Source organism: Rhodococcus sp. P4_F3_2 (genome assembly GCF_056401335.1).
Genome location: NZ_JBFUJN010000006.1, coordinates 1 through 57,538, shown reverse-complemented (window position 1 = coordinate 57,538; position 57,538 = coordinate 1). Strand labels below are relative to the sequence as shown.

The window sequence follows — 57,538 nt, the reverse complement described above, 5'->3', positions numbered from 1 at the left end:
CTTGCGTTGTCGGCCGTGTTTGTGCGGGTCGTGGCTGGCGCATTTATCGGCGCGATGGCGCGATGGTTTCGGGTTCTTCGCCAAACGAACCGGACGGATTGTGTGCAGGGTCACCGGACATTCGTGGGTTGGGGCACACCGTCGAAGCCGTCAGCGTGGGAGATCGGCAGTGTCGGTGGGCTGCTCTACCGTCGGATTCATGAAGATTCTGCACACCTCCGATTGGCACATAGGTCGCACCTTTCACGGCGTCGATCTGTTGGCCGATCAGGCGAGTGTGCTCGGTTCCATCGCGGATTCCGTCCGCGAACACGGTGTTGACGTCGTGGTCGTGCCCGGTGACATCTACGACCGCTCAATTCCCAGTTCCGACGCGGTCACGGTGTGCAATCGAGGCTTCGAGGCAATCCGGGCGGCCGGAGCGGTCATCGTCGCCACGTCCGGCAACCACGATTCCGCGGTGCGGCTCGGTGCCGGGGCGTCCTTTGCAGCTGCCGGCGGATTGCACTTGATCACCCGAGTCGGCCAGATCGGTACTCCGGTGATGCTCAGTGATCAGTTCGGACCTGTCGCGTTTTACGGGATTCCGTATCTCGAGCCGGAGATCACGCGCGTCGAGTTGGACGTGCCCCGGGCTCGTACTCATTCCGACATCCTCGGTGCGGCAATGTCGCGTGTTCGGCGAGACCTCGCCGAACGAACAGCTACCGATCCGTCGACTCGGTCGGTACTGCTCGCGCATGCCTTTGTCGTGGGCGGTGAGGCGTCTGAATCGGAACGCTCCATTTCGGTCGGCGGAGTGGAGACTGTCGCAGTGGGCGAGTTTGCCGGTGTCGACTACGTTGCGCTGGGGCATCTGCATTCGCCCCAGATGCTCTCGGAGAGTGTCCGCTACTCAGGTTCACCGTTGCCGTATTCGTTCGGTGAGCGCAGCCACCGCAAGGCTGCTCTTTTGATCGAACTCGACGCAGCCGGTCTGTCGTCGGTGCAGCGCCTCGATCTTCCGGTGATTCGAGGGCTGAGCCAGGTGACGGGAACTCTCGAGGAACTTCTCACCGAGTCGAAGTACGCCGATTCCGAGCAGTGCTACGTCTCCGCTTTGCTCACTGATCCGGTTCGTCCCGTCGATGCCATGAGGCAGCTCCAGGCACGTTTCCCCTTTGCCGTTCACCTCGAATGGCAAAGGCCGGAAGGACAATCGGATCTCAAGTATCGCGACGCGGTACGGGGTCGAACCGACATGGAGATCGCCCGTGGCTTTGTCTCGGCCGTGCGTAGTGACCCGTCCGAGCGGGAGGTCACGTTGATGGCCGAAGCGCTCAGCGCTGCCGCGCGCGCCGAGGAGTCCACGGTAGAACTGAGTGAAACCGCGTGAGGCTTCACAAACTCGAAGTCAGCTCTTTCGGGCCCTTTGCCGACACTGTCGAGGTCGACTTCGACCGATTGGGTGCAGACGGGCTGTTCCTTCTGCACGGCGACACCGGTGCAGGCAAGACCACGATCCTCGACACGGTTTCCTTTGCCCTGTACGGGCGGGTTCCGGGTGCGCGCAACGAGGGCAAACGGCTACTGTCCGATCATGCGCCTGCCGGTTCGGTGCCGCGCGTGGAACTCGAAGCGACCATCAGTGGTCGCAGAATCAAACTTGTTCGTAGTCCAGAGTATTCGCGCCCGAAGAAGCGTGGCACCGGTTCGATCACGGAGAACGCAAAGGCCACACTGACGTGGTTGGACGGCCGCGGCGAAAACCTTTCGCGCATCCCTGACATCGGTGACGAGATCAACCGCCTCATGGGCATGAGCGCTGATCAGTTCTTCCAGGTGGTGCTCTTGCCGCAGGGTGAGTTCGCCAAATTCTTGCGTGCCGAGAGCGACGAGCGAGGCAAACTGCTCGAGCGTCTGTTCGACACCAAACGGTTTGTCTCCGTCGAGGCATGGTTCGACGCCAAGCGAAAGGCAAGTGCGACCGCGCTCGCGGCCAGGGAGCAATCCGTGCGGCTGCTGCTCGCGAAGGTCGAGACAGCTGCGGGACTCGAGGTAGGCGCCGAGGCACACCCACTGGAATGGTCACGCAAACTCCTCGCCGAGGCTCAGGACACCCGCGATGCAAGTCTCGCGGAGCTGGTGACCGCGAAAGATGCAGCAGCCGAGGCTAATCGGGTTCTGTCGGCAGCGCAGCGAACCGCAGATCTGGTAGCGCGCCGTAATCGTGCGACCGCTGAGCTCGCAGCATTCAATACGGGCGCCGCCCAAAGAGCTGTGATCGGCGCTGAACTCGAGACCGCCAAGCGCGCACTGCCGGTGGCCGCTGTCGCCGGCGATGTGGACGCTGCCGGCTTGCATCTCGCTGCCGCACTCGAATCGATGACCACAGCGATGTCGACCTACTCCGCACTCGACGGTCCGGAGATTTTCGTGCCGGAGGTGTGGCCACCCACCGACGATGAGCGTCAACGCGTCGTAGCTCGGATCCGGACCTGGCGTGACGAGATCGTTCGCCTGGACGCAATGGCGGAGGACGCTCGACGAGCCGATGCGGCAGAAGCCGAGATCGAGAAACTCGGAGTTCGGCGGGACTCCCTGTCCGAGCGCATCGATGCCATCGCGGTTGAACGCACTCAACTGCCAGAAATGGTGCGCTCGGCCGGCCAACGACTGGAGGATGCGCAACGCGCGCACGCGGCTCTGCCTGGCCTCGAGGCTGCACTCGTAAGAGCGTCGGATGCTGCGACAGCGGCCCATGAAATCGTTTCTCTGCGTGCACAAGCCGAGAAGATTCGTGTGCAGGTGTTGGATGCGCGCGACGCCCATCAGAGTGCTCGCGGGCGCTGGCTCGACCTCGTGCAAAAGCGTATCGAGGGCATGGCGGCGGAGTTGGCGAGTTCACTCGCGCCTGGTGACCCATGCCAGGTGTGTGGTTCGCGTGAACACCCTGCGCTGGCTCAGTCGGATGTCGTCACGGTCACCGAGCCCGATCTGGAAGCCGCGTCAGCGGCCGAGCGTGCGGCCGAGAAAGCCCTCAGCAAGGTGGCCGATCGCCAGGTAACCGTCGAACGTGACATCGACCGGGTGATCGCGCGCGGCGGAGACGGCGATTCCGAAGAACTCGACAGGCTCCGCGCCGAGGCACGGAACGCCGTCGACGAGGCGACACACTCTGCCGGTCAGGTTGGAGTGCTGGCACAAAAACTTGCGCAACTCAATGGGCGTGACACCGAACTGCAGCAGGAATCCGCTTCTCTGACAGCCGAATTGGCGGCACTTGCCGAGCGTAGGACGACTCTGTCAGCGACGGTCGTGCAGATTCGAGCGGCGATCGTTGCTGCGGTGGGAGAAGATTCGACCATCGCTGCTCGGCGCTCGCGGTTTGACGGCCTTGCCTCCGCTGCCACGGCGGCGTCCGAAATGCGCGACGACGCCGTTCGTGCGCAGGCCCGATCGGCGGAACTTTCGGCCAAACTGGCCGCTGCGGCGGCCGCTGCCGGATTCGATTCGGTCGAGGCTGCGATCGGAGGGGTGAGAGCGCCTGCCCGAATAGCGGCGATCGAAACGGAACTCGCCAAGGCGCGTGACCTCGAGGTTGCCGCCCGGACTGTCCTCGACGACCCCGAGGTTGTTGCGGTGGGTGAAGTCGAGACCGTCGACGTGGACGGCCCTCGCGGCCTCGCGCTTCAGTGCGCCGAGGTGGTGAACTCGGCTGTTGCGGCCGCTTCCCTGGCCGAGAACCGTGTGTCGGATCTCGAACGTTTCAGCGGACAACTCGAGAAGGCCTACGAGGCGGTTGCACCTGAGCGTGAACTGCACGACGAACTCGCTGCCCTCGCAGACGTGATCGCCGGTAAAGGTCAGAACAGTCGCAAGATGTCGCTGCGAGCGTATGTGCTCGCTTCGCGGTTGGAAGAGATCGCCGTGTCGGCATCGGTTCGGCTGCAGCGGATGTCCGGGGGACGGTACGAGTTCGTGCACAGTGACGAGGCAGGATCTCGGGGTCGCCGCGGCGGTCTGGGACTCGACATCCGGGACGACTTCACGGGCGTCGTTCGCTCGGCGAAGACGCTCTCGGGCGGTGAATCGTTCTTGGCGTCATTGTCTTTGGCGCTCGGACTCGCCGATGTGGTTGCGGCGGAGTCCGGCGGAATCGTTCTCGACACGATGTTCATCGACGAAGGATTCGGCACCCTCGACGCCGACACCCTCGATTCGGTGATGGCTGTGTTGGACGAGCTTCGCGACGGAGGACGAGTGGTGGGCATCGTCAGTCACGTGGACGAGATGAGGCAGCGAATCCCGAGTCGCCTGCACGTCATTCGCGGACGTGCAGGCTCCTCGGTGAAGGTGATCGCGGGCTGATCAGGCCTTTTTGTTCTCTACCTCTGACTCGGCGTCGTCGTCCTGATCTTCGAGGATGTCCGAGGCATCGCCGGCGGGCATCGGCTCGTTGTCGCTTGCGCGTTCGTCGATCTGCTCTCCGATGTAGCGGATGACAACTGCTGCAACAGCGGCGACGGGCACTGCGAGGAAGGCGCCGACGATGCCGTACAGCGAGCTACCGGCGGCCACGGCAAGCAGCACGATAACGGCGTGGAGTTTCATCGACTTGCTCTGCAGCACAGGCTGAAGGACATTTCCTTCGATCTGCTGAACGGCCAGGATGATGATCAGGACGATGATGGCGGTGGTGAGGCCGTTTGCCACCAACGCAACCAACACGGCCAGGGCGCCGGCGACAAACGCACCGACGATCGGGATGAATCCACCGATGAACGTCAGAATTGCCAGCACCGGTGCCAGCGGGACCCCGAGGATGAGCAATCCGGCGCCGATGAAGACCGCGTCGATCAGGCTCACCAGTGCTTGAGTCCTGATGAATCCGCCGAGCGTGTCCCACATGCGGGTGAGGACCTCTTCGAGATGCCGACCGGCGCGGCCGCCGCCGACAGCGTGCAGCCAGGGGATGAACCTCGGTCCGTCCTTGATGAAGAAGAAGGCGAGAATCAGGACCAAACCGAGCGTGACCAACAACGAGCTCGCCGTGCTCACACCGCTGAAAACGCCTGAAGCGATGGCGGTTCCACTTTCCTGCACCTTCGTGATGACGGCATGGACTGCGTTGTCGATCTGGTCGTCCTTTAGATTCAGTGGCGGACCCTGGAGCCAGTCCTGAACCTGATTGATGCCCTCGGTGGTCTTGTTCGCGAGCTCGGGGGCCTGGCTGACCACTGACGGAACGATGCCTGCGATCACACCGGCCAAGATTCCGATCGAGAGGACCAGGGTGATGCCGGCTGCCGCGGCCGGTGGCATACCGCGCTTGATCATTCCGCGGGTCGGCGGCCACATGACTGTCGCAACGACGATTGCCAGAGCCACCGGCAGGATGATGACCCAGAGCTTTTCGATCAGCCAACCGAAAATCCAGGCGCCCAGCGAAATCGATGCCAACACCAACGACCACTTTGCGAGCCACATACCCCCTTGCCCGATGATCTCGCCGCGGTCGCGCTTTCGCACCCCTGCGGACGTCCCCTTGTCTTGCTCGCTCACTGATCGTCCTTTCCGTCGGCGCAGGGATCTCCTCGCCGATGTGAGAATCCGGTGATCTAGCTGAGCTGATCGTAACGACTGCATGCGATAACTCGTGTGTTGCGCTTCAATACTGTGTTTTGAAGCATGCCAGGCGGACTAACATTTCCGTCATGAGAATCGCAGCAGCAGTCGGGGCAGCAGCAATCGTCGTTCTCGGGCTCACCGCGTGTAGCACCGAGGATCAGGACAACGCGCAGAACAAGATCAGCGAGGCAGTCACGAGCGGGCAACAGGCGCTCGAGACGGCGAAGCAGTCAGCGGGCAACGCCATCGACCAGGGCAAGACGGCGCTGTTCGTCGCCACCTTCCGTGGGGCTTACGCACCATTGGCGGAGAACCGCGACGACGCAGACATCGAGGAGATCTTGACGACCACGTGCACCGAGGTCGCCAACGGCACGGACGAGGCGGAGGTCAAGTCCAAGATCACCGACCTGGCCGAGAACAACGGCAACAAGCCCACCGACGAGCAGGCCGGCCACATTTACGAACTCGCGAAGGCCACTTGCCCCTGACCGGATTCAGCAGCAGCGGGCGCCCGGGTTGGCGTCGGCTGCTGCATGCCGGCGGCGCCAGAACTCTCGTTCGCTGATCACCGGTGAGTCGGCGTGGTGGCGTCGGGTGTGCTCGACGTAGCGCTGATAGTCGAGATCACCCATCACCGAGCGAACCCACCACAGCGTTCCGCGGAACGCTGTGGTGAGTTTTGCCGTCATGGTCATGGTCAGTGCCCACCTCCGTGCGCGGCGCCGGGTGCCCGGACCTTCCCGGCCTTGATGAGCTCGTCCCATTCCTTCTGGATTTCCTTCTCCGCGGGCGTCGGAATGAAGCTTGCGGGACCGAAGATCTTCGACGGTTCCTCCGGGGACTCGGTGGTCGGCAGCCCGCCCGCTCGGATTGCCTTGGCACATACGATGATCCCGGCGATGACCACGACAATCACCAGTGACGCGAAGATGATCGACAACGTGCCCTGAATGAAGGTGTTGCGAATGACGGCATCGATGGCCTCCGGAGTCTTCGCAGAACCGTGCGCCGTCTCACCTGCTGCCTTCGCATCCTTGAACACGTTGTGCTGAGCCCAGTAACCGATCGCGGGGTTGTCGGAGAAGATCTTCTGGTACGACGCGGTCATAGTCACGACCAGGTCCCACACCAATGGCACGCCGGGGATCCAGGCCCATTTGAACAGGCCCTTCTTCATGACGATCGTCATGACCACCGTCAGTGCGATCGCGGCCAGAAGTTGGTTGGCGATGCCGAAGAGCGGGAAAAGCGTGTTGATTCCGCCGAGTGGGTCGGTGACACCCATGAGCAGGATCGCGCCCCACGCAGCGACCACGATCAGCGAGCACAGCCACGCACCGATGCGCCACGACGGGTCCTTGAACTTCTTTGCCGGACCGCCGAAGTTGCCGAGCGAGTCCGAGAGCATGAATCGAGCGACGCGAGTGCCGGCATCGATCGTGGTGAGGATGAAGAGAGCCTCGAACATGATCGCGAAGTGGTACCAGAACGATTTCAGCGAGTCGCCGCCGAAGACGTCGCTGAGCACTTCGGACATGCCGAACGCGAGCGTCGGGGCGCCGCCGGTTCTCGAGATGATCGATTCTTCCCCGACGGCCTCGGCTGCCTGCGTCAGCACGTCCGGTGTGATGGGGGCGGTGCCGAGGGGCAGATTGTTGACGTATTCGGCTGCGGTTTCCGGTGTTCCACCGGTCAGCGCCGCGGGAGCATTGAGTGCGAAGTACAGGTGCTGATCGAGGATGCAGGCGGTGACCAGAGCCATGATTGCGACAAACGATTCGGTCAGCATGCCGCCGTAACCGATCATCTTGGTCTGGCTTTCCTTCTCGAGCAGCTTCGGCGTCGTGCCGGACGCGATCAGCGCGTGGAAGCCCGAGAGTGCGCCACAGGCAATGGTGATGAATAGGAACGGGAACAGTGAACCGGCAAAGGCCGGGCCTTCGCCGTTGGAGGCGAACGGCGTCACTGCAGGCATGTTCAGCGCGGGTCGTGCGACCAGAATTCCGATGGCCAGCAATGCGATGGTGCCGACCTTCATGAACGTCGACAAGTAGTCGCGCGGTGCCAGGAGCAGCCAGACCGGCAGCACCGAAGCGGCGAATCCGTACGCGATCATCAGCCACGCAATGGTGACCTTCGAGAGTGTGAACCAGTCTGCGCCCCAACCGGTATCGGCTACCCAACCACCGGAGACGATGGCCAGGAGGAGTAGGACGACGCCGATCAGGGAGACTTCGGAAACCTTGCCCGGCCGCAGATACCGCAGGTACACGCCCATGAACAGGGCGATGGGGATGGTCATCGCGATCGAGAACACACCCCACGGGGACTCGGCGAGCGCATTGACGACCACAAGTCCGAGCACCGCGATGAGGATGATCATGATGACGAACACGCCGATCAATGCGGCGACGCCGCCGACGAGGCCGAGTTCTTCGCGGGCCATCTGACCGAGGCTGCGCCCGCGGCGCTTCGACGAGATCCACAGGACCATGAAGTCCTGCACCGCCCCGGCGAACACCACGCCGACGATGATCCAGATCGTTCCCGGTAGGTATCCCATCTGCGCGGCCAGGACGGGTCCGACCAGGGGACCGGCACCGGCGATTGCCGCGAAGTGGTGACCGAACAGCACCCGACGGTCGGTCGGCATGTAGTCGGCGCCGTTCTCCATGATTTCGGCGGGAGTTGCGACGTCGTCGCGAGGCTTGACGATCTTGCGTTCGATCAACCGCGCATAGAAGCGGTAGGCGATCAGATAGGTACAGATTGCGGCCAACACGAACCACACAGCACTGATGTGTTCACCGCGGACGATCGCAATCATGTACCAGGAGCCCGCGCCGACCAGTCCGAGAACGAGGAAGACGACGCGCGCAGTGGTGGAGATGGGTGTTTTGTCGATGACCCCGACAGGTGGCAGGTCAGGATCGGTTTTCAGGTACTCGACATTTGGTTCCGGCGCAGTCGTCAAGCTCATCGTCGAACTCCGTCCACTAGTGCACGTGTGGCCGCCGTCACAGCGGGCCATCTGTCACTGTAGGACCAGACGGGTGAATCCGCGCGATCTGTGGCGCGGGAGTCGACCGGCGTCAGAATCGGTGAGCGTCGGCGTCGATCCAATCGGTGAGCCAGCTCTGCGGCGGGGAGTCGAGCAGTTCGCCCGGCATCAGCCAGTCGAACAGGTCGGCATAGGTACGCGTGGTGAGACCGTCGACGCGGCGGTTGAGCATTCCCGGTTGCAGTTGGTCGAACGAATCGATGCCCATCGACGCGATCATCTGTTGTGCGCTGGCGACAGTTGCCTTCTGGAAGCGGTAGACGCGCTCGCTCTTGTCGGGGATGTCGAGTGCGCGGGTGCGTGCCGGATCCTGAGTGGCAACGCCGACCGGGCAGCGGTTTGTGTGGCACATCTGGGCCTGAATGCAGCCCACTGCGAACATCATTGCGCGGGCAGCCATCGTGAAGTCTGCGCCTTGGATGATGCGTTTGACGATGTCGGAACCGCTCGCCACCTTTCCGGAAGCGCCGACTTTCACGAGAGCGCGCAGACCGGTTCCCACCAAGGCGTTGTGCACGAGCATCAGGCCTTCGGTCAACGGCATGCCCATGTGGTCCTCGAATTCCACCGGACCAGCGCCGGTGCCGCCTTCGGAACCGTCGACGATGATGAAGTCCGGCGTGATGCCGCGTTCGATCATCGCCTTGCAGATTCCGAGGAATTCACGACGCGAGCCGACGCACAGTTTCATCCCGACCGGCTTGCCGCCCGACAGTTTTCGCAGGGTCGCGATGAAATCGACCAGTTCGACCGGAGTGCTGAACGCGGTGTGCGCGGGTGGCGAAATCACGGTCTGGCCGACGGGTACCCCGCGGGTTTCAGCGATTTCGGGGGAGACCTTGACTCCGGGAAGCACGCCACCCAACCCGGGTTTCGCACCTTGCGAGAGCTTGATCGAAATGGCCTTCACCTGATCGAGGCCGGCACGCTCGGCAAACCGGTCAGGATCGAATCGGCCGTCCTCGGTTCGGCATCCGAAGTATCCCGAGGCAATTTCCCAGATCAGATCGCCGCCGTGTTTGCGGTGATACGGACTGATCGCGCCTTCGCCGGTGTCGTGGGCGAAGCCGCCTTTGGCGGCGCCGGCGTTGAGGGCCTCGATTGCGTTGGCGGACAACGACCCAAAGCTCATCGCGGAGACGTTTAAGAGAGCGATGTCGTACGGCTTCGTGCAATCGCGTCCGCCGAGCCGAACTCGCGGAACGGTGTCGGGGGCGGTCCGTGCGCGAATCGAATGCGTCATGAACTCGTAGCCGATCGCATTGACGTCGCGCTCGGTCCCGAAGGGCTCTTCCGCCAGTGTTCCCTTTGCACGCTCGTAAACCAGATCTCGCGTTTCGCGATCGAATGGCATCCCATCGGTGGATGATTCGACGAAGTACTGCTGGATCTCCGGTCGAATCTTCTCGAGGAGGAATCGCGCGTGCCCCAGGACCGGATAGTTACGGAGGATGCTGTGGGACTTCTGAGTGAGGTCGTAGGTGCCCATCGCCGCCAGCGCGAGAGTGACGACAGCGATCACCCACCATCCGGGCGAGGCGACAATTGCGAGCGCGGCGGTGCCGAGACCCACTATCCATATCAAGAGCACGATCAGCATCCGAGTCACCTCGAGAGCGTAGGCGCCCACTGTGACACGGCAGCGGTAAGTCTCCACTAGGTTCTGCGATAGAGAACCGAATCCGACTCTTTGGGGGAATGATGACCGAACCGCAATATCCGACCGACCCGCAGGATCCGAAGGAGCAGCAGTATTCAGCCGGTCAGCAATATTCAGCAGGCCAGGAGTATCCGACGGGCCAGCAGTACCCGACCGACCCGCAGTACTCAGCCGGACAGCAGTATCCGACCGGTCAGCAGTACAGCGCGACCCAGCAGTACAGCGCCGCACCCACGTACGCGGCGCCTCAGTACGGTCCGCCGAAGTCCAACGCGGGATGGGCCGTCGCGTCGATCATCTTCTTCTGGCCTATCGCGTTCGCCGCGTTCAACCATCTCCACGACATCTACCCGAAGTGGGCGATGGGCGATCACCAGAGCGCGCAGTACGCGTCCGAGCGCGTGAAGAAGCTCGGGCAGATCTCGCTCCTCATAGCCGTCATCTGCTGGGTGCTGTTCATCGCGTTCTACGTCATCTTCCTGGTTGCGATCGTGTCGTCCGTCGATTCGTATACCTACAACTGATCACCTGCCGCGACGTGACGGTGGGGCGAGTACCCGTCACGTCGCCGCGAGGCCGTAGAATCCACAGACCGTGAGCCTTACCCTCGGAATCGTCGGACTGCCCAACGTCGGCAAGTCCACCCTTTTCAATGCACTGACCAACAACGACGTGTTGGCAGCGAACTACCCGTTCGCGACCATCGAACCCAACGTCGGCCTGGTCGAGCTGCCCGATCCGCGGCTGCAGAAGCTCGCCGAGATCTTCGGCTCCGAGCGCATCCTCCCCGCGACCGTGTCGTTCGTCGACATCGCGGGAATCGTGAAGGGCGCGTCCGAGGGCGCAGGCCTTGGTAACAAGTTCCTGGCCAACATCCGTGAAGCGGACGCCATCTGCCAGGTAGTTCGCGTCTTCGCCGACGACGACGTCATCCACGTCGACGGCAAGGTCGACCCGGCCTCGGATATCGAAGTCATCGAGACCGAGCTCGTGATCGCCGACATGCAGACCTTGGAGAAGGCTCTCCCGCGTCTGGACAAGGAAGCTCGCAAGAACAAGGAGCTCAAGCCGGCGCACGACGAGGCACTCAAGGCTCAGGCTTTCCTCAACGAGGGGACGACGCTGTTCAGCGTCAAGGACAAGCTCGACTTCTCGCTGCTGCGTGAGCTGAGTCTGCTCACCACCAAGCCCTTCCTGTACGTCTTCAACGCCGACGAGTCTGTGCTCACCGACGCAGCGAAGGTTGCGGAATTGCGCGCATCCGTTGCACCGGCCGACGCTGTGTTCCTCGACGCGAAGGTCGAGCAGGAACTCCTCGAGCTCGACGAGGAAGACCGCCAGGAAATGCTCGACTCGATCGGTCAGACCGAGCCGGGCCTGCACGCTCTCGCGCGTACCGGCTTCCACACCCTCGGACTGCAGACCTACCTCACGGCTGGTCCGAAGGAAGCTCGCGCCTGGACGATCCACAAGGGTGACACCGCGCCCCAGGCTGCCGGCGTCATTCACACCGACTTCGAGCGCGGCTTCATCAAGGCTGAAATCGTGTCCTTCGACGACCTCGTCGAGGCGGGTTCCATGGCCGCAGCCAAGGCTGCAGGCAAGGTCCGCATGGAGGGCAAGGAATACGTCATGGCCGACGGCGATGTGGTGGAGTTCCGCTTCAACGTCTAAATCCGGCTTCTGGTCCTCACCCCACGGGCAACTCGCTGAGCGTCCGACGTGTCACAAACCGCCGCGCTCTCCCAGTCAACGGGTCGGTGAATTCGAGTTCCCTCGCGAGCAATTGGAGGGGGAGGGAATGATCGTCCGGGGCGTCGGGAAGCAGGTCGGGGTATCGCCGGTCGCCCAGGATCCCGGCGCCGAGAGCTGCCAGATGCACCCGTAACTGGTGCATCCGTCCGGACTGCGGACGTAGAACCGTGTGCAGCACAGCACGTCCGGAGGCGCTCACGCCCATCCCTCGCGCCTCGATCATGGTCTCGGAGTTGGGTTCACGGCTGTCGTCGACGACGACCCGCAACTCGCCGCGTCGAGCTTCGATGTGGTTGCGGTAAACGAGAGGGACGTCGAGCGCTGGCGCATCCTGGTCCCACCGGGACGGTCGCGCCGACACCGCCTCGTAGACCTTCGTGACCTGCCGCTTCTCGAACAGTGACTGGTACGCGCCGCGCGTCGCGGGGCGAGCTGAGAACATCACCACGCCTGCGGTGCCGCGGTCGAGTCTATGGATCGGGGTCAGATCTGGGTTGTCGAGGCGGACCCGCAGTCGGACGAGCGCCGACTCGCGCAGGTAACGCCCGCTGGGGGTGGTCGGGAGAAAATGTGGTTTGTCGATCACGACGAGATCGTCGTCGAGGTGCAGGATCTCCTCGCGGAACGGCACCGGGTCCTCCGCCGGTAACTCGCGGTAGTACCAGACGAACCGGTGCGCGCTGAGCTCGGCGCTCCGGCAGATCGGGTGGCCGTCGATACCCACGAACTCGCCGTCGTCGAACCGCCGATACAGGTTTTCGGCGTCCAGATGGTCGAACTTGGCTACGACGTACTCGGCGATCGTCGTCCATGGCCCAGAGAGCGGGATGCGTAGACGCGTCGGGCCAACCCCGTTCTTGACGGGCAGCGGTGGGGACATGGACACACAGGTAATCATCCCATCGACTGCTGGTCAGCGGTGATTCGGTGCGGCCTTGCCGGAGACGTCCCCGCGGGGACGTGGGGACCAACTCGGAGCGGTGGTCACCAGAGATCGTCGAGTCGGAAAATCAGTAGCGCAGGCGAGATGCGGGCCCGTATGGTTCGGCAGAGAAAGATCGCAGTCGAAAAGCACTGCGGTCCATACCTTCTGTAGCTCAATTGGTGAGAGCACCCGACTGTGACTCGGGCGACGGCGGATCGTAACCGCCCAGAGGGACTCAGTTCAGATACGGCTGACGTGAGGACTCTAGGCGCAGAGACCGGCAGCCCTTTGCCTGCACAGTTGTCGAACGAGCCTCAGCCGGTATTCCCTGAATCGCCGAACAGCATTCCAGTCACCCGCCATTTCCGCGTCGGCAAGTAGGTATTCGCAGTTGTCCAACTGATCCTTCAAAGACATCATCAGAATTCACCTCCGATCACCCGAGCAAGTACCTGTCCAGGATGCGTCCGGCGACACCCCGCGGACATCGGCCGAAGTACCTGTTCAGGTACCTGCTTCGGTGCGCGGTGGAGGTTACTTCTTGACCGCAGGCGCTGGTAGCGGCATACCGCGCTCGGACAGGACGGCGCGGAGACGGTCGGGGAAATCGGTGATGATTCCGTCGACACCCAGGTCTATGAGGGCGTGCATGGTGGCGGGATCATCGACGGTCCACGGGATGACCTTCATCCCACGCGCATGTGCGCTCGCGATCATGTCGGCTGTCGGGTACAAGGCGAAGCCGGGGTCGCCGACCTTTCCGCCCTGGGGAGTTCCTTGGACAGGGGAGTAGGCGGAGGCGCCGAAGGTTGCCACCGCCGCGATGCCGTCGCCACCGAAATCATCGATGTCCAGACCGCCGAGCCACGGTGACGCTCCGTCCTTGCCTACCTGGAGAAAGTCACCGTTGGTGAGCGCGACCACGGGCACACTCGGCGCGAGTTGACGGGTGAGCATGAGCGAGCCCCAGTCGAAGCTCTGAATGGTGACGCTGTCCAACAATCCGGCTGCCCGGATCGTATCGAGGACTACAGAGACGAACTGCTCACGCGGGGCGGTCTCGTGGGGCGCTCCCGCTTCCACCTTGGTCTCGATGTTGAGCTTGATTCCGGGTGCGTTGTACGACTTCACCAGAGCGAGCACTTCTTCGAGTGTCTGCATTTTCGCTCCCGGAACATTTTGCTGCTCAGGGTATCCGGCAAGGGGGAGCGTGCCGCAGTCCATGGTCTTGATCTGTTGCAGGCTCAGCGTGTTGACGAATTTGCCGACGTACGGGAACTCCGGGTCGCCGGTAGTGGCGGGCTCGGTGTCGAGGCATTTCTTGTTCGAGATCTTACGATCGTGCGTGACGACAGCGATCCCGTCTTCGGTGATCTGGGTATCGAGTTCCAGTGTGCTGACGCCCATTTCGAGAGCATTGGAGAACGCGGCCAGGCTGCTCTCCGTGTACAGGCCGAGCCCGCCGCGGTGGGCTTGGACGTCGAACGTCGAAACCGGCTGGGGTGCTGAACTACCGAACGAACCGGACCAGTCGAGACTGCCGGTTGGCGATGCGCCGGCTGGGGTCGCCAGGGCGGTGAGGGGGAGTGCGACGGTCACGGCGGCACACGACAATATTCTGCTCAGTTGCATGAAAGGAACGTAAGGGCGTCGAATGGCTCGCCGGGGTTCGTTAGGTAAACTAACGGTAAAAGTCAGGCTGCGTGAACGCGCTGCTCGACGCCGTTTGCCTGGACCTTCATCCACGACGCCAGAAGCTCGCACCCGGTCAGTCCGCTCTCGTCGAGAGGTTCGATCGCGTAGCTGATGTGTCTACCGCCGCGAGGGTTCTCGAGCTGAAAGCGGTTCAGGGTCAACCGCGTCGGCAGATAGCCGAGGACTTCGAGGAACGCGGTGCGAATGCGTCGTAGATCGGTGCGCCACTGTTTCGGACTGAAACGAGTCTTCTGCGCATTCTGGAAAGCATTGCTACGAAGTAGTTCCCAAACTTTTTGTGCCCACACGCGTGCCTGGGAGAAGGACATCCAGCGCGTCAAGTCTGCGATGTCCCGAATGTAGCTGTCGTCGCTGGCATTACAGATCATGTCCTGTGGGTGCCCGATCCACTTGACCGGAATCCACGGCTGGACTTCGGGTCCGTCGCCGGCAACTCCGTGTCCCTCGCAACCTTCGATGACGCCGGTCGGTTGTTGTGGATCGGAGATCAGTCCGACTCCGATGATGTTGGCGCCGTTCAGCGTCGGAGAAGTCGTCGGAGAAGTAAATGTCGGAAGAGCCGCGCGGATCACGGTGCATCCCTGTGAGTATCCGATCAGCATGACTGGGCCGTCTGTCTCTGCGATTGCGGTCGAGAGGGCCTTCACACCCATCGCGGTGCTGTGCCGAAAGCTCAGGCCGCCGTCGGCGACCGGGCCGTACGACGCGGGATAGGCGACCCAGCGAGAATCGAATCGACTGTCGAGTTCGTCGGTGACGGCACTGAGGAGTCCGCGCACACGCGCGCCGTGGTCGCCGACGTGGGATTCGCCGGTGCCGCCAACTGCAAGAACGGTTACCTCAGCCATGCCAGCGATGATCCACGTCAATTCTGAGAGGCCGGCATCCAAACCCTGAGAAGAGGCTGGCAATCCGTTGTGCTGCGAAATCGTTATCGAGCGAGCACCATTTACCCATGACGACGCCGAATCGTTCATCCAGGCGAAAAGTGTCCGTTGTCGGTGCGGGAAGCGTCGGCACTGCGATTGCGTACGCGTGCTTGATACGCGGATCAGCCGACGCGCTCGCCCTCTACGACACCAACAGTGCAAAGGTCCGTGCCGAAGTTCTCGATCTCAACCACGGAACCCAGTTCACACCGCCGTGCACCGTCGAGGGAGGTGATGACATCTCGGTCACCGCGGGATCCGACTTGGTCGTCGTCACCGCGGGCGCAAAACAGCATCCCGGCCAGTCGCGGCTCGAACTTGCCGCGGTGAACGTCAAGATTGCACAGACTCTGACCGAACAACTGTTGGCGGTGTCACCGGACGCGGTTCTACTCTTCGTCACCAACCCGGTCGACGTGGCGACCTACGCAGCGATCCAGGCTGCGGGACCGTCGTACCGCAGCCGAATTTTCGGATCGGGGACGGTGCTCGACACGGCCCGATTGCGATTCCTGCTGGCCACCGAACTCGGAGTCGCGGTCGAGAACGTCCATGCCTTTATCGTCGGCGAGCATGGGGACTCCGAGATTCCGCTCTGGTCGAGCGCAACCATCGGCGGGGTGCCGGCAACCTCGTTCGTGGGACCGTCGGGCGGCGTCCTCGGCCCCGACTTACGCGCGAATGTCGCGAAGTCTGTGGTCGAGAGTGCTTACGAGATCATCGAAGGAAAGGGTGCGACCAACCTCGCCATCGGATTGTCGAGCGCATTCATCGCGGAAGTCGTGTTGCGGGACGAACAACGGGTTCTTCCGGTATCGACCTTGCAGACCGGTGTCCACGGACTCGAGCGCGTTTGCCTGTCCCTTCCCACGATGGTTGGTCGTGCGGGTGCCGGTCGAGTCCTCGAGGTACCGCTTTCAGAAAAAGAGGCTTCGGGGCTCCGATCTTCGGCCCGTACATTGCGAGAGGTGCAGGAATCTCTGGGATTGTGAATATCTGTTCTGCTCGATTTCCGACATATAGGATCAACAAATGATCAGCTTCCTGATTCGCGCCGCGATCTTCCTGGGTTCTGCCGCTGTCGGGCTTCTTGTTGCGTCGTTGATTCTTTCGGGCTTCTCGGCGCCCACATCCGGATTCATCGTTGCGGTCGTGATCTTTGCGATAGCGCAGTCGGTCCTGGCGCCGTTCATCGCGACAGTGGCAAAGCGCCACGCACCAGCATTTCTCGGCGGAATCGGATTGGTGTCGACGTTTGTCGCTCTGTTGGTGGCGTCGCTCTTCTCCAATCTGTCGATCTCCGGTGTCTCGACGTGGATTCTGGGAACAGTCGTCGTGTGGCTGGTAACAGCACTTGCGACGCTGGTGCTTCCGTTGTTGTTCGTGCGTAAGAAAGTTCAGGAGAAGAAGGCTCAGTGACGCGTCCGAACATCGGTATGGACTACTCAGTCTTGGACTGCCCGGATCCGGCTGCATTGGCCAACTTCTACGTCCAGGTCCTCGACTGGAAAAGCGTTCGGGACGAAGATGATTGGCACGTGATCGAAGGACCCGCCGGCGAGCGGCTCGCGTTTCAGCTTGCTCCGGATTTTGTTCCGGTCGACTGGCCGACATCCGGCGTCGGAATCCATCTGGATCTGCTCGTCGATTCTCTCGACCCCGCGGAGGCTTGGGTGATCAGCCTGGGTGCGCAGCGGGTGACCGGCATCCCGGAGCATCAGACTTTCCGCGTCTACCGCGACCCAGTCGGTCACCACTTCTGCCTGTGTCTGCGCGACTGAGTGTCGACTCGCCCCGATCTCGTCGACCGTGGATAATTCCGAACACTTGTCACGCCCGAGAATTGGAGATCGACGATGGCTYCGCAGAATTCCGACGAATTCCTGGTAGAACGTACGACGATCGTCAAGGCAGAAGCATCGGTCGTCTTCGCGTTGATCAACGATTTCCACCAGTGGACGCAGTGGTCGCCCTGGGAAGGTCTCGACCCGGCAATGCAGCGCACGTACGCGGGTCCTGACGCGGGCGTCGGGGCTTCGTACGCCTGGGCCGGAAACAAGAAGGCAGGCTCCGGTTCGATGGTGATAACCGAATCCGTCCCAGACGAACGCGTAGTTTTGGACCTGGCCTTCCTCAAGCCGTTCAAGGCACAGAACGTCACCACCTTTCTCATCTCTCCGAATGCCGGTGCCTCTCCCAATGCCGGTGAAGTTCAGGTGACGTGGAAGATGACTGGAAAGAAGAATCTGTTCTTCAAGATCTTCGGTTTCATCTTCAGCATGGACAAGCTCGTCGGAAAGGATTTCGAGAAGGGCCTGTCCCAGCTGAAAGCTGCTGCCGAAAAGGGCTGACGAGCCGGTGGTACCGTCTCCCGGTGTTACGGATGACGCCCACCGATGCCCAAACCTTCTGGATTTCGGAGAAGATCCCCAACGATCAACTACTGCTCTACTGTTTCGACGGGCAGAGCCAGTCGATCGACGAGCTACGACGCTCGGTGGTGGAACGAGCGTCGCTCATTCCGGATCTCAATGTTCGGATTCGTGAATCACCGTGGCATCTCGACTATCCGCTCTGGGATCCCATGCCGGTCGATGCCTCGTTGGTGAGAGTGCATGAGCTGCCGGATGACTCGTGGCCATCGTGTATTCACGGAATCGAAAAGCTTCTCGAAAACCACGTCGACCCGCGTGAGTCCCCGTGGACGCTTCACCTGTTCCACGGCGTCACCGGCGCGCCGCGTTGTAGCGGCCCGGCGCTGATCGCAGTTCTGCAGGTCGCTCATTCTCTGGCGGACGGCAAACGCGCGTCGGCGATTGCTCGCCAGCTGTTCTCGCCGCAACTGCCCGCGCAGCAGAAGACGGACGTGCGGCGTAGCGGATCAGCCGAGATTCTGGGCCGCGCCGCCCTGCGCCTTCCGGGTCAACTTGTTTCGCTGTTCCGCGACGGCCGGGCGGGGCACCGAGCGCAGGTACAGCTGCAGGCGGACACCGAATCGGGAGTTGTTGCGCCGCAGGCGGCGAGCCGTCCCAAGGTGCGCTCCAACATCCCGCCTGGATCTCACCGACTGGTGCGCATGGTCGTGCGGGACAGCGCAGATTTCCGTGGCGACGGCGTATCCGTCACAGTCGGAGCGATGACAGCCATCTCGCTGGCGATGGCGAATTACCTCACCGAGCGAGACGGCTCGGTACCGCCGGAACTGGGGGCTGAGGTGACCATCGCCAAGGCGGGTACACCCACGGCGCGCAACCACTTCCGCAATGCAGGTGTCGGACTGTTCCCGGATGTCGATGACCTCCGTGAGCGAGCCCAACTGATCAAGGAGTCGATGGACGAGCGCCGCGCACGGGCATCCCATCCGTCCAGCGCAGCGTCGGATCTCGCGCTGAACGCGGTTCCCGGCCCGCTGGTCCGTTGGGGCGTGCAGCAATACGATTTCACGGCGGTGCCCGACGAGGTCACCGGCAACACCGTGGTGTCGAGTGTCGCGCGCGGTGACGCGGATCTGGTGCTCGGAGGCGGCGTCGTTCGGTTCACAGCGGGCTTCCCGAGTTTGTCACCGGTCATGTCCTTGACCCACGGCGTACACGGGATCGGGGACACGGTGACGGTCAGCATCACCAGCAGTCCGGCCTCGATCCCGGACATCGACGTGTACGAGCAGATGATGCACGACGCGATCGACGAGGTACGCGAAGCGCTGTCGTGACGGCCTGATGTACTGGCAGCATGGGATTCACGCGCGCCGAACTGGAATCGTTCCGAGACGCCGAGATCGAGGATCTGATCGGGCCGAATTGTCGTCTGTTGTTCGTCGGTATCAATCCGGGACTGTGGACGGCGGCGACCGGCGCGCATTTCGCCAGGCCGGGTAATCGGTTCTACCCGGCACTGCTGAGGGCAGGCATCATCGAGCGTCCGATCGATCCTTCCGCGGGTATGTCGGACGCCGATACGCAGCACCTGATCGATCGCGGCGTCGGTATCACCAATCTCGCCGTTCGCGCGACGGCCAGAGCCGACGAGTTGAATGCAGAGGAACTTGCCGCCGGAGGAGTGCGGGTGCGGGCAGTCGTGCGTTCGACCAAACCGAAAGTGGTTGCCTTCGCCGGAATCACCGCCTATCGCACTGCTTTCGCTGACAAACGAGCCAAAGCGGGGCGGCAAGATCAGCCTTTCGAAGATGCTGCTCTGTGGATCGTGCCCAATCCCAGTGGGCTGAACGCACACGAGACGGTGGATACGTTGGCCGCCAAATACCGTTCTGCTGCAGCCGAAGCCGGGATATTCTGACAGGAACTCTCAGTTCCGTTCGCCTGGAACGAAGTACGGGATAGAGTGATCGTATGTCTGTTCTTTACAACATCTTTGTAGTGATTCACCTACTCGGTATGGCTGCCCTGGTCGGTAGCTACTTCACCGTCCTCAAGGCTCCTTCGATCACCGAGGTCATGGTGTGGGGTGCCAGGATGCAGTTCGTGTCCGGCCTGATCRTCGTCGGCTTGGGCGAAGGCGCGCTGGACAAGAACTACATTCACGCGAAAATCGCTGTGAAGCTGGTGCTTTCGCTGGTGATCGTGGCGCTGGCCGAGATCACCCGGGCGAAGCAGAAGAAGGGGCAACCCAATCCGAATCTGGTGCACGTCGTCGGCGGGTTGTCGATCGTAACCGTATTCGTGGCCGCGCTCTGGACCTGACAAAGACACAAAAGAGCCCCGGCGATCGAAACTCGCCGGGGCTCTTTGCTGTTGACGCGTCTACAGGCCCGGACGCTTGCCGATCGTCAGGGTCACTTCACCGGTGTGGGCGAAGAAGTCGTTGCCCTTGTCGTCGACGACGATGAACGCGGGGAAGTCCTCGACGTCGATCTTCCAGACGGCTTCCATACCCAGTTCGGCGTACTCGAGGATGTCGACCTTCTTGATGCAGTCGAGTGCCAGACGAGCCGCCGGTCCACCGATCGATCCGAGGTAGAAACCTCCGTGGGTGTTGCAGGCGTCGGTAACCTGCTTGGAACGGTTTCCCTTGGCCAGCATGATCATCGAGCCACCGGCGGCCTGGAACTGCTCGACGTACGAGTCCATACGGCCGGCCGTGGTCGGGCCGAACGAACCGGACGCCATACCGTCGGGCGTCTTGGCTGGGCCGGCGTAGTACACCGGGTGATCCTTGAGGTACTGCGGCATCTCTTCACCTGCGTCGAGACGCTCTTTGATCTTGGCGTGTGCGATGTCGCGTGCCACGACGAGCGGACCGGTGAGCGACAGACGCGTCTTCACCGGGTGCTTGGACAGCTCGGCGAGGATCTCGGCCATGGGCTTGGTGAGGTCGATCTTGACCGCAGCACCCTTGCCGGTACCCGAAATGCCATCGGTCTCTTCGTCGAGCTGAGCGTCCGTGACCTCGGGCAGGAAACGGCCCGGGTTGAATTCGAGCTGTTCCAGGAACACGCCCTCCGGCGTGATTTTGGCCTTCGCCTGTCGATCGGCCGAGCACGACACCGCAATGGCGACGGGCAATGAAGCGCCGTGGCGGGGGAGTCGAACGACGCGGACGTCGTGGCAGAAGTACTTACCGCCGAACTGTGCGCCGATGCCGATCTTCTGCGTGAGCTCGAAGACCTTCTTCTCGAGTTCGTGATCGCGGAAGCCGCGGCCCGTGATGGCGCCTTCGGTGGGGAGCTCGTCGAGGTAGTGCGCGGACGCGTACTTGGCTGTCTTCATCGCGAACTCGGCCGACGTGCCGCCGACGACGATTGCAAGGTGGTACGGCGGGCAGGCAGCGGTACCGAGCGAGCGGATCTTTGCCTCGAGGAACTGCATCATCGAGTCGGGGTTCAGGATCGCTTTGGTTTCCTGGTACAGGTAGGACTTGTTGGCGCTGCCGCCGCCCTTGGCCATGAAGAGGAACTTGTACGAGTTCTCATGTCCGGCAGCAGTATCGGCGTACAGCTCGATCTGCGCGGGCAAGTTATTGCCAGTGTTCTTCTCGTCCCACATCGTGATGGGGGCGTTCTGCGAGTAGCGCAGGTTCAGACGCGTGTATGCGTCGTAGACACCGCGGGCAATGGACTTCTCGTCGTCGCCGGGGGTGAGTACGTGCTGTCCACGCTTGCCCATGACGATGGCGGTTCCGGTGTCCTGGCACATCGGCAGAACGCCGGCAGCGGCGATATTGGCGTTCTTGAGCAGGTCGAGCGCGACGAACTTGTCGTTGTTCGACGCTTCGGGATCGTCGAGGATGCTCGCGAGCTGCGTCAGGTGATCCGTGCGCAGGTAATGAGAGATGTCGTGCAGCGCCGTTTCGGTCAGCAAGCGCATCGCTTCCGGCTCGACCTGCAGGAAGGTGCGGCCGTCCGGTCCCTCGACTGTCGACACCCCTTCGGTGGTGAGCAATCGGTACTCGGTGGTGTCATCACCGATCGGCAACAGGTCCTCATAGAGGAAGTCGGCCATCATCTCTCCTGAACAAGGGTGCGTGCGAAGGTCGCATTCAGGTTATCGTTGGGGGTTTCCTTCTCCGAATCGGGGCGGGTGTGAGCTGGAATTATCCGGATGCCACTGGCTCGATCAAGATACTTCGACCAGTTCGGAGAGCTCGACGCCGCGAAATTCGGCAAGTATTTCGGCCTGCTCGGCCACTGCTGCACGGGCCGATCGTGACCACGTTCCCCACGGGGTGATCGCGACCTTCAGCTTCTTTCCGGACGCCCGCGGTCGCCACAGTCCGGTGATCGTGCCGCCGACCACCACCGTGCCCGGTCGCCCGAGGGTCGGCCACACCGTCTTCTGGGCGGCCGGATCGGGCACCAGGGTCTCCCGATCCTTGAGCTGTACATACGGATCGAAAGGCCCGAGCAAGCGCGTACTCGAATCGGAGGGGGAGCCGAGCAAGTCTTCGCGGTCTTGTTCGAGAATCCACCGCTTCTCGCCGTTCACCTCGATCTCCCCGGCATCGACGGGCCAGTGGGCTTTGACGTCCTTGACCGGGGCATCGAGAAACGACGCGACGTGAGCAGGAGTGGCGGGGCCGTAGAAGCGCAGATACCCGCGAATCACGTCGAAGCGGGGATCGGCGTCTGAACCTGAGGCTGTGTACGGGCGTCGGCGCCAACCCGGAATGCGTTCGAGCACTGGGGGAGATGTGCCCGGCTGTAGCTCGAGGCCTGCCTGAAGTGCCGCGAGCCGGAACGGCATCTCGTACAGATGAGTGGCGTTGCACGGGCGGCAGAATCTCAGAAAGGGCTCGGTGACCCGCGTGGTCAATTGCGCGGACATCTCGCCCTTGACGGTTGGTTTCGAGACGATGTCCCGCATCGCAGTAGCAACTGTTTGCAGGGCACTCAGCGTCGGGATGCCAGCGGCCTTCAGGGGCCGATTCGCGTCGTAAATGCGCTTGGCTGCATCAGCCTCGCTGAACGGCGACGTGGCGACGGCGATGGCAGGCAGGTCGCCCCGACGGTAATAGTGGGGAGCGCCGCGCAACGTCCAGGCAAGAGCGAGCTCAGTGACGTCGCCGCGGAGGCCGCGGATCCGCAGGGCCCAGGCGGCTCCGTCAGGTCCGGTGTTCTGAATCCCGAGATCGAGAATGCTGCAATCGCTGTGATCGGCGTCACCGGCAGCCGCTCGGTCGAGTTGATGGCGGTGCCACCGGAAATTAGCTACTTGCGTGAGTGAGGTTGCGCTAGACATGATTTCAGTTTACTGGTGGGTAACCGCAGGATTTGGGGCAGTTGATCAATGCGACGACAGAATCGGTGAAATTCGACCGATTGTCCGGAATTTTTTCAGTAGCAGACCTTATTAGTCGAAATAATGACCCCATTGTCGGAATCCTTTGCCAACTGGTCGTTCGTATGATTACGTGTTACCCACGTCACGGATACATTACAGATGTGACGCAGCTGTCACAGCACTGTCGGGTGCTTTTCGGCAGCTGACCTCTGACCTCTCAAGGAGATTCACATGGGTTCAATGGAAGGAATTCTCGGCGCTGTTGTTCAGGGCCTGGGATCACTGTTCAGCGCTGACGGTCTGCTCAAGACCTTCATGGGATCGGTAGAGACCATCTCCAAAGACCCCACCCCCTAATTCAGCGCGACTTTGCCACGCCCGCTCCGGGTGTAGTTACTTCAATTTCGACAAACTGCAGGAGGAAACTCATGGGATCTCTCGGTGAAGCCATCGGAAGCGTCAACAACCTCGGTCAGCGTCTCGTCGACGCACTGACCACGCTCAGCGGCGGCACGGTTACGCCCAAGTAAGCGTCGTCTGACGAGAAAGGCTCACGCACTCGGTGCGTGAGCCTTTCCGTGTCGACCGGATCGAGTTTTTCCGATCACGTCGGGTTTGCCTCTTTCAGCCGGTACCGTTCGAAAGGTTCCGCTGCCGAAGAGAGTGACCCGGATGATCGAGACTCGTGCTTTGCGAACGGTTTTCCGCGTCTTCGTGGCGTTGGCCACGGCAGTATGTGGGCTCCAGCTCCTCACGGCACCGGGTCACGCTCAGTCGGTGGACAGCAGGCTGGTCGACATCTCGGTGTACTCACCGTCGATGGGGCGCGACATTCCGTTGCAGGTCTTGCGGCCGGCTGATACCTCCACGCCCGCTCCGACGCTCTACCTACTCAATGGAGTGGACGGAGGAAAAGACGACGCGACGTGGTCGGTGCGGACTGATGCACCGAAGTTCTTCGCGGACAAGCACGTCAACGTGGTCACCCCTCTCGGTGGAGCATTCAGCTACTACACCGATTGGGAGCGGCCGGACCCCGGCCTCGCGAAATCCGGCAACAACAACGGGGTCAACATGTGGACCACGTTCCTGACGGAAGAACTACCGCCAGTCATTGATTCGACGTTCGGGACGACCGGCGAGAACGCACTTGCCGGCTTGTCGATGGCAGGCACGTCGGTACTGGATCTGGCTATGGCGGCGCCCGCGCTGTACAACAGTGTCGGGTCCTTCAGCGGGTGTGCGATGACGAGTCCAGGCATCGGTCAGGACTTCGTGAAACTCGTGGTCGCAGTGGGTGGTGGCAACGCGGAGAACATGTGGGGTCCGTACGATGGCCCGGGTTGGCCGGCTCACGATCCGGTTGTCAACGCGGACAAGCTACCTCGAATCCCGATGTACATCACTACCGCAACCGGGATTCCGGGTCCGTACGACACGCTTGCCGATCCACGGATCGACAACGACGTCAGAGATTTGGCGTTGCAGCTTGTACTCGGTGGCGGAATCGAGGCGGCAACTCACTACTGCACCACCCAGCTTGCGGACAGGACGAACGCATTGGGTATGAACAACATTCGCTACAACTTCAAGCCGGCAGGAACGCATTCATGGGGATACTGGGAAGACGACTTACACGACTCGTGGCCGATGATCGCCGCGTCGCTCGGCGTGTGAGGCCCCATCGAGCAAGCCTTCGAAGCGTCGTTCTCGTCGGCGCGCTCGCCTTGATTTCACTACTTGCGTTGCCCTCGACCGCGCTCGCCGACGAGACCCCGAAGATAACAAGTGTCACCGAACTGTCTTCGCGCTTGGTTCTTCTCGACGTCGCGAGTCCCGCCATGGGGCGCACCATGCAGGTGAAAGTACTGCTTCCTGCCGACCGCTCGGAACCGCGCGGGACGCTGTATCTCCTGGACGGCAATTCCGGGCAGATCGAAGAGAACAACTGGCTGGCTCCGGCTAACGGCGATATCGTCCCGTTCTTTGCCGACAAGAACGTGAACGTCGTACTCCCCATCGGTGGAACCGGCACCATGTACACCGATTGGCAGGAAGACCACCCGAAATTCGGTCGTCTGAAATGGGAGACGTTCCTCACGAAAGAGCTTCCCCCACTGATCGACACGAGATTCGCAACGAACGGGCACAACGCAATCGGCGGGATCTCGATGGGCGCAGAGGCCGCGCTGATCCTGGCCCAACGCTCGGCCGGGTTGTACGACGCGGTCGCGGGCTACAGCGGCTGCTACACAACCGTCGGAGGATTCGGCAAGGCGTTGACCGATCTTGTGGTCATCAACGGAAATGCCCGTTCGGAGCAGATGTGGGGTCCGGCCGGCAGTGAGGCTTGGCAAGAGCACGACATTTTCGCCAATGCCGACAAGCTGCGCGGCACCAAGGTGTATCTCGCCTCGGGATCGGGACTACCAGGCCCGCACGAAACTCTCGATACTCCTGCCCTGGGCCGGGTACTGGTCGTTGGCGGGGTCATGGAACTGGGATCGAACCTGTGCACCGACCAGATCACGCAGGTGTTGCGCGATCGCGGAGTCGATGTCACCCGCAGCGCTCAACCGGTGGGGACGCACGGTTGGCCGTACTGGCGCGACGAACTCGTTCGCTCCTGGCCGATGCTCGACTCTGCGTTGTCGGCTTGAGTAATTCCTTGCGATGAGTTTCCGCTTCGGGCCGGGTCTATAACCCTGTACACCTGATTCGTAACCTCATCGACAAGGACAGAACATGCCTTCCATCACTCCCTGTTTGTGGTTCGACAACCAAGCAGAAGAAGCAGCGAACTTCTACATCTCGGTGTTCGGTTCCGGGCAGATCCTGGGAATCGAAAGATACGTCGAGGGATCGCCTTCCGGAATGCCGGCGGGATCGGTGATGACCGTCAGCTTCGAGCTCGGCGGTCAGCGATTCACCGGATTGAACGGCGGACCGATGTTCACGTTCTCGGAAGCAGTGTCGTTCGAGATTCCGTGCGTCGATCAGGCTGAGGTCGATCACTACTGGTCCAGGCTGACCGAAGGTGGGGAAGAGGGCCCGTGCGGATGGGCCAAGGACAAGTTCGGATTGTCCTGGCAGGTAGTCCCGAATCGTCTTCTCGAACTGATGAAGGATCCGGATCGGGCCAAGGCACAACGCGCCACGGACGCGATGATGAAGATGAAGAAGATCGACATCGCGGAGCTCGAACGGGCCGCAGACGCGTCCTGAACACGATCTGGCCGATGGGCGACAGCCTTCGTTAGCTGATGCTAGCCTTCCCTAATTCTCGCTGGAGCGTTGGAGGAGTGCTGGTAACCATGCGAATCAAAGTCTCTCGAATGAAGATTGCAGTCACCGCCTTGGCGGCCTCGCTCGCCGTCGCCGGGCTTGCCGGCTGCAGCAGCGACAGCGCTGACGCACCCGCGGAGGCGGGAGCAACCGTCTCGACCATGTTCGGCGACGTCGAGGTCCCGGCCAACCCGCAGCGCGTCGTCGCGCTCGGTTGGTCGGACGCCGAGACGGCACTTGCCCTCGGAACACAGCCGGTCGGTGTCGCGGACTGGATGGCGTTCGGTGGCAAGGGTGTCGGACCCTGGATTGCGGACGAGTTCACCACGGACCCGAAGATCCTCGGAACCATGGACCTGAGCATCGAGGACGTCATTGCTCTCGACCCGGACCTGATTTTGTGGACGAGAAGCGACAACACGCAGGCCACCTACGACAAGCTCAGCGCCATCGCGCCGACGGTCGGGCCGCCCCCGGGTCTGGCCACTGCGTACGGGACGACGGTCGAGCAGCAGACCGAACTCGTCGCGAAGGCTCTCGGCAAGGAAGCAGAAGGAAAGGCGCTACTGTCCGGCCTCGACGCCAAGTTCGACGCTGCAATTGCCGCCAATCCGAGTTTTGCGGGTAAGACAGCTGCAGTCGGCGCCTACAGTACCGACGGTTACGGCGCGTACGTACCCGGCGACGCACGCGCAGACTTCATGACCCGCCTCGGCTTCACGATCCCGACGGCGATCACCGAAAAAGCCACCGGAAACTTCTACATCCCGGTCGCCAACGAGAACCTGAACCTGTTCGACGCGGATCTCACGGTGCTGTTTCCGATCTTCCTCGACAGCAGTGCGTTTGCGAACGATCCGCTACTGCGCGCAATCCCGTCGGCTCAGGAGGGACATCTGTTGATCCTCGATGACCCGGCACTCGTCAATGCGTTCTCGAGTGGCTCGGTACCGGGGTTGACCTACGCAATCGACAACGCCGTTCCGAAGTTTGCGAGCACGCTCGGCGCCTGATCAGAGGTGTTTCGGGACCTGCCCGTCACTGTGAGCGTGTTCGCAAACAGTGGCGGGCAGTTCTCGTGCGTCAGTACACTGGAAAAAGTGAACTTTCAGCTAACGAGCGGCGGCCCAGTGGAGATCGCTCCAGTGGAGATCGAAGCGACCGCTCCTCGTTTTCCGCGGATGCATGCATACGTGGATATCGCTGTTGTGATCGTGGTGCTGGTGGGAACCAATCTGATCGCGCATTTCACCACCGCCTGGGCAAGCATCGCGACGGTACCCATCTCTGCTCTCGTCCTGTTGGCGCTCACCAAGCGCCGGGGAATGGGTTGGGCGGAATTGGGGCTGTCCCCTCGTGACCTGCGGCGAGGTTCGAAGTACGCGCTTGCTGCCGTCGGCCTGGTCCTGACCGTAGTCGCCGTCGGCGCGTTGCTTCCGCTTACACGCCCCTTCTTCATGGCGGATCGCTACGCCACAATTTCCGGCGCGATCATCGCGTCGATGATCGTGATCCCGCTGCAGACCGTCATTCCCGAAGAGTTGGCTTTCCGTGGCGTCCTGCACGGCACGTTGAACCGGGTCAGTGGATTCCGCGGCGTCGCCGCTGCCGGTTCTCTGATGTTCGGACTGTGGCACATCGCGTCATCGATGGGTTTGACCAGTGGTAACGAAGGGCTGTCCGGCTTTCTCGGTACCGGAGTGGTCGGCCAGGTCGCCGGCATCCTCGGAGCTGTTCTCGCCACCGCTGCGGCCGGTCTCGTATTCACCTGGCTTCGTCATCGCAGCGGCAGCCTGATTGCGCCGATTGCTCTGCATTGGTCGTTGAATGGTGCAGGTGCACTGGCTGCGGCTCTTGTTTGGCATGCAACTCTTGCTTGATCCCAATATCTGACAAAAAGGACAGCATTCGCCGCGCGGCGCCGGGTAGTTTTGTGCTTTGCTCAGTAAGTGACGCACCTTCATCGAGGCCATGTCTTCCACATTTCCGGTCGTCCGACGGTTGAGGATGCGGCGCAGTCGCTCGTCTCGATCCCCGACGGCGTCTTGGCGATCGACGATGCCGGAACGATCGTCTACTGCGGAGAATTCGAATTGCTCCCCGGAGACCTCGCGGGCGGCGAAATTCACGATCATCGACCGGGTTTCCTGCTGCCCGGATTCGTCGATGCCCACATTCATTTCCCTCAGACCTACGCCGGCGATGCGTACGGCGGCGGCCAACTCCTCGAGTGGCTCGACCTGTGCGTCTTTCCCTCCGAATCGAGATTCGCTGATCCGGAGTTCGCCCAGCACGCTGCCGAGGCCTTCTGCGCTCGCCGAATCGCCACGGGAACCACGGCCGCGATGGTGTTCGGATCGGCCTTCCCGCATGCACAGGACGCGTTGTTCTCGGAAACTCTGAAACGCGGCCTTCGAGTGGTCAGCGGCCGCGGGATTCAGACCACCGGCCCGGCCTCCGCTGCCGCGCTGATCACCTCGGAAGAGGACGCGATCAGACTCACCCGCGAGGAGATCGACAAGTGGCACGCGGCCGACACCGGCGACGTGAACACCGCACTCATTCACGTTGCAGTGGTTCCCCGCTTCTCCCTCGCGGTGACAACACGGACGCTGAAAGACTTGGGGGAGCTGTACGACTCCGTCCGTGACAGGGGCGTCTACTTCCACAGTCACCTCAATGAGAACAATCGGCCGGGAACCGGCGAGGTCGCAACCACACTTGCCGAGTACGAGGTCAAGACCTATCTCGACACGTACGACGGCAAGTTCCTCCCCGGCTCACAGGTCGGCGGAAAGAGCTTTCTGGGTCCGCGCGCGATACTCGCGCACTCGGTGCACTGCCAGGACTCCGAACTCGCACGAATGGCCGAGACCGGAACCTCGATCGCACATTGCCCGACGTCCCAGCAGTTTCTCGGCTCAGGCACCATGCCGTGGAAGCGAACCGTTGCGTCAGGGGTCAACATCGCGATCGGATCGGACTTCGGCGGCGGCGACGAGTGCCTGCTCACCCGAGTCCTCGGCGACGCCTTCAAGGTTCATATCTCCGAAGCCGGCGACGACGGAGTGTCGATGCACCCCGCCGAACTGCTGTTCACCGGAACACTCGCCGGTGCTCGCGCGCTGGACATGGAGAACCGGATCGGCAACTTCGACGAGGGCAAAGAGGCCGACTTCCTGGTGATCGATCCCTCCGGGTGGCCGCCGCTCGCCGGGCTCGTCAACCACGGAACGCGTTCGGATGATCCGATACTCGCCCGCGACCAGACGCTCTTCGGCCTCCTGATGGCGATGCGCGAGCCCGCGATTGCGCACGTATACGTGCAAGGGCGCCGGGTGTCGGGCTGACGTGTCCGCAACCGCCATCACCGGGTATCACCGAACGAGTTCGGGATTCCGGGCGTGGGTCGAGCGTGCGGCCGAGACCGCCGGTCGATTCGACGGCTACCTGAGCTGTGGCATCAGTGATCAACCGGAACCGGTGTCGCACGGCATGTCTGTCACATTCGACAGTGCCGACGATCTTCACCGTTGGCTGGAGTCGAGTGATCGCCGCGATCTCGAAAGAGCTGCTGCGGCAACGGGAATTCTGGCACAGACGAGTGATCTGGTCCTCGTCGACGGAGTTCTGCCGCCGCCCGGTATCGGCGTGTACGACCACGTCGTCGTCGTGGGTAAGGAGAACGAGTTTCTGCGAACGCAACGCCATCTCATCGATCTCAGTTCGCGATTTTCCGGCTACGAGTCGGTGATGTTGTTGCGGTCGGTCACCGACTCCACCCAGTGGAAGTCCGTCCTTCGGTTTCGGACCGAGCAGCAATTGGCGGAGTGGATGGCGTCGCCCGAAAGGGCCGCGGCACTGCCGAAACTGCGAGCCGAGTTGGCCGAGGACTTCACCGAGACCACGCGGTCGACACCGTTCGGTACGATTCTGCGCACGGAAAACGGGCAGACCCGTGCGACGCCGAATTGGAAAACGGCGATGATCATCCTGCTCGTTCTCTATCCGACAGTGATGACGCTGTCACGATTTCTCGGTCCGCTGCTCGACGGGATCGGAGCGCCGCCGTGGCTGTCGATGTGGTTGAGCCAGATAGTCAGCGTCGGCGCCATGACGTGGTTCCTGATGCCGACGGTCACCAGGTGGTTCCGCCACTGGCTCGACCCGGTCGACGGCGCCGTTCCCCGCACCAACTGGCGCGGTGTCGCAGCGGTAATTGCGGTGTACGTCGTGACTCTGACGCTCTTCGCCTCCGTGAAGTGGCTGCAGTTCTGGGACTACTTCGACTGAATCCGGCCTCGGCGGAAGTAGGTGAGCGGCCCGAAGAAGTTGACGAAGATGATCGCCGCCCACTTCTTCTTGCTGCCGTTGACCGTATCGGCAGGGCGTCGCGCCAGGTCTGTCCACGCGGCGATCGCCAACAGGGACTGAATCGTTGCGAGCAGGGCGGCGACGCGGCGCTGCGCGGGTGACAGCTCACTCCAGGATTTCTTTTTTGTGAGGTTCATGAACTCCACTGTGCCCTCGAACGTCCGATTGGTGTCGAGATAGGGCTGCTATCGGTGCCTGGAGTTCCGCAAATCGGTGTGAATAGCGTCACCATGATGACCGCTAGGTACGGTCCCGCGGTCAGTCGGGATGGTCGTTTTCGGCGTAAAGATCTCGCTAACTCGAACTGTGGCTGAATGTTTGCGCCCGGACTAAGCTCGCGTGGCCACATTGCCGCGGGGGATTTGGCCAATCTGCTGGTACGCGCTCTAGCGGGAGCAACGCCCCCTCTGTTAAGTAAGGCTTGCCAATCTTGTGGTCCGCCTACAGGTTTGATGCTGCGAGATAGCTGTTATCGGGAACGATGTTCGGAATACGTCAATAAATCGTCCGGAGGTGACAGTTTGATCACTGCCGGTGGGCGTCACCTGTGTGTATGTCCGTGTCCCGAAGGGGTCGAAATGTAACGTCCCGGACACATTTGGTGTCGCGGAAGTAACGGAAGACCTCTACTCTTATCGCCAGCAGCCACTCACGTGGCGGCAATCCTCTGGACCGTATCTTCGACAGGAGCACATCGCATGAGCAGCGCAGAATTCTCGGATGCCTTCACCTTCCTCAACGACTTCTTCCGAAGACGATGTCTTCGGGGGCCACTGTTGTCTGTCTGACTATCTGTCTAGCGTCCAATTTGGTGACAATGTGAGCATTGTTGGCCAAGTGCATGGCGGGGTTGATGTGACTGTGGTGGAATGCGAGCGAAAGAAGATAGCTTGCCTGCCCGCCACTTCCAGCGGGACACGCCGATGATCGGAGCTTTGTGCACGTCTCGCGAAGAAACCTCTTCAAGTACGCAGCGGCTGGATCGGCAGCTGCCGGACTCGCTGCATTGAGCGGTACGACGTCGGTGGCCAATGCCGGTTCGCTGGGGACCCTGCTCGATTACGCCGCCGGTGTGCCGTCCGCTCAGGCAATCAAGGCCGCCGGGTATGCAGGCGCCATTCGATATGTCTCGGATAGGCGCCCGGGAGCCGATTGGATGGTCGGCAAGCCCGTACTGGCGCGGGAAACCGACGCGTTGACGGCGGCCGGACTCCAAGTCGTTTCCTGCTATCAATTCGGCAAGGGCGGAACGGCGGACTGGCGCGGGGCTCGCGAGGCAGGCAAGCGTCATGCTTCCCGTGGCCTCGAACTACACGCTGCGGCTGGTGGGCCGTCCGGTCGGCCGATTTACGCGTCGATCGACGACAACCCGACCAGTACCGAAATCACCACCCTGATCGCGCCGTACCTCGAGGGGTGGGCCTCGGTCGTCGGCAACGGAGCACTCGGTATCTACGGAAACACGCGCGTGATCGACGCAATGATCAGCGCCGGCATCGGAACCTGGTTCTGGCAGCACAATTGGGGTTCGCCCGCAGGATATGTGCACCCGAGGGCAAACCTGCACCAGTTCGAGATCGACAAGCGCAAGGTCGACGGCGTCGGAGTGGATCTGAACTCGATCCTCACTCGCGACTACGGGCAGTGGTCGTTGGCCGGCTCGGTCGGGCCGGCCCAACCGGTTGGTTCCTCGTTACCGACAGGATCTATCGCACCATAGCGCCGAATTTGGCGAGCCAGGCCTTGGCGTCATCGGGGAGGGTGCCCGCCGCTTCGGCGGCGAGGCACCATGCTTTTGCCATCGACAGGAAGTTCATCGGGTTGTAGGCGTCTTCTTCGCGAGACCACGATCCGTTGCCGGCGTAATGCAGGATCGTGATGTTGGCGGCTCCGTGCTTGGATCCGTCGCCCGGATCCTCCATCGGGTTGTCGATCTCGCACACGATCCATCCGCGCTGCTCGTCGACGACGAACCAGTTGGCCGGGAACTCGGTCATGCGGTGCCCCGGGAACTCCGTCATTGTGCGAGTGACCCACTTGCGTACAGCTTCTCGGCCATTGAGGGTTCCGAAAGCGTGTTCCACGTAGACGACGTCCTCGGTGAACATGTCCGCGAAGGCGTTCCAATCGCCGGAACGAGTGCACTCGACAACGGTGTTCTGGTACCCCGCGAAGGCGTCTTCGAGTTCGGTACGCGTCCAGGTCATGAAGGGCTCCTCGGTTTGTCGTCGCTTCAGATTAGAACACGTTGCAGAATTGATTGTCGGCGATTCGATGCAGAAGAGTTCTGCGGTACCGTCGTTGACGGGTCGGGGACCCATTATGTGAGAGGGCACCACGTGGAGATCATCATCAATTTCATCTACACACTTTTGTCGAAGTTGCAGACTGGCAGCATCGAAGGCTCTTCGGAGAAGTGAGTCCTCTGCCGGGTTGATTCCCTTACGTGACTTTCTGTTTGGGAATCAACCCGGCGAACACCATCGTCACAGCGGCGGCGGCGATGGAAATCAGGAACGTGGCACGAAACGCCTCGAACGAGGGGATCACTGCGGTGCCGACGGTGATGGTCATTCCGGCCAGAACGACGCTCACGATCGCGGCAGACGTCGACGTGCCGATCGATCGCATCAAGGAGTTCAGTCCGTTCGCGGCTGCAGATTCCGTGATGGGGACTGCTCCCATGATCAGGGCGGGCATGGCCGAGTAAGAGAGCCCGACGCCCGCGCCGATGAACATTCCGGCCACGGCGACCTGCCAGACGCTCGACACCGTGAAATATGCAAAGGCATAACCCAATCCGATGACGAGGGCGCCGAGCATCAGCGTGATTCGTGGGCCACGCCACGCCGAAATGCGAGCGGAGACGGGTGAGAGTGCCATCATGACGAGTCCACCGGGGGCCAGTGCGAGTCCCGCTGCGACCATGGACAGTCCGAGTCCGTAGCCGGTGGACGTCGGTGCCATGAGGAGTTGGGGCAGCGTCAAGGAATTGCCGTACATGGCAAAACCGACGGCGATCGAGGCGAAGTTGGTGAAGAGAACCTGAGGCCGGGCCGATACGCGGAGGTCTACCAGCGGTGCGCTGCGTCGAAGTTCCCACCATCCCCAGACGAGGAAACTGAGAGCGGAAACTGCCAGGAGGCCCAGGGTTTTCGGGTCGCCCCATCCCCAGGTTCCGCCTTTGGTGATGGGGAGTAACAGAGTGATCAGACCAACGGTGAGGCCGAACGCTCCGACGAAGTCGAAGCGTCCCGGGCGTCGTACCGTCGATTCGGGAATCACGAACGCAACCAGTGCGATGCAGATCAACCCGAACGCTGCCGAAGTGACGAAGAGGAAGTGCCAGTTGGCATTCTGAGCGATCACCGCAGCGATCGGCAGTCCGATCGCACCGCCGACGCCGAGGGTGGCGCTCATGACCGCCATAGCTCCGGCCACTTTCTTCGGTGGAAGAACATCACGAATGATTGCTATGCCCAATGGAATTGCCCCGACCGATGCTCCTTGAAGAGCGCGGCCGACAACGAGCACGATCAGTGAAGGTGCGATCGCACAGATGGCCGAGCCCAAAACGACCATCCCGAGACTGACGAGCAGCATTCGCTTCTTGCCGAACATGTCGCCGAGGCGCCCGCTGATCGGCGTGATCACCGCGGCGGCGAGGAGCGTTGCGGTGACCGCCCACGAGGTGTCGGCGGGAGTGGAGTTCAGCAGGTGAGGCAACTGCGGAATGATGGGGACTACCAGCGTCTGCATCAAGGCGACGACGATTCCGCACAGCCCGAGGACAGTGAGTACGGGACCAGAAGGGGCGTAGTTCGTGGCCGTGGTTTTCTTGTCCGGGGATTTCTCGTCGACGCTCGACGAATCTGCGTGAACGGACATTCGGCTCCCGCCATGGCGTGTTCGGTTTCGGTGCGTTCGCCCCAGTGTGCACGCTACACATCGTGTGTATTCTGCACAATATGAGTGTGGATCGGGAACCCGAACTGGTGAATATCGAGTACGAGTTGACCCTGCTCTCGCGCTATCACGCGCTCGCTCAACGGGCGGAACTTCATCTGGACCGGTCCGCGTATCTACTGCTCGGACGACTGGAATTGCAACAACCGATGAGCCTCAAGGAGCTCTCCTGTGCCTTCTCGCTCGACATCTCGACCATCAACCGGCAGATCGGCGCGCTGAGGCGTCAGGGCTTGGTGGAGCGAGTGGAGGATCCGGACGGTGGGCTGGCGCGAAAGGTTCGGCCGACGGTGCAGGGTCTGTCGAAACTTCGTGCAGATCGCGAACATTCGACGGCCGGCGTCGAAAAGGTCTTGCGTGAGTGGACGCCGGAGCAGCGCCTCGCGCTCGGTGACCTACTGCGGCAATTCAATACCTCGGTCGAGTCCTTGGAAGGCCGCGACTGGCCGCGACCGAATCAGGTCTGAGAGTGCGAGACGGACCGCAGCGATCGATCCGGATCGCTCGAATCCGATTCCGGCGCAATGACAACAAGTTTCGGATGTTCCTCAGGTGCTGCGTGATTTCCACGCCAGGAGAGTAGTGACCAGCGTGAGAGGCCGGACAGTGCCGACCCGAGGCTGGCGAACGAGCCCGAACTCAGCACCGACGCCGTAGACCCGATGCTTCCGATGGAGAGGAAAGAGCCGACGCTACCGATCGAGAGGATCGAATACGCCGATCCGATCGAGAGAATGGACCCCTCGGATCGGATGGACAGTATCGATCGACTCGACTTGTGAGACCGTATCGACTGGTCGTCTGGGCTCGATGCCTTGTCTGGACGGCCATGCGTGATGTCCACTCGTAGATGTCCCATCTATCGGGTCTATCACGGTGATCGGAGATGCAAAAGGGACCCGCCGAAATTCGGCGGGTGCCTTTCACGAGACTTCGATCAAGCGACCGCGAACATACCCACGGTCGGGAGGAAGCTGCAGGTGATGCGATCTGCGCCTTCCGGCTGGGTGGTCAGCGAACCGCTGATCACCGAGAGGACGCGTCCCGGACCTGTATCGGCAATAGCCGACAAGGTGGCGGGACCATCCGGGTTGATGCGCGACGCGTTGGTCAGGTTCTGGGTGGCGCTGCGCTGGTTGTCGATGTTGACCCACGTCACGGTCATCGGCACCGGCTGGTCGTCGACGGCGGGAGCCGTTCCGAGAGCGGTGAAGACGAATCCAGCCTGACCGGCAGCGGGGCCGGGAGGAGGCAGGTGAGCCGGGCCCGGAACAGCAAGCGCGGTTCCGACCGAATCGGCGGTGGCCGAGATGCAGCCCTTGCCAAGCGTCGGGTAGAGGAACTGCGCGATGACGGGGGCGTTCTCGTTCGGGATTTCCGGTCCGCCGCCGCCGCTGCCGTCGAGGAAGGTGATGACCTTCTCGAGGGTGGCTTTGATCTCGGGCGGAATGCCGGGGGAGTTCAGGATCGCGCGAGCTTGGTCGAGCAACGCTTGCTGCGGGCCGCCGGCGACGTCAGCCGGACCTGCAGCGGCGCCGATGATGGCGGGCGCAAACGATGCGAGGAACTCGATCGGCACACTTTCGGGTGCGGGCGGTGCTGCCGGATCGGCCATTGCCTGTGCCGGCAATGCCAGTCCTGCTACTGCGGCAATAGCGACGGCGGTGAACGCCTTTCGCATACCTCGGGTTCGAAGCACTGTTTCCCCATCCTTAGTCATACCGCGCGGGCGCCTAGGCGAGCTCCGCGTTTGACGGCTCGAGGGGTCACTCTATGTACAGAGCCCCCGGGTTGTACAGCTGTTCAGTTGCTGAGCAGCTACGCACCGGGGGGAGTCTATGGCATGACCGGCCTCGATCGTGATTTACGGCGACCATACCTGTGACTGAAGTGATCTATGTGAAAGTTGATGCAACTGTTACGTCAGATTGCGAGGTTTGTTCACTCGGAGATCAGGCGAAACGGACCGAATCGTCGACGAGTACGTCAATTCGACGAGCAAGGTCGAAGTCCAGTTCCGTGAGACCGCCCGCCGAGTGTGTCGAAAGCGTGTACGTGACCTTTCGCCAGCGAACGTCGATGTCGGGATGATGATCTGCGGCCTCGGCGACTGCCGCGATGCGTTGAAGAAGCGCGATCGCATCCGGGAAAGTCGCGGAATCGACGGTACGAGTGATCGAGCCTGGCGACAGCTGCCAGGCTGGCAGTTCGTCGAGAGCGCTTTGGATCGCGGAGTCGGACAACAAAGTGGCCATACTCCATCATGGTGCGATGAGTGATGTGCCTGCAAGGGATCGCGAAGTTGTCGCCGGTGCGATCTTCCGTGGGGGAAGGCTGCTCCTCGCGCAGCGGACGAGTCCGCCGGCGTTGGCCGGTCGCTGGGAACTGCCGGGCGGGAAGGTCGAGGAGTTCGAAACGCCGCAGGCTGCGTTGGCCCGCGAGTTGCGCGAGGAGCTTGCGGTAGAGGTTCGATGCGGAACAAGAATCGGCGTCGATGTGCAACTGTCGGCCGCGTTGGTCCTGCGGGCGTACCGGGCGGAGTTGGTGTCCGGCGAACCGGTCGCGCTCGACCACGCTCAGTTGGCATGGGTCGATGCCGATGAACTCTTGTCGATGGATCTGGTCGACAACGATCGAGCCTGGATCCCCGAGCTGCTCGAGGAGTTGAGGGCGCTTACGCCGCGCGGGCCTTCTTGAGACCGGCTTTCAGTTCCTTCTTGGATGCGCCCTCGTTCTCGAGCTTCTTCATCCGCATGATGACGACGGGGCACTTGATGCACCGTGTCTTCTTCCGGCAGCACTTCTTTTTCGGCTTGAGCTTCGAGACCTTGCTTGCCTTGATTTTTCCCATGTGACGCTGCGGCTTTCCTGTTTCACTACGGCGGAGAGCCCGCTCTTGGAACGAGGTTAGCGTACCCTTAAACACCCTGTTTCTCCAGGTCGTAATCCTACTCGCTTCAGCGTGGTGCAGATCACTATTGGCTGGTGGGGGCGGTGATAGAGGCCGCACAATGCAGGAGTATCCGCTCGGAGCGAGTAGTATTTACTAGGCCGCGGTGCCTATTCAGGCGATTCGTGCCCTGATTCGGATCACACACTCGTGCAGCGGCCACCAGAAGAGCCGTGCGACTTGACTTTCGCGTGGCCGAATCAACTCAGCCAGGAGAGCCATCGCGTGACCACCACCAGCTTCCGTAACGTTGCCATCGTCGCACACGTCGACCACGGCAAGACCACCCTCGTCGACGCCATGCTTCGTCAGTCCGGCGCGTTCGAGGAGCGCGCCGAGCTGGTCGATCGCGTCATGGACTCCGGCGACCTAGAACGCGAGAAGGGCATCACGATCCTCGCGAAGAACACCTCGGTGCACAAGCGCAACGAGGATGGTTCGGTCACCGTCATCAACGTCATCGACACCCCGGGCCACGCCGATTTCGGTGGCGAGGTCGAGCGCGGTCTGTCCATGGTCGACGGCGTCGTCCTGCTCGTCGATGCGTCCGAGGGCCCGCTTCCGCAGACGCGTTTCGTGCTGCGTAAGGCACTTGCTGCCTCACTGCCCGTCATCTTGGTTGTCAACAAGACCGATCGTCCCGATGCTCGCATCGAAGAGGTTGTCTCCGAGGCTCAGGACTTGCTCCTGGACCTCGCGTCCGATCTCTCCGACGAGGCCGCCGAAGCCGCCGAGCTTGCGCTCGGGCTGCCGGTTCTCTACGCCTCCGGCCGCGAGGGCAAGGCTTCGACGGTGCAGCCCGAGAACGGTCAGGCTCCCGACGCCGAGGACCTCACCGCTCTGTTCCAGGTTCTGATGGAGTACGTCCCGGCCCCCAAGGGCACGGTCGACGCGCCGCTTCAGGCTCACGTCACCAACCTCGACGCGTCGGCATTCCTCGGTCGCCTCGCGCTGGTTCGCATCCACAACGGCGAGCTGCGCAAGGGCCAGACCGTGTCCTGGTGCCGCGAGGTCGACGGCGAGCCCGTCATCACCAAGACCAAGATCACCGAACTGCTCACCACCATCGGTGTCGAGCGTGTTCCCGCCGAGGTTGCGCTTGCCGGCGATATCTGCGCTGTTGCGGGCTTCCCGGACATCATGATCGGCGACACGCTCGCCGACCTCGACAACCCGGTTGCGCTGCCTCGCATCACTGTCGATCAGCCGGCTATCTCGGTCACGATCGGTACCAACACCTCACCGCTGGTCGGCCGCGTCAAGGGTCACAAGCTCACCTCGCGCATGGTCAAGGCTCGCCTGGACCAGGAGCTGGTCGGTAACGTCTCGCTCAAGGTCCTCGACATCGGACGTCCCGATGCCTGGGAGGTCCAGGGTCGTGGAGAGCTCGCGCTCGCCATCCTCGTCGAGCAGATGCGTCGCGAAGGCTTCGAACTGACCGTCGGAAAGCCGCAGGTGGTCACTCAGACTGTCGACGGTAAGATCCACGAGCCTTTCGAAGAGCTGACCATCGACAGCCCCGAGGAGTACCTCGGCGCCATCACTCAGCTTCTGGCCAACCGCAAGGGCAAGATGGTTCAGATGTCGAACCACGGTCAGGGCTGGGTTCGTATGGAGTTCATCGTTCCTTCGCGTGGTCTTATCGGCTTCCGTACGGAATTCCTCACGGATACCCGCGGAACCGGCATCGCCAACGCCGTCTTCGACGGGTACGGCCCCTGGGCCGGCGAGATTCGTGCACGCCACACCGGTTCTCTCGTGTCGGACCGTTCCGGCACGGTGACGCCGTTCGCCATGATCCAGCTGGCTGACCGCGGAACCTTCTTCGTCGAGCCCGGCGCAGACACCTACGAGGGTCACGTCGTCGGTATCAATCCCCGTCAGGAAGACCTCGACATCAACGTCACCCGCGAGAAGAAGCTGACCAACATGCGTCAGTCGTCCGCAGACGTGATGGAGACCCTCGCGAAGCCCATCAAGCTCGAGCTCGAAGCGGCCATGGAATTCTGCTCCGGCGACGAGTGCGTCGAGGTCACCCCCGAGGACGTCCGCGTCCGCAAGGTGCATCTCAATGCAACCGAGCGCGCTCGCGAGCGTTCGCGTAGCAAGTCTCGCGACAAGGCTGCTCTGTAGTCTTTCGTCGGTTACCACCTGACAGGCGGATGTGCCTTTCAGCCGAGTTTTCGGCGGAAAGGTACATTCGCCTTCATGGTTTCCGGGCGAAAGTTCTGCCCGGAAATCGAGTGCGAAGGGGCGACGCGGCCCCGTACGGAAGGAATTGTCTGTGGCCTCAGGACGTCGCTACCTGGCGTTGGCAGTGGCAGTGACGGCGTTGTCGCTGACCGCGTGTACGGCCGATCCGCCGCCTCCGGTCGAGAGCACCGAAACCGTCAAGCCCACACCGACTCCGGTCGTTCCGGCGATGAAGCAGGTCACCGTGGCGATCGACGAGGTAGGAGGCGGATTCAACCCGCACCTGCTCGCGGATCAGTCGCCGGTCAACTCCGCAGTCGGCAACCTCGTGTTGCCCAGTGCGTTTCGCCCGATCAATTCGCCGACGCAGCCTGGTGCGACGGAGTGGGCGATCGACGATTCTTTTCTCGTTTCGGCTGAAGTGACGTCAGAGGCTCCGTTCACTATTCGCTACCAACTGCGCAACGAAGCCCAATGGTCGGACGGCGCTCCTATTGCGGCAGAGGACTTTCGCTACCTCTGGCAGCAGATGATCTCGGTTCCCGGTGTGGTCAACCCCGCCGGCTATCAGATGATCGACGACGTGAACTCGTCCGGCKGTGGCAAGACGGTCAACGTCGTGATGCGTGCGCCGTATCCGGCGTGGCGAGAGTTGTTCACCGATATTCTTCCGTCCCACCTGATCAAGGACACTCCCGGCGGTTTCAGCACCGGTTTGAGTGAGGGGATTCCGGTGTCGGGAGCCCACTTTCACGTGCGCTCGGTCGACCGTGGTCGAGACGAAATCGTGCTGGAACGCAACGACCGATTCTGGGGCAAGCCCTCAGATCCGGATCAGATAGTTCTGCGACGCGGAGGAACGGCTTCGCAGTTGGCGGATGCACTGCGTACCGACGACGCTCAAGTGGCGCAAGTTCATTCGGGTAGTGCCACGGATATTCAGCTTTCTGCAATCCCGGGTGTCAGTACGGCATTCTCCTACGTTCCGCGCACTCTCGACATCAACGTCAATGGGCGCAGTAAGAACTTCGCGGACGTTCGGGTGCGTAAAGGTGTTCTGGGACTGCTCGATCCGGACCTGCTCGCCGTAGTGGCGGCCGGGAGTGAATCGGCGTCGGCCCCGGTGAAAGCTCAGATCCTCGCTCCGTCGGATCCGGGATATGCGCCAACCGCGCCGCCGAAACCGACCAGAGAGCAGGCGCTCGGCGAGCTGACCGCAGCCGGTTACTTGACAGCACCGCCAACCGGAATCGTCACTGGCACTGGAACGGTCGGATCGATCGTCCGGGACGGCGCTCAGTTGACGCTGCTGATCGGCGCTCCCGAAAACGACGACATCGCGATCGCCGTGGCAAACACCGCTGCCGACGAATTGCGTGACGTGGGGATCCTGGCGACCGTCGAATCGGTGCCGCCGGAGGAGCTCTACGGCGAGGATCTGACTACAGGACGCGTCGACATGATCGTCGGTTGGAGCCGAGCAGGCGCTGACACCGCAACTTCGCTGGCCTCCCGGTTCAGTTGCCCGACAGCGCCTTCCACTCCTGCGACAGGTTCGGCGGTGCCCACACCGACGCCGTCGCAGTCTCCGGAGCCTGTCCGAACGACAAGCGTCGAGGCTCCGAGCAACCTGTCCGGGCTGTGTGATCCGGCGTTGCAAGGTCGGATCGACGAAGCGCTCAGTGGCATCGGGGATCTCGGGTCGTTGATCGCCGATGCGGAACCCAAGCTGTGGGATCTGGCGGCGGTTTTGCCGATCGTGCAGAGCCGAGCGCTGGTTGCAGTCGGGACCGGAGTCGAGGGCGTGGTCCTCGACGGGCCGGTGCAGGTGGGGATATTCGGAAACGCTACGGACTGGGTGAGGGTGGCAAAGTGACCGCGTCGGCGAAGCGACTTCTGTTGGTGCACGCACATCCGGACGACGAAACGATCACCACCGGTGGCACCATCGCGCGTTACGCGTCCGAAGGCGCCGACGTCATGGTCCTCACCTGCACGTTGGGGGAGGAAGGCGAAGTGATCGGTGACGCGTGGGCCGGGCTCGTGGCTGCCGAGGCCGATCAACTCGGGGGCTACCGGATCGCCGAATTGAGCGCTGCTTTGTCGGCTTTGGGCAGTGCCGCTCCTCGCTTCCTCGCCGGTGCCGGTCGGTATCGCGATTCCGGAATGATCGGCACACCTTCGGCCTCCAATCCCCGTGCCTTTGTCAATGCTCGACTCGACGAGGCAGTCGGCGCGGTGGTCGCCGTCATTCGTGAGATTCGGCCGCACGTCGTGATCACGTACGACCCCAACGGAGGCTACGGGCACCCGGATCACATCCAGGCACACGCGATCACGACAGCGGCCGTGGAAGCTGCAGCAACGGCCGCATATCCCGAGGCCGGCGAGCCGTGGTCGACTCCGAAGTTCTACTGGACCGTGACCGAGCGCAGCGGACTCGAACGCGGCATCGCGGCGATTTCCGAGTTCCCGGAGAACTGGCGTCTGCCCGAGCCCGGTGAATTGCCGAGCGTCGAGGACGCAGACGTGACGACGGCAATCGATGTTCGAGGCGTCATCGATGCGAAGGCGAGGGCATTGAGCGCCCACGCCACTCAGGTGACGGTAGCCCCGAGTGGAGCCGAGTTCGCGTTGTCGAACAACGTGGTCCAACCGATCCTGACGGTCGAGCATTTCGTATTGGCCGCCGGCACGCTCGGTCCGGTGGGTGAGGACGGTCGCGAGCGCGATCTGTTCGGCGGGCTGCACAGCTGACCTGGGCGTCGGCTCACAGGCATTGCGATCGACGCCGTAGTGGTGTGTGATGCGTGTCACCGGATGGGTGGTCCTTTCGGTAACAGCAAAGCCTGGGGGCTGAAGAAATGTACAACTGGGACCTGCAGAACCAGATCGTCGCCTTCGTCGATTCGTTGCGTCCGATGGCCGGTTACTACCACGACATGTATTACGGATCGCTCTACGCGTTTGCAGATCAGCAAAGTCATCTGCTGACGCTGCTCGGGTTCCCGCCGGTTCCCTGATCGACTTCGTGCTTTTCGGGCGCGAGCCGGGGTGCTTGTCGGGAGGGGACCCCGCGCTCGCGCGTTGGCCGTCGATAGACCACTATCAAAACCATGATCACGGCCGAGAACAACACAGACGCTTCGACAGAAACGTCGCTGTCGTGGCTCGACCCCATCATCCTCGGTGTCCTGATTTTCGACGGGTTCTTGTGCGCAGTGTTGTCCGTCCTGTTCTTGCCGACTCATCTCGGTACGACCGCATTTCCGATCAGCATTCTCGTGGCAGCGACCGCGAACCTCGTATTGGTGATCGCCGCCCGCACGGTTACGACGCCGGGTATGGCCGCATTGCCGCTCGCCGGTTGGATCGTCGGGTTCTTGGTGTGCATGGTGGGCGGTCCGGGCGGCGACGTGCTGGTGCTCTCGTCCCCTCTGACGTTCTTACTGCTGGTCGGCGCAATCGCTCCGGCCGCGGTTTTCCTCTTCAAAGTAGCGATCAACAGGCTTGCCACCCTCAGTTCGCAATAGTTCTCGGCGCGCGCGTAGGAAAGTGACCCATCCATAAGGGACACTCAGCCTGTGGCTGAAGATGATCTGGCGGGCGCGACTATCGCCTTGACCGCAGAACGGCGTGTCGAAGAATTTGCGACGCTCCTCGAACGTCGAGGCGCGGAGATCGTGCGGACACCGGTGATCCATGTGCTGCCGTTGGTGGACGATCGGGACCTGCGTACTCAGACGTCCGCGTTGATTGCCGATCCACCGGAATTGGTCGTGATCAGCACCGGAATCGGCTTTCGGGGTTGGCTCGACGCCGTCGCGTCGTGGGGTTTGACCGACGAGTTCCTCGGAGCTCTGGCCCGGACGCGCATCATCGCCCGCGGCCCCAAGGCGACGGGCGCCATCCGGGGCGCCGGACTGCGCGAGGAATGGTCGCCTTCGGGTGAGTCGTCCGAAGAAGTTCTGGCGCACCTCGGAAGCGAGGGAGTGGCAGGCTTACGCGTCGCAGTCCAGTTGCACGGCACCATCACCGAATGGGAGCCGTTGACGGACCTGAGCGCCTCCCTCGCCGACATCGGCGCGGTTGTCACCCCGGTGTCGGTCTATCGGTGGATCCGGCCGCCGGATCAGTCGCCAGTCCGCGCGTTGGTCGCTGCAGTTCGTTCCGGTGCAATCGACGCGCTGACCTTCACCAGTGCCCCCGCGGTGTCCTCGATGCTCAGCACGGCAAAAGAAATGGGCGAACTGGAGCGGTTCGTCGCAGCTATGCGCGGACCGGTACCGACCTACTGCGTCGGACCGGTGACGGCCGCCCCGCTGGAGTTGCTCGGCGTTCCGACCATCCAGCCGGAGCGATCGCGTCTCGGTTCGCTGGCGAGGCTCATCATCGACGACCTGCCCAAACGTCGCCACCGCCCGGAGTGACGGCTTCGATCAATGCCCACGCGTTCTCGGCGGGGAGATCGATCACCTCGTAGCTTCCGGTGCCTGCTGGCGTCGCGGCGATGACGGTTGCCACGCCTGCGCGTCGCTGGAAGAACGTCTCGCGCACCGTCCATCCGATGACACCTTCGGATTCGAGGCTGTGGCGCTGGCGATCGAGCGAGCCGCTTCGGGTGATCAACCATCCCGGCAGGACTGCGTGGCCGAGGCCGTTGTATCGGTCGTAGGCGAGGGCAGCGCCAGCGATGGCGAGTACGGCGACCCCGAACCACGCGTAGATCGGGACATCCAGACCAGAAGCCGCGCACGCCACGCAGACCAGAAACGCCACTGTCGCGAGAAACAGTGCCCTGGTGTACCGGCGACGCCGCGCGGCCGGGCCGTGCGGGATCAGCGGGGCGGACGCCTGACGTGAGTCACCGATGACGGTGGCCATCACTCGCTCGGCTTCCCTGCGTGGTCCCTGCGGGAGCAGCAGCGAAGATTCCTTCTTCTCGGCGCTGACCCCGGTCATGATGGCGTCGAGCCGCGCGCCGCGGGCCAATCGCAGTAGAAGCGGTTCCTTGAGCGTCGTGCCGCGGAGGCGGGCGCGGTCGAGTGTGGTTTGCCGAGTTTTCAACAGGCCGTGACTGACATGCAGGATGCGGCCGTTGTCGGTGAGTTTCATGTTGCCGAACGCGATCAGGTACTGGACGCAGGCGAGTGCACTCGACAGCACCAGCAGCACGACGAGTGCGATGACGACCATCAGCGCGATGCCGAGGCTCTCGAGTGAGTCGAAGCTGTCGCTTACTGCCGACGATTTCGCGACGGCAGTGCCGATGCCGTATTGGAACGAGATGCCGATGATCGCTGCGATGATGGCGATTCCGGTGAACGAAAATGGAGCGTAGCGAACCCAACTGGGCTCCCAGTGACCGATCTCGGTGTCGACCGGTTCGGCGATGTTCTCGACCGGTGTGCCCGGGGTTTCCAGTCGCCGTGCCTGTTGCGCGCCGGCCAACAGTGCGGCACGTAGGTCCGGAACCAGGGCAGTCGAGAGGGCATTGAGTTCGAACTTGTTCGAATCGTGGCCGATCCCGGCGCGCTGGCCGGTCCCGATGCGCACGATCGACAGCCCGAGCAGTCGGTGCATGACCCCGGCCTCGACGTCGACGGATCGGATGCGGCTACGCGGGACAGAGAGCAGCTTTTTCTGGAATACCCCGGTGCGCAGTTGTACGTGAACGGGCCCGATTCGGTACGTGGTGGTGAAGTACCGCAACAGACCGAAGACGACGAGCAGAGTGACGACGCCGAGTCCCCACCAGTGGTTTCCGGATTGGCTGCCGAGAACTACGGAGACGAGTAGGACCGGGAGCAGTTTGACGACTTCGTTGACGGGGTGGACCAGAAGCATGCGGCGGTCGAGGCGGAGCCATGGCTGTTCCTCCTCGGCTGCCTCGGCAGCTGCCGTTTCCGCCTCGACCGGGATTTCGATCGCGGTCGGGTCGCCCAACTGCTTCTCGTTCACGTTGCGTCTCCCACGTTGGTGCCCGCGATCTCCGTCAGTTGGGCCACTGTGCGGTCGGCGATTTCCTGGTCGAGCGCGGAGATCTTCACAGCCCCGGCCGACGACGCCGTAGTGACGGTCACGGTTGCCAGACCCAACATGCGGTCGATCGGTCCGCGTTCGGTGTCCACGGTCTGCACGCGCGATATCGGTGCGATCCGTCGTTCYTGGGTGAACCACCCCGTGCGTGTGTACACCGCAGTGTCACTGATTTCCCATCGGTGGACGCGATACCGCCACGCCGGAACCATCAGAATGTAGGTGGCCGCGAATAGGACGGTGACTGCGAAGACCAGGCCCACCACCCAGGACGGGATTCCGGGTATCAAGACGGCACAGACGATTTCGGCGACGATGACGGGTACCCAGAACAGCGAGGCAGTGATTGCCCACAGCCTCGGGGCTTTGGCGCTGGGTCGCCATAACGGGTCGGCCATGGTCAGCGGTTGCGGGGCAGTCATGGGCACTACTTTGGTCGAGTGAGGGGCGATCTGTCGACATCGGCCCTATCGTGGAGTGTGGCGACTGCGAAGGGAGCACGTGATGACCGAACAAGATGCGACATTCGACCCGGAGGCTCCGGAATCAGATGCGCTCGAACAATCGACACCCGTAGATCCGAACGCCCCCGAAGAACCCGATCTGACCGACATTCCACTCGACGCGCCAGTGGCTGACGTGGTGGATCAACGAGTCGAGGTCGCGGTCGACGACGACTACCGGCCGTCGTGATCGAGGCCGTGTCGGGGCGGTAAGGCCTCCTACTTCTGGCACCGGGTGGCACTAGTCGTCCCACATGGCGCATGATCGCTAGGTGAACCGAACTGGTGATGACTCCGGCAAACCCACCATGCTTCCGATGCCAGGTATTTCCGCGTCCGCCTCGTCCAGTCCGTCGCCCGGCCCGTCAGCGTCGGCGATGCGGCGAGTTCTCCGTCGTGCACGCGATGGAGCGACCCTGAACGTCGACGAGGCGGCAACGCTGCTGCAGGCGCGGGGAACCGATCTGACCGATCTGTGTTCCTCGGCGGCCAAGGTTCGCGATGCGGGTCTGCTGGCAGCGGGTCGGCCGAACACCGTGACGTATTCGCGGAAGGTTTTCATTCCGCTGACCCGTCTGTGCCAGGACAAGTGCCACTACTGCACGTTCGTCACGGTGCCGGGGAAGCTGCGTGCCGCTGGGCACGGCATGTTCCTGGAGCCGGACGAGGTTTTGGACATCGCTCGGGCAGGTGCCGAATTGGGCTGCAAGGAAGCGTTGTTCACGCTGGGTGATCGCCCCGAGGCTCGCTGGCCGGAAGCAAAGCAGTGGCTGGACGAACGCGGCTACGRCTCCACCCTCGACTACGTGCGGGCGATGTCGATCCGGGTGCTCGAGGAGACCGGACTGCTCCCGCACCTCAATCCCGGTGTGATGAGCTGGCAGGAACTCTCGCGGCTCAAGCCCGTTGCTCCGTCGATGGGCATGATGCTCGAGACGACCGCAACCCGCCTGTTCACCGACAAGGGCGAATGCCACTACGGCAGCCCGGACAAGGACCCGGCGGTTCGGCTACGCACCCTGACCGACGCAGGCCGACTGAACATCCCGTTCACCACGGGAATTCTTGTGGGCATCGGGGAGAACTTCCTCGAGCGTGCCGAATCGATCATGGCGATACGTAAGTCGCAGAAGGCGTTCGGGCACATCCAGGAAGTGATCATTCAGAACTTCCTGGCCAAACCTGATACCGCGATGCGCGATACCCCTGATGCGGGACTCGACGAGTTTCTCGCGGCCATCGCCGTCGCACGCCTGCTGCTCGGGCCGACGATGCGGATTCAGAGTCCGCCGAATCTCGTCTCGAACAGCGAGTGCCTTGCGCTGCTCGGCGCCGGTGTGGACGACTGGGGCGGGGTGTCACCGTTGACCCCCGATCACGTCAACCCGGAGCGTCCGTGGCCGAATCTCGAGACCTTGGCGGAGATCAGCGCCGAGGGCGGCTTCACGCTGACCGAACGGACTGCGGCTCAGCCGGCATATGTCTTGGCGGGGGCTCCGTGGATCGATCCGCGCATTGCGGGCCACGTTCAGGCACTGGCGGACCCCAAGACCGGCCTCGCCCTGCCCGACACCAAGCCTGTGGGTCGACCGTGGCAGGAACCGGACGAGTCGTGGGAATCGAGCGGACGCGTCGATCTCAATACCGAGATCGACACGGACGGGCGCAACACCGAGACCCGCAGTGACCTGGGCAGTGCGTTCGGCRACTGGGAGACCGTGCGCGAACAGGTCCTCGAGCTGAGTGCTCCGATTCGCGTCGACACCGATCTGCTGGCTGCGCTGCGCAGTGCCGAACGCGACCCGGCCGGATGTTCCGACGACGAGTACCTGGCCCTTGCCACGGCGGAGGGCCCGGGCCTGGAAGCTGTTGTGGCACTGGCGGATGCGCTACGCAAGGATGCCGTCGGCGAGGACGTCACCTACGTGGTGAACCGGAACATCAACTTCACCAACATTTGCTACACGGGCTGCCGGTTCTGTGCATTCGCGCAGCGCAAGGGCGACGCCGACGCGTTCACGCTGTCGGCAGAGCAGGTCGCCGACCGTGCGTGGGAAGCGCACGTCGCCGGCGCGACCGAGGTGTGCATGCAGGGCGGTATCGATCCGGAACTTCCCGTCACCGGTTACGCCGACCTGGTCCGGGCCGTCAAGAAGCGCGTGCCGTCGATGCACGTCCACGCGTTCTCGCCGATGGAGATCGTCAACGGTGCATCGCGCAGCGGTGAAAGCATCAGGGATTGGCTGACCGCTCTGCGTGAGGCGGGCCTGGACACCATTCCCGGTACGGCAGCGGAGATCCTCGACGACGAGGTGCGCTGGATCCTCACCAAGGGCAAACTGCCGACGGCGGAGTGGATCGAAGTGGTCACCACGGCCCACGAGGTGGGACTGCGGTCGAGTTCGACGATGATGTACGGGCATGTCGATCAGCCGCACCACTGGGTCGGGCACCTGAACGTTCTTCGCGGAATCCAGGACCGTACAGGAGGATTCACGGAGTTCGTGCTGCTGCCGTTCGTTCACCAGAGCGCGCCGCTGTACCTGGCGGGCGCTTCACGGCCAGGGCCGACCAACCGGGACAACCGCGCTGCGCATGCACTGGCACGCATCATGCTGCACGGTCGTATCCCCAACATCCAGACCAGCTGGGTCAAGCTCGGGATCACCGGAACGCAGATGATGCTCAACGGCGGAGCCAACGACCTCGGCGGAACGCTGATGGAGGAGACGATCTCGCGGATGGCAGGCTCCGAACACGGCTCCGAGAAGACCGTCGCAGAACTGCGCGCCATCGCCGAGGGAATCGGACGCCCGGCGCGCGAACGAACCACCACACATGCACGACGCGAAGGAGCGATTGCCTGATGGCCGATGTTCTGGGGGACCGCAAGGTCGTCGAGGTTCTCGATCGAGCGGTATGGGGGATCAACCCGGTTCTCGATCTCGCCTACAGCGATCCGCTCGGTATCAAGCGTCGGACCTTCGAGCCGACCGATCCCGAGCGAAATGCCGCAGCGATGGTGTTGGACGCGGCGGCCTGGGTCCTCGACGTCGTCAAGTTCCCCGGGACGGCGGCGTGGTCGGTGATGACCGACGAGCAGCGCTCGAAGTGGTGGACGACCCGGTTGGGTGCACTCAACACCGTTGCCGTCGCGTTCCCTGGCATCTTCGGAGTCCTCCTCAATCGGCTGCCGATCCAGGACCTCTTGGCATTCGCGAATCAGGCGGTTGTGCTCGTTGCGGTTGCCCGTGAACACGGAGTGACGGAGCGGGATCAGCAGGTGGACCTCCTGGCGTCGGTGCTGTGCCGGCGTGAGACCAAGTCCCGAGATCTGCTCGCCGGTGAGGATTTCGCCGAAAAGTCGGTCAGCGGCACCGACGAGACCTGGCGCCCGTTCGCGCTCATCGGCACCTTGTGGCGCACGTCCAAGACTTTTCGTGCCATCACGGACGAGTTGCACAAGCGGCCGTCGCGGACAAAACCGTACGAGATTTTCGGCAAGATTCCGGTGGTCGGCGTCGTGGCGGATTATCTCGGTGAGCGCGGCGCTTTGGTCCGCGCGGCTGCTGCGGGGGAGAAGTGGATCGCGATTCGGTCGAGGAACATCACCGCAGTAGGCTGAAATGTGTTACCCCCGCCTGCTCAGAGTCGGTTGGCAGGGGGATAATAGGCTGTTCCCGCGGTACGTGAGAGTCGTATCGGATTTTCGGCCCCTTGCAACTGCGTGTTGCGGCGGCGATGCACGACAGGAAGGCAGGGAGATCGGCAGTGACCTACACGATTGCTGAACCGTGTGTAGATGTGATGGACAAGGCGTGCATCGAAGAATGCCCTGTCGACTGCATCTACGAGGGTGGACGCATGCTTTACATCCACCCCGACGAGTGTGTCGACTGCGGCGCGTGTGAGCCTGTCTGTCCCGTCGAAGCCATCTTCTACGAAGACGACGTCCCGGACCAGTGGAACGCGTACATCAGCACCAACGTCGATTTCTTCGACGATCTCGGTTCGCCGGGTGGAGCGGCCAAGCTCGGCAAGGTCGACTACGACACGCCGTTCATCAAGGCGCTGCCTCCCATGGGTGAGGACTAGAGATCTTGTCTCGTACTCCGGTGGCCGCTGGGCTTCCTGATTTTCCGTGGGATTCGCTCGCCGACGTCACGGCGAAGGCGCACTCTCATCCCGACGGCATCGTGAACCTGTCCGTGGGAACGCCGGTTGATCCCGTTGATCCGGTGATACAGGAGGCTTTGTCTTCTGTTGCCGAGATACCCGGATATCCGACGACGCACGGCACGCTCGCACTTCGCGAGGCCGTAGCGGAGTCACTCGATCGCCGTTACAACATTCCCGACGTCGATCCGGCAGCGGTCCTGCCGGCGATCGGCACGAAGGAAATGATCGCGTGGCTGCCGACATTGCTCGGTCTCGGAGCCGACGATCTGGTGGTCATTCCGGAGTTGGCATATCCGACGTACGAGGTCGCGGCGAAGCTGGCAGGCGCTCGCGTCCTGCGCGCCGACGGCTTGAACAAGCTCGGTCCCGAGTCGGCGGCGATGATCTTCGTGAACTCGCCGTCGAACCCCACCGGCAAAGTGCTCGGCCTCGAGCACTTGCAGAAGGTCGTGGCCTGGGCGCGCGAGCGGGGCGCGATCGTCGTCTCCGACGAGTGCTACCTCGGATTGACGTGGGAATCGGATGCGCTCTCCATTCTCGATCCCCGGGTCAACGACGGCGATCTGACCGGTTTGCTTGCGGTCCACTCACTTTCGAAGACGTCCAATCTCGCGAGCTATCGCGCGGGGTTCGTCACCGGTGATCCGGCTTTGGTGTCGGAACTGCTCGAGGTGCGTAAGCACGCGGGCATGATCCTGCCGCTGCCGATCCAGGCGGYGATGACCGCAGCTTTGGGCGACGACCAACACGAGAACATCCAGCGCGAGCGGTACCGCGAGCGTCGCAGCGTGTTGATCGAAGCTGTTCGAGGCGCCGGATTCACCGTCGACAATTCCGAGGCGGGTCTGTACCTCTGGGCGACGCGCGGCGAGGAATGTCGAGCGACGGTCAGTTGGTTCGCCGATCGTGGGATTCTCGTTGCCCCCGGTGAGTTCTACGGTCCGAGCGGGAGCAAGCACGTGCGGATCGCGCTCACTGCAACAGACGAACGAATCGCCGCGGCAGCAAAGCGCCTCTCCGCCTGAACTGTGTCCTTTCCCAGGTGTCAGGTTCCCTGATGTCGGTATCGGTCCGATGTAAGGTCGCGCTGTGACCACCTCAGGGACCGGCGGCTTGGACGCGGTACTGATTTTTGCTGTCGTTGTTGCCTCGGTTGCACTGATGCTCGTGTGGTTGAAAAGTCGTCGAGTTTTCGGAGAGTTCCCACTCTCGGCAGCTCTCCTCTGGCTGATGGTTGCAGTGCCGTCCATCCTGCAGGCGCTGATACCAGGACTACTCGAGATGTTTCGTCGTGATCCCGCATTGATTCGCGACGGTCAATGGTGGCGCATTCTGACCTCCGTGCTCGTCCAGGACGGAGGGGTCGCAGGAACCGTCACCAATCTCGTGACGCTGGCCGTGGTTGCACCGCCTGCGTTCCGGCTCTGGGGCGCCGCACGTGGCTGGGCTCTCTTCCTGTTCGGTCAACTGTTGTTCGGTTTGCTCACCACCGCAGTCTTTCCGTCGACCGGCGCAGGTAACTCCGGTGCCACACTTGCTCTGGCAGCGGCGGCCGCGGGGATCGGTGTTCTGGTGCGCCCGCGAATGCCTGAGATTGTTCTGACGGCCGTGATTGTCGTCGGCGGCGCAACCCTGGTGACGGTCGACGACGCGCACGGATTCGCCGTTCTTTCCGGGGCGCTCTTGGGGGCGGCGCTGGTGACGCTGTTCCCTCCGCACTCGATAGATGCGCGTCGGGCAGGAGAAAGTTTGCGACCTTCGGCGCTGTGAGATGCTGTCGTGGTGCTGCTGAGATCACTGAACCCCCTTGCTGTCGCCCGCGGTGACGACCTCGACGACGCCGTGACGATCGGTGACACGGTTCTCTCGCGGAGTGCCATTCTCGGTGCCGCGACCTCGGTCGCGGAACGAGTGGCGCAGGCCGATCGGGTTGCCGTATTGGCAACTCCCACAGCAAAAACGATTCTCGCCGTCGTCGGGGCATTGATTGCCGGTGTCACCGTTGTGCCGGTCCCGCCGGACTCGGGGAAGGCTGAACGGGAGCACATTCTGCGTGACTCCGGGGCCCAGGCGTGGCTCGGTGAAACGGACGACCACTGCGACACTCTGCCGGTAGTTCCCGTCCGGTTGCACGCTCGCTCGTGGCACAGCTATCCCGAACCGGCACCGCAGTCCACAGCATTCGTCCTGTACACGTCCGGAACCACTGGCCCACCGAAGGGCGTTCTGCTCAGTCGCTCGGCCATCGCAGCCGGGATCGACGCGCTCGCCGAGGCCTGGGACTGGACGTGGCGAGACACGCTCGTCCACGGGCTTCCGCTCTTCCACGTGCACGGACTGATCCTCGGAATCCTCGGCCCCCTCCGGATCGGCAGCCGGGTGATCCACACCGTCAAGCCGACGCCGGAAAATTACGCCCGGGCGAAAGGCTCCCTCTACTTCGGTGTTCCCACCGTCTGGTCGCGTATCGCCGAGGACGAAGAAGCTGCCTGCGCGTTGTCCGGTGCCCGACTTCTGGTTTCCGGCAGTGCGCCGCTTCCTGTGCCTGTCTTCGAAAAGCTGCGGGACCGAACAGGATTGACGCCCATCGAGCGATACGGCATGAGTGAGACGATGCTGACTCTGAGCACACGTTTCGACGGCGAGCGACGCCCAGGGTGGGTCGGCGTGCCGCTGCGCGGAGTCGAGACTCGTCTTCGTGACGAGAAGGGCGACGACGTGCCACACGACGGCGAGAGTATCGGCGGTCTACAGGTACGTGGGCCGATGCTTTTCGACGGCTACTTGAACCGTCCAGACGCAACCGCCGAGTCCTGGACGGAGGACGGCTACTTCAAGACCGGTGATGTCGCCGTCATCGACGAGGGTGGGTTCCACCGAATCGTCGGCCGCGAATCCATCGACTTGATCAAAACCGGTGGATTCAGAGTCGGCGCCGGCGAGATCGAGACCGCCATCCTCGGGCACCCTTCGGTGTCCGAAGTTGCGGTGATCGGTGTCCCCGACGCCGATCTGGGTCAGCGGATCATCGCCGTCGTAGTCCGTAAGCCCGGGAGCCCCGAGGTCACCGAAGCTGAATTGGTCGAGTTGGTCGGGGCTGAGTTGTCGGCGCACAAGCGTCCCCGTGAGGTTCGCTTCGCCGAGACTCTGCCGCGTAACGCGATGGGCAAGGTCCAGAAGCGCGAGCTCTTCTGAGAAGAGCGGTTTGCTGAAAAGTCGCTGCGACGCTTGAAGGTTCGCGACTTCGGTCGGGCTGTCCCGGAATATGGGCTCGTCGGTTCTCCGGCGATTCAGCGCTAGTTGGAATTTCTGTGTTCTTGGCTACACTACCGCCCGGTAGGGATAGCTCCAGTCGCACGCATGCCGTCGGTATGTCCTAGTGCGAGTGGCCTCGGAAGGGCAGATTTCATGGCGGGCGGACGGCATTCGAGTCCTGACAGCGGGCGATCGATCGGGTTCTACGCAGTGGGTGGGTTGGTTGCCGTCGCGGTAGTCGCTACCGGGGTGGTGGTCTTCAAGGCAACACAGTCCGATTCCTGCGAGAGCGTCGACGAGTACTCGCTGGCAGCAGATCCTGCGATCGCGCCTGCAGTCACGGAGATCCTCGCAGAATCGTCGCCGGAGCAGACAGGCTGTTCGCGGATCACGGTCACCTCTGCGTTGCCAGGCGACGTAGCGGGAACCCTGGGCAAGGGCGTGGACGCACCGGACATGTGGATACCGGATTCGACAGCGTGGGTCGGCAAAGCTGCACTGACGGCCAAGGGGCCGGTCGCTGCCGCCGGTGGTTCGATCGCCACCTCGCCTGTCGTCCTCGCGTCCGGCGGTGGCGAGCAGTTTGCCAGTTGGCTCACGGCGCTTCAGGTTCCCGATCTCGCGCTGGGCAATCCGTTGTTCACCGGGGTTGCGTCGGCGCCCATTCTTGGAGCCCTCGCGGAGACCGGGGCCACCTCCGAATCGGTTCGAGCGGCACTCGTACCCCATGCCCAAGCAGAGAGCGTTCGTACCGAAGATCAGCCGGTAGGGCAGAAGATGCTCACCGAATTGGTCAGCTCCGGCAAGGTCGGTGTTTCGACCGAGCAACAGGTCGTCGAGTTCACGAAAGCCGAGTCGAAGATTTCCGCGACAGTACCGGCGACTGGAACCATGATCATGGATTACCCCCTGGTGGTCAGTGCCTCGGCGCCGGATCGGCACTACGCGGCAGCGAAGAAGAGTGACGCCATCGCCGACCTGTTGCACAGTGAATCTGCACAGGAAGTTCTGACACGCAGCGGTTTCCGTACTTCCGGCGGTGGAGCTGTCGAAGGTGGAGTTGGTGACGTGACGGCCTTGACGGTCTCCGAACAGTCGGTGGCCGATCAAACGCTGGGCGCTTGGGCTCTGATGGCCAAGCCGATCCGGACACTCGTTGCGATCGACGTGTCTGCATCGATGGACTACCCGGCAGCAGGCGGCAAGACGCGCATGCAGTTGACCACTGCTGCCGCTCTCGCCGGCAATCAGGTCTTCCCGGACAGTGTCGCTGCCGGTCTCTGGGCGTTCTCCCAAGGTATGAACGGAACCCAGGACTTTCAGGAATTGGTGCCGATCAGGCGCTACGACACCATCGTCGACGGCGTGACTCAGCGAAAGTTGATGGCTGATCAGGCGAACCGGCTCACCGAACTCAAGCGTGGCGCCACCGGTTTGTACGACACGACGCTGGCCGCCTTCCGTAAGGTGCAGGAATCGTACGATCCGCGAGCGGTCAACAGCGTCATCATCTTGACCGACGGTGCCAACGAAGATCCCGACAGCATCAGCCGTGAACAGCTGCTCGATGTTCTTGCACGCGAGCAGGATCCGGCGCGTCCGGTCATCATCGTCACCATCGGCATCACCGATGACGCCGATGCGGCGGCGCTCGCCGATATCTCCCGCGTGACGGGCGGTTCGACATACATCGCTCGTGACCCCTCGGAGATTTCCGAGGTGTTTGTGAACGCACTGGCTCACCGAGGATCGTGAGCGACACCGAGGAACTCAGGCCGCGTCGGGACCGGCCCAGGGGGTCGGAAGTGGCGGAGCCTCAGACGAATATCGGTGCCCGGTAGGCGTCATCGTGGTGAAGGTGTGCCGGATACCTGGTACAGGTTCGGCAGACCAGTCCGAGCCCTGTTTCGCGTAGTTGCATGCCGCGCACAACCCGGCACCGTTGGCTGCGCTGGTGAGGCCACCCCTCGAGTGATCGCGAATGTGGTCGCGGTGGCGAACCGGCGCGTCGCACCACGGAGTGCGGCAGCTTCGATCACGAAGTTCGATCAATCGTGCCAACCCCTTCGGGAAGGTTCTCGCGGTGGATTCCATTGCGGTCAGTGCGCCCGTATCGGGGCGTGCGTAGAGCTTTCGAACCGTAGTCATGGTTTCGGAGTCCTCGCCGGACAAGGTGATCCATTCACGTGCGATGGCTGCTGGAACAGGTCCGTACCCGTGGACGTGGGCAGGGTCGGAACCGTCGCCGAGTAGCGACTGGTCGGAGACAATCAGATTCACCGTGACGGGTGTCGGTGTGGCGCGGCCGATTCCGGTGACTCGCTCCACCAGGAGATCAGCCATGATCTGAGCTCGCGTGCGATCGTCCCCGCCGGCAAGTACGGAATCTGCATCGCGGCCGAGCGTGGCATATACGACGGTACCCGCGGCAGCGGGAAGTAGGACATTGAGCCAGCACATCGTGTCGGGCGCAGGCCGAGACGTCACACGTCTGTCTCGTACGGCTTTGCGTGCTCGTCTGGCAACACTGTCGGCGTCTATTTCCGCAGTGCGTGCGCGGATTCTTTCTGTCAGTTGGTGGGTGCCGCATCCGTCCAAGATTGCAGCGTCGCAGCAGAACTCGCGATCCAATGCAGCGCGATCCTGGACTGTGAGACACGCAGTTTCACGCATGAGAATTGTCGCTTGATGCTCACTGATGGAGCCACGGACGAGTAGTCGAAGTGTGTGCGGCATCTCGTCGTTCAGTGCGCGGGCCAGGTTGAGATGCTGAGTTCCGAACCATGCCGACTCTCGCCGTGCGAGGGCAATCTGCGCGTTGATTCCACGGCCCTGGTACGAGCGCGGAACTCCCCGTTCGCCGCGGTCCTTGCGGGTTACCGTGTCGAGATCGGCAGCCAGCAATGCCTGGGCCCCAGCGCAACTGGCCTTCAGCTCTTCCAGTGCGCGTAGTAGATCCACGCGAGCTGCGTTGTCGATGGAACGATCCATGCTGACGAGTGACGCTCGGAATTGTCCGATCGTCTCTTCGGATATCGTCTGTTTGGATATCGCCTGTTCAGATACTTTCGTCGTCACTTTTACCCCCCGGTAGTGTCGAACATACATTCGATACTAGCGCCGACAGTGAACGCACGCAACGGCTTTCTCTGTTGGCGTCCGAAAGTTCCGACAGTTCGGTTTTCATGGTTGACTGGTCCTCATGATCGAGTTGAGGGGATTGACCAAGGTTTACGGACCGACGAAAGCGGTGGACGATTTGTCGTTCACGGTCAAGCCGGGCATCGTGACGGGCTTTCTGGGCCCCAACGGTGCGGGTAAGTCGACGACGATGCGGATGATCCTGGGTTTGGATCAGCCGACGTCGGGTGCGGCGTTGATCGACGGCAAGCCGTACCG

General features: G+C 62.4%; 57 protein-coding genes and 1 tRNA gene. 39 read left to right on the top strand and 19 right to left on the bottom strand.

Annotated elements, in window-relative coordinates; genetic code table 11:
- Positions 1–199: 199 nt before the first annotated feature.
- Positions 200–1,375, top strand: coding sequence for an exonuclease SbcCD subunit D (locus tag AC1DWA_RS08655; RefSeq protein ID WP_020908513.1), 1,176 nt, complete (start codon positions 200–202; stop codon positions 1,373–1,375).
- A complete protein-coding gene (locus AC1DWA_RS08650) occupies positions 1,372–4,350 on the top strand; it encodes an AAA family ATPase (protein ID WP_477846210.1) in 2,979 nt (992 codons plus the stop codon). Before AC1DWA_RS08655 ends, AC1DWA_RS08650 begins: the two co-directional genes overlap by 4 nt.
- Here the strand turns inward: AC1DWA_RS08650 and AC1DWA_RS08645 are convergent, their stop codons facing one another.
- Positions 4,351–5,544: an AI-2E family transporter gene (locus tag AC1DWA_RS08645; RefSeq protein WP_003945249.1), complete on the bottom strand. Its 1,194-nt coding sequence runs from the start codon at positions 5,542–5,544 to the stop codon at positions 4,351–4,353.
- 152 nt (positions 5,545–5,696) lie between these two features.
- Here AC1DWA_RS08645 and AC1DWA_RS08640 point away from each other — a divergent pair, with 152 nt between their 5' ends.
- Positions 5,697–6,101, top strand: coding sequence for a hypothetical protein (locus AC1DWA_RS08640; protein WP_019744573.1), 405 nt, complete (start codon positions 5,697–5,699; stop codon positions 6,099–6,101).
- 6 nt (positions 6,102–6,107) lie between these two features.
- Here the strand turns inward: AC1DWA_RS08640 and AC1DWA_RS08635 are convergent, their stop codons facing one another.
- From AC1DWA_RS08635 to AC1DWA_RS08625, 3 genes are all read right to left on the bottom strand, one after another.
- Positions 6,108–6,308: a YbdD/YjiX family protein gene (locus AC1DWA_RS08635; RefSeq protein WP_019744572.1), complete on the bottom strand. Its 201-nt coding sequence runs from the start codon at positions 6,306–6,308 to the stop codon at positions 6,108–6,110.
- A 2-nt stretch (positions 6,309–6,310) separates the two neighbouring features.
- Positions 6,311–8,593, bottom strand: coding sequence for a carbon starvation CstA family protein (locus tag AC1DWA_RS08630; RefSeq protein WP_019744571.1), 2,283 nt, complete (start codon positions 8,591–8,593; stop codon positions 6,311–6,313).
- 112 nt (positions 8,594–8,705) lie between these two features.
- Entirely contained in the window at positions 8,706–10,283 is a 1,578-nt protein-coding gene (locus tag AC1DWA_RS08625) for an FMN-binding glutamate synthase family protein (RefSeq protein WP_024487321.1), read from the bottom strand.
- A gap of 89 nt (positions 10,284–10,372) precedes the next feature.
- Here AC1DWA_RS08625 and AC1DWA_RS08620 point away from each other — a divergent pair, with 89 nt between their 5' ends.
- Both AC1DWA_RS08620 and ychF read left to right on the top strand, forming a co-directional pair.
- Positions 10,373–10,858 (top strand): CD225/dispanin family protein, encoded by a 486-nt coding sequence (locus tag AC1DWA_RS08620; RefSeq protein ID WP_477846209.1) that lies wholly within the window; start codon positions 10,373–10,375, stop codon positions 10,856–10,858.
- A 70-nt stretch (positions 10,859–10,928) separates the two neighbouring features.
- Entirely contained in the window at positions 10,929–12,008 is a 1,080-nt protein-coding gene (ychF, locus tag AC1DWA_RS08615; RefSeq protein ID WP_019744568.1) for a redox-regulated ATPase YchF, read from the top strand.
- Between the two features lie 16 nt (positions 12,009–12,024).
- Here the strand turns inward: ychF and AC1DWA_RS08610 are convergent, their stop codons facing one another.
- Positions 12,025–12,987 (bottom strand): pseudouridine synthase, encoded by a 963-nt coding sequence (locus AC1DWA_RS08610; RefSeq protein WP_141488643.1) that lies wholly within the window; start codon positions 12,985–12,987, stop codon positions 12,025–12,027.
- Between the two features lie 188 nt (positions 12,988–13,175).
- Here AC1DWA_RS08610 and AC1DWA_RS08605 point away from each other — a divergent pair.
- Positions 13,176–13,248 (top strand) — tRNA-His (locus tag AC1DWA_RS08605).
- A 300-nt stretch (positions 13,249–13,548) separates the two neighbouring features.
- Here AC1DWA_RS08605 and AC1DWA_RS08600 read toward each other — a convergent pair.
- The gene (locus AC1DWA_RS08600; protein WP_477846207.1) at positions 13,549–14,613 is read right to left on the bottom strand and encodes a glycerophosphodiester phosphodiesterase family protein; all 1,065 of its coding nucleotides are present in this window, start codon (positions 14,611–14,613) and stop codon (positions 13,549–13,551) included.
- Between the two features lie 95 nt (positions 14,614–14,708).
- Positions 14,709–15,578 (bottom strand): PE-PPE domain-containing protein, encoded by an 870-nt coding sequence (locus tag AC1DWA_RS08595; protein WP_445387247.1) that lies wholly within the window; start codon positions 15,576–15,578, stop codon positions 14,709–14,711.
- A 107-nt stretch (positions 15,579–15,685) separates the two neighbouring features.
- On the opposite strand from AC1DWA_RS08595, the gene AC1DWA_RS08590 reads away from it, so the two are divergent.
- The 7 genes from AC1DWA_RS08590 (at position 15,686) to AC1DWA_RS08560 (ending at position 20,359) form a co-directional block, all read left to right on the top strand.
- Positions 15,686–16,651 carry an L-lactate dehydrogenase gene (locus tag AC1DWA_RS08590; protein ID WP_019744553.1) on the top strand — a complete coding sequence of 322 codons (966 nt, stop codon included), beginning with the start codon at positions 15,686–15,688 and terminating at the stop codon, positions 16,649–16,651.
- A 40-nt stretch (positions 16,652–16,691) separates the two neighbouring features.
- Entirely contained in the window at positions 16,692–17,078 is a 387-nt protein-coding gene (locus tag AC1DWA_RS08585) for a phage holin family protein (RefSeq protein ID WP_019744552.1), read from the top strand.
- A complete protein-coding gene (locus AC1DWA_RS08580; RefSeq protein ID WP_019744551.1) occupies positions 17,075–17,440 on the top strand; it encodes a VOC family protein in 366 nt (121 codons plus the stop codon). The genes AC1DWA_RS08585 and AC1DWA_RS08580 overlap by 4 nt, the downstream gene beginning before the upstream one ends.
- 75 nt (positions 17,441–17,515) lie before the next feature.
- The gene (locus AC1DWA_RS08575) at positions 17,516–18,010 is read left to right on the top strand and encodes an SRPBCC family protein (protein WP_477916595.1); all 495 of its coding nucleotides are present in this window, start codon (positions 17,516–17,518) and stop codon (positions 18,008–18,010) included.
- Between the two features lie 32 nt (positions 18,011–18,042).
- Positions 18,043–19,371 carry a WS/DGAT domain-containing protein gene (locus tag AC1DWA_RS08570; protein ID WP_477846206.1) on the top strand — a complete coding sequence of 443 codons (1,329 nt, stop codon included), beginning with the start codon at positions 18,043–18,045 and terminating at the stop codon, positions 19,369–19,371.
- A 20-nt stretch (positions 19,372–19,391) separates the two neighbouring features.
- Positions 19,392–19,955 carry a mismatch-specific DNA-glycosylase gene (locus AC1DWA_RS08565; RefSeq protein ID WP_019744548.1) on the top strand — a complete coding sequence of 188 codons (564 nt, stop codon included), beginning with the start codon at positions 19,392–19,394 and terminating at the stop codon, positions 19,953–19,955.
- A 53-nt stretch (positions 19,956–20,008) separates the two neighbouring features.
- Positions 20,009–20,359: a hypothetical protein gene (locus AC1DWA_RS08560; protein ID WP_477916593.1), complete on the top strand. Its 351-nt coding sequence runs from the start codon at positions 20,009–20,011 to the stop codon at positions 20,357–20,359.
- A gap of 60 nt (positions 20,360–20,419) precedes the next feature.
- Here AC1DWA_RS08560 and AC1DWA_RS08555 read toward each other — a convergent pair whose 3' ends face one another.
- Positions 20,420–22,117: a fumarate hydratase gene (locus AC1DWA_RS08555; protein ID WP_003945198.1), complete on the bottom strand. Its 1,698-nt coding sequence runs from the start codon at positions 22,115–22,117 to the stop codon at positions 20,420–20,422.
- A 114-nt stretch (positions 22,118–22,231) separates the two neighbouring features.
- Positions 22,232–23,353 carry a winged helix DNA-binding domain-containing protein gene (locus AC1DWA_RS08550; protein WP_477846205.1) on the bottom strand — a complete coding sequence of 374 codons (1,122 nt, stop codon included), beginning with the start codon at positions 23,351–23,353 and terminating at the stop codon, positions 22,232–22,234.
- Positions 23,354–23,626: 273 nt separating this feature from the next.
- Here AC1DWA_RS08550 and AC1DWA_RS08545 point away from each other — a divergent pair, with 273 nt between their 5' ends.
- From AC1DWA_RS08545 to AC1DWA_RS08510, 8 genes are all read left to right on the top strand, one after another.
- Complete coding sequence (locus AC1DWA_RS08545; protein WP_019744544.1) at positions 23,627–23,752, top strand: hypothetical protein; 126 nt, start codon at positions 23,627–23,629, stop codon at positions 23,750–23,752.
- 315 nt (positions 23,753–24,067) lie between these two features.
- The gene (locus AC1DWA_RS08540) at positions 24,068–25,072 is read left to right on the top strand and encodes an alpha/beta hydrolase (RefSeq protein ID WP_060939504.1); all 1,005 of its coding nucleotides are present in this window, start codon (positions 24,068–24,070) and stop codon (positions 25,070–25,072) included.
- Positions 25,069–26,055, top strand: coding sequence for an alpha/beta hydrolase (locus AC1DWA_RS08535; protein WP_244891481.1), 987 nt, complete (start codon positions 25,069–25,071; stop codon positions 26,053–26,055). The genes AC1DWA_RS08540 and AC1DWA_RS08535 overlap by 4 nt, the downstream gene beginning before the upstream one ends.
- Before the next feature lie 85 nt (positions 26,056–26,140).
- Positions 26,141–26,620 (top strand): VOC family protein, encoded by a 480-nt coding sequence (locus AC1DWA_RS08530; protein ID WP_007726307.1) that lies wholly within the window; start codon positions 26,141–26,143, stop codon positions 26,618–26,620.
- Between the two features lie 110 nt (positions 26,621–26,730).
- On the top strand, positions 26,731–27,693 hold the full coding sequence (locus AC1DWA_RS08525; protein WP_477846204.1) for an ABC transporter substrate-binding protein: 963 nt from the start codon (positions 26,731–26,733) through the stop codon (positions 27,691–27,693).
- Between the two features lie 168 nt (positions 27,694–27,861).
- The gene (locus tag AC1DWA_RS08520) at positions 27,862–28,560 is read left to right on the top strand and encodes a CPBP family intramembrane glutamic endopeptidase (protein WP_020908494.1); all 699 of its coding nucleotides are present in this window, start codon (positions 27,862–27,864) and stop codon (positions 28,558–28,560) included.
- 69 nt (positions 28,561–28,629) lie between these two features.
- Positions 28,630–30,030 (top strand): amidohydrolase family protein, encoded by a 1,401-nt coding sequence (locus AC1DWA_RS08515; RefSeq protein ID WP_283383884.1) that lies wholly within the window; start codon positions 28,630–28,632, stop codon positions 30,028–30,030.
- Between the two features lies 1 nt (position 30,031).
- Positions 30,032–30,973 (top strand): antibiotic biosynthesis monooxygenase, encoded by a 942-nt coding sequence (locus AC1DWA_RS08510; RefSeq protein WP_020970233.1) that lies wholly within the window; start codon positions 30,032–30,034, stop codon positions 30,971–30,973.
- On the opposite strand, the gene AC1DWA_RS08505 is transcribed toward AC1DWA_RS08510, so the two are convergent.
- Positions 30,961–31,191, bottom strand: coding sequence for a PLD nuclease N-terminal domain-containing protein (locus AC1DWA_RS08505; RefSeq protein WP_029255832.1), 231 nt, complete (start codon positions 31,189–31,191; stop codon positions 30,961–30,963). The two genes, AC1DWA_RS08510 and AC1DWA_RS08505, sit on opposite strands and share 13 nt — an antisense overlap.
- Positions 31,192–31,991: 800 nt before the next feature.
- On the opposite strand from AC1DWA_RS08505, the gene AC1DWA_RS08500 reads away from it, so the two are divergent.
- Entirely contained in the window at positions 31,992–32,774 is a 783-nt protein-coding gene (locus tag AC1DWA_RS08500; protein ID WP_019744534.1) for a DUF1906 domain-containing protein, read from the top strand.
- Here AC1DWA_RS08500 and AC1DWA_RS08495 read toward each other — a convergent pair.
- Together AC1DWA_RS08495 and AC1DWA_RS08490 are read right to left on the bottom strand one after the other, a co-directional pair.
- Positions 32,761–33,261 carry a nuclear transport factor 2 family protein gene (locus AC1DWA_RS08495; RefSeq protein ID WP_317558823.1) on the bottom strand — a complete coding sequence of 167 codons (501 nt, stop codon included), beginning with the start codon at positions 33,259–33,261 and terminating at the stop codon, positions 32,761–32,763. The two genes, AC1DWA_RS08500 and AC1DWA_RS08495, sit on opposite strands and share 14 nt — an antisense overlap.
- Positions 33,262–33,496: 235 nt before the next feature.
- Positions 33,497–34,942, bottom strand: coding sequence for an MFS transporter (locus tag AC1DWA_RS08490; RefSeq protein ID WP_019744532.1), 1,446 nt, complete (start codon positions 34,940–34,942; stop codon positions 33,497–33,499).
- 80 nt (positions 34,943–35,022) lie between these two features.
- Here AC1DWA_RS08490 and AC1DWA_RS08485 point away from each other — a divergent pair, with 80 nt between their 5' ends.
- Entirely contained in the window at positions 35,023–35,487 is a 465-nt protein-coding gene (locus tag AC1DWA_RS08485; RefSeq protein ID WP_024487315.1) for a MarR family winged helix-turn-helix transcriptional regulator, read from the top strand.
- Here AC1DWA_RS08485 and AC1DWA_RS08480 read toward each other — a convergent pair.
- The 3 genes from AC1DWA_RS08480 to AC1DWA_RS08470 form a co-directional block, all read right to left on the bottom strand.
- Positions 35,478–35,879, bottom strand: a complete 402-nt coding sequence (locus AC1DWA_RS08480; protein ID WP_021332779.1) for a hypothetical protein — start codon at positions 35,877–35,879, stop codon at positions 35,478–35,480. The genes AC1DWA_RS08485 and AC1DWA_RS08480 overlap by 10 nt on opposite strands.
- A 78-nt stretch (positions 35,880–35,957) precedes the next feature.
- Positions 35,958–36,701: an Rv1157c family protein gene (locus AC1DWA_RS08475; RefSeq protein ID WP_029255827.1), complete on the bottom strand. Its 744-nt coding sequence runs from the start codon at positions 36,699–36,701 to the stop codon at positions 35,958–35,960.
- Positions 36,702–36,972: 271 nt separating this feature from the next.
- Positions 36,973–37,275 (bottom strand): 4a-hydroxytetrahydrobiopterin dehydratase, encoded by a 303-nt coding sequence (locus AC1DWA_RS08470; protein ID WP_019744528.1) that lies wholly within the window; start codon positions 37,273–37,275, stop codon positions 36,973–36,975.
- A gap of 16 nt (positions 37,276–37,291) precedes the next feature.
- Between AC1DWA_RS08470 and AC1DWA_RS08465 the strand changes: the two genes are divergently transcribed.
- Complete coding sequence (locus tag AC1DWA_RS08465; protein ID WP_113683152.1) at positions 37,292–37,717, top strand: (deoxy)nucleoside triphosphate pyrophosphohydrolase; 426 nt, start codon at positions 37,292–37,294, stop codon at positions 37,715–37,717.
- On the opposite strand, the gene AC1DWA_RS08460 is transcribed toward AC1DWA_RS08465, so the two are convergent.
- Positions 37,695–37,871, bottom strand: coding sequence for a hypothetical protein (locus AC1DWA_RS08460; RefSeq protein WP_019744526.1), 177 nt, complete (start codon positions 37,869–37,871; stop codon positions 37,695–37,697). The genes AC1DWA_RS08465 and AC1DWA_RS08460 overlap by 23 nt on opposite strands.
- 324 nt (positions 37,872–38,195) lie before the next feature.
- Here AC1DWA_RS08460 and typA point away from each other — a divergent pair, with 324 nt between their 5' ends.
- The 6 genes from typA to AC1DWA_RS08430 all read left to right on the top strand — a co-directional run bounded on the left by typA (position 38,196) and on the right by AC1DWA_RS08430 (position 44,593).
- Complete coding sequence (gene typA, locus AC1DWA_RS08455; RefSeq protein WP_019744525.1) at positions 38,196–40,103, top strand: translational GTPase TypA; 1,908 nt, start codon at positions 38,196–38,198, stop codon at positions 40,101–40,103.
- A 151-nt stretch (positions 40,104–40,254) separates the two neighbouring features.
- The gene (locus AC1DWA_RS08450; protein ID WP_477916591.1) at positions 40,255–42,039 is read left to right on the top strand and encodes an ABC transporter family substrate-binding protein; all 1,785 of its coding nucleotides are present in this window, start codon (positions 40,255–40,257) and stop codon (positions 42,037–42,039) included.
- Entirely contained in the window at positions 42,036–42,920 is an 885-nt protein-coding gene (gene mshB / locus AC1DWA_RS08445; protein WP_477846203.1) for an N-acetyl-1-D-myo-inositol-2-amino-2-deoxy-alpha-D-glucopyranoside deacetylase, read from the top strand. Before AC1DWA_RS08450 ends, mshB begins: the two co-directional genes overlap by 4 nt.
- Before the next feature lie 107 nt (positions 42,921–43,027).
- Entirely contained in the window at positions 43,028–43,186 is a 159-nt protein-coding gene (locus tag AC1DWA_RS08440) for a hypothetical protein (RefSeq protein WP_019744522.1), read from the top strand.
- Between the two features lie 93 nt (positions 43,187–43,279).
- Positions 43,280–43,696, top strand: a complete 417-nt coding sequence (locus tag AC1DWA_RS08435; RefSeq protein WP_019744521.1) for a hypothetical protein — start codon at positions 43,280–43,282, stop codon at positions 43,694–43,696.
- 51 nt (positions 43,697–43,747) lie between these two features.
- Positions 43,748–44,593: a uroporphyrinogen-III synthase gene (locus tag AC1DWA_RS08430; protein WP_019744520.1), complete on the top strand. Its 846-nt coding sequence runs from the start codon at positions 43,748–43,750 to the stop codon at positions 44,591–44,593.
- Here the strand turns inward: AC1DWA_RS08430 and AC1DWA_RS08425 are convergent.
- Together AC1DWA_RS08425 and AC1DWA_RS08420 are read right to left on the bottom strand one after the other, a co-directional pair.
- Positions 44,553–46,124 carry a PH domain-containing protein gene (locus AC1DWA_RS08425; RefSeq protein ID WP_021345012.1) on the bottom strand — a complete coding sequence of 524 codons (1,572 nt, stop codon included), beginning with the start codon at positions 46,122–46,124 and terminating at the stop codon, positions 44,553–44,555. The genes AC1DWA_RS08430 and AC1DWA_RS08425 overlap by 41 nt on opposite strands.
- Entirely contained in the window at positions 46,121–46,624 is a 504-nt protein-coding gene (locus tag AC1DWA_RS08420) for a PH domain-containing protein (protein ID WP_020970221.1), read from the bottom strand. The genes AC1DWA_RS08425 and AC1DWA_RS08420 overlap by 4 nt, the downstream gene beginning before the upstream one ends.
- 82 nt (positions 46,625–46,706) lie before the next feature.
- On the opposite strand from AC1DWA_RS08420, the gene AC1DWA_RS08415 reads away from it, so the two are divergent.
- From AC1DWA_RS08415 to AC1DWA_RS08380, 8 genes are all read left to right on the top strand, one after another.
- On the top strand, positions 46,707–46,895 hold the full coding sequence (locus AC1DWA_RS08415; RefSeq protein ID WP_003945217.1) for a hypothetical protein: 189 nt from the start codon (positions 46,707–46,709) through the stop codon (positions 46,893–46,895).
- 118 nt (positions 46,896–47,013) lie between these two features.
- A complete protein-coding gene (locus AC1DWA_RS08410) occupies positions 47,014–49,572 on the top strand; it encodes a bifunctional FO biosynthesis protein CofGH (RefSeq protein WP_477916618.1) in 2,559 nt (852 codons plus the stop codon).
- Positions 49,572–50,330 carry a hypothetical protein gene (locus AC1DWA_RS08405; RefSeq protein WP_019744515.1) on the top strand — a complete coding sequence of 253 codons (759 nt, stop codon included), beginning with the start codon at positions 49,572–49,574 and terminating at the stop codon, positions 50,328–50,330. Before AC1DWA_RS08410 ends, AC1DWA_RS08405 begins: the two co-directional genes overlap by 1 nt.
- A 146-nt stretch (positions 50,331–50,476) precedes the next feature.
- Entirely contained in the window at positions 50,477–50,800 is a 324-nt protein-coding gene (gene fdxA / locus AC1DWA_RS08400; protein ID WP_070796103.1) for a ferredoxin, read from the top strand.
- Positions 50,801–50,805: 5 nt separating this feature from the next.
- A complete protein-coding gene (gene dapC, locus AC1DWA_RS08395; RefSeq protein ID WP_477916589.1) occupies positions 50,806–51,909 on the top strand; it encodes a succinyldiaminopimelate transaminase in 1,104 nt (367 codons plus the stop codon).
- 64 nt (positions 51,910–51,973) lie between these two features.
- Entirely contained in the window at positions 51,974–52,654 is a 681-nt protein-coding gene (locus AC1DWA_RS08390; protein ID WP_020908478.1) for a rhomboid family intramembrane serine protease, read from the top strand.
- A gap of 12 nt (positions 52,655–52,666) precedes the next feature.
- A complete protein-coding gene (locus tag AC1DWA_RS08385; RefSeq protein WP_477846244.1) occupies positions 52,667–54,079 on the top strand; it encodes an acyl-CoA synthetase in 1,413 nt (470 codons plus the stop codon).
- 213 nt (positions 54,080–54,292) lie between these two features.
- Positions 54,293–55,894, top strand: coding sequence for a substrate-binding and VWA domain-containing protein (locus AC1DWA_RS08380; protein ID WP_029536790.1), 1,602 nt, complete (start codon positions 54,293–54,295; stop codon positions 55,892–55,894).
- 15 nt (positions 55,895–55,909) lie between these two features.
- Here the strand turns inward: AC1DWA_RS08380 and AC1DWA_RS08375 are convergent, their stop codons facing one another.
- Positions 55,910–57,130 (bottom strand): HNH endonuclease, encoded by a 1,221-nt coding sequence (locus AC1DWA_RS08375; protein WP_477846202.1) that lies wholly within the window; start codon positions 57,128–57,130, stop codon positions 55,910–55,912.
- Positions 57,131–57,341: 211 nt separating this feature from the next.
- On the opposite strand from AC1DWA_RS08375, the gene AC1DWA_RS08370 reads away from it, so the two are divergent.
- Positions 57,342–57,538 (top strand): ATP-binding cassette domain-containing protein (locus AC1DWA_RS08370; RefSeq protein ID WP_477916587.1); only part of this gene is annotated, 197 nt, incomplete at its 3' end.

Bases quoted from the DNA above. Each gene is read 5' to 3' on its own strand.
- AC1DWA_RS08655 (WP_020908513.1), top strand. From the start codon at position 200: ATGAAGATTCTGCACACCTCCGATTGGCACATAGGTCGCACCTTTCAC.
- AC1DWA_RS08640 (WP_019744573.1), top strand. From the start codon at position 5,697: ATGAGAATCGCAGCAGCAGTCGGGGCAGCAGCAATCGTCGTTCTCGGG.
- AC1DWA_RS08635 (WP_019744572.1), bottom strand. From the start codon at position 6,308: ATGACCATGACGGCAAAACTCACCACAGCGTTCCGCGGAACGCTGTGG.
- AC1DWA_RS08630 (WP_019744571.1), bottom strand. From the start codon at position 8,593: ATGAGCTTGACGACTGCGCCGGAACCAAATGTCGAGTACCTGAAAACC.
- AC1DWA_RS08620 (WP_477846209.1), top strand. From the start codon at position 10,373: ATGATGACCGAACCGCAATATCCGACCGACCCGCAGGATCCGAAGGAG.
- AC1DWA_RS08610 (WP_141488643.1), bottom strand. From the start codon at position 12,987: ATGATTACCTGTGTGTCCATGTCCCCACCGCTGCCCGTCAAGAACGGG.
- AC1DWA_RS08595 (WP_445387247.1), bottom strand. From the start codon at position 15,578: ATGGCTGAGGTAACCGTTCTTGCAGTTGGCGGCACCGGCGAATCCCAC.
- AC1DWA_RS08590 (WP_019744553.1), top strand. From the start codon at position 15,686: ATGACGACGCCGAATCGTTCATCCAGGCGAAAAGTGTCCGTTGTCGGT.
- AC1DWA_RS08585 (WP_019744552.1), top strand. From the start codon at position 16,692: ATGATCAGCTTCCTGATTCGCGCCGCGATCTTCCTGGGTTCTGCCGCT.
- AC1DWA_RS08570 (WP_477846206.1), top strand. From the start codon at position 18,043: ATGACGCCCACCGATGCCCAAACCTTCTGGATTTCGGAGAAGATCCCC.
- AC1DWA_RS08565 (WP_019744548.1), top strand. From the start codon at position 19,392: ATGGGATTCACGCGCGCCGAACTGGAATCGTTCCGAGACGCCGAGATC.
- AC1DWA_RS08555 (WP_003945198.1), bottom strand. From the start codon at position 22,117: ATGGCCGACTTCCTCTATGAGGACCTGTTGCCGATCGGTGATGACACC.
- AC1DWA_RS08550 (WP_477846205.1), bottom strand. From the start codon at position 23,353: ATGTCTAGCGCAACCTCACTCACGCAAGTAGCTAATTTCCGGTGGCAC.
- AC1DWA_RS08545 (WP_019744544.1), top strand. From the start codon at position 23,627: ATGGGTTCAATGGAAGGAATTCTCGGCGCTGTTGTTCAGGGCCTGGGA.
- AC1DWA_RS08540 (WP_060939504.1), top strand. From the start codon at position 24,068: ATGATCGAGACTCGTGCTTTGCGAACGGTTTTCCGCGTCTTCGTGGCG.
- AC1DWA_RS08530 (WP_007726307.1), top strand. From the start codon at position 26,141: ATGCCTTCCATCACTCCCTGTTTGTGGTTCGACAACCAAGCAGAAGAA.
- AC1DWA_RS08525 (WP_477846204.1), top strand. From the start codon at position 26,731: ATGAAGATTGCAGTCACCGCCTTGGCGGCCTCGCTCGCCGTCGCCGGG.
- AC1DWA_RS08520 (WP_020908494.1), top strand. From the start codon at position 27,862: ATGCATGCATACGTGGATATCGCTGTTGTGATCGTGGTGCTGGTGGGA.
- AC1DWA_RS08505 (WP_029255832.1), bottom strand. From the start codon at position 31,191: ATGAACCTCACAAAAAAGAAATCCTGGAGTGAGCTGTCACCCGCGCAG.
- AC1DWA_RS08495 (WP_317558823.1), bottom strand. From the start codon at position 33,261: ATGACCTGGACGCGTACCGAACTCGAAGACGCCTTCGCGGGGTACCAG.
- AC1DWA_RS08490 (WP_019744532.1), bottom strand. From the start codon at position 34,942: ATGTCCGTTCACGCAGATTCGTCGAGCGTCGACGAGAAATCCCCGGAC.
- AC1DWA_RS08485 (WP_024487315.1), top strand. From the start codon at position 35,023: ATGAGTGTGGATCGGGAACCCGAACTGGTGAATATCGAGTACGAGTTG.
- AC1DWA_RS08480 (WP_021332779.1), bottom strand. From the start codon at position 35,879: ATGGGACATCTACGAGTGGACATCACGCATGGCCGTCCAGACAAGGCA.
- AC1DWA_RS08475 (WP_029255827.1), bottom strand. From the start codon at position 36,701: ATGCGAAAGGCGTTCACCGCCGTCGCTATTGCCGCAGTAGCAGGACTG.
- AC1DWA_RS08470 (WP_019744528.1), bottom strand. From the start codon at position 37,275: ATGGCCACTTTGTTGTCCGACTCCGCGATCCAAAGCGCTCTCGACGAA.
- AC1DWA_RS08465 (WP_113683152.1), top strand. From the start codon at position 37,292: ATGAGTGATGTGCCTGCAAGGGATCGCGAAGTTGTCGCCGGTGCGATC.
- AC1DWA_RS08460 (WP_019744526.1), bottom strand. From the start codon at position 37,871: ATGGGAAAAATCAAGGCAAGCAAGGTCTCGAAGCTCAAGCCGAAAAAG.
- AC1DWA_RS08440 (WP_019744522.1), top strand. From the start codon at position 43,028: ATGTACAACTGGGACCTGCAGAACCAGATCGTCGCCTTCGTCGATTCG.
- AC1DWA_RS08435 (WP_019744521.1), top strand. From the start codon at position 43,280: ATGATCACGGCCGAGAACAACACAGACGCTTCGACAGAAACGTCGCTG.
- AC1DWA_RS08415 (WP_003945217.1), top strand. From the start codon at position 46,707: ATGACCGAACAAGATGCGACATTCGACCCGGAGGCTCCGGAATCAGAT.
- AC1DWA_RS08405 (WP_019744515.1), top strand. From the start codon at position 49,572: ATGGCCGATGTTCTGGGGGACCGCAAGGTCGTCGAGGTTCTCGATCGA.
- AC1DWA_RS08380 (WP_029536790.1), top strand. From the start codon at position 54,293: ATGGCGGGCGGACGGCATTCGAGTCCTGACAGCGGGCGATCGATCGGG.
- AC1DWA_RS08375 (WP_477846202.1), bottom strand. From the start codon at position 57,130: ATGGATCGTTCCATCGACAACGCAGCTCGCGTGGATCTACTACGCGCA.